Origin of the sequence: Micromonospora sp. NPDC051300 (assembly GCF_044455315.1) — a bacterium.
Taxonomy (GTDB): Bacteria; Actinomycetota; Actinomycetes; order Mycobacteriales; family Micromonosporaceae; genus Micromonospora; species Micromonospora robiginosa.
Map to the genome: position 1 here is coordinate 9,420 of NZ_JBITEP010000019.1, position 48,206 is coordinate 57,625.

Genomic DNA, 48,206 nt, shown 5'->3' on the forward strand with positions numbered 1-48,206 from the left:
CCCGGGGGTCGGCTCCGGGCCCGCCGGGTAACGGCACTACGTCCCCGCCGACTGACCCCGCGGTGAACTGGGTGTTCGCGCCGGCCCCGACCTCGGGACCCGGCGCCAACTCCTCGATCGTGGACGCGGGGAGGGTCAGACCGGGACGGCCTCCCGGGTCTCCGCCTTCTTCGCGGCCAGCCGCTTCTCCCGCTCCTGGGCGCCGATCAGGTCGTCCGGGAGGGAGTCCTCGACCTCCAGGTCGAAGCGGCGCAGCAGCCGGATCGCGAAGCCGCCCAGGGTGATGAGGATCAGGACCACCCCGAAGCAGACGTACGCGAAGCCGATGCCGCGGCCCGGCCCGGTGCCGATCACCGCGCCCACGGTGCCGGCGAGCGACCCGCCCGGGGCGAGCATCGGCTCGAACACGGCGGTGGCCGCCGGCGCGAGCACCGCGAAGCCGATCGGCAGCGTGGACCAGGCGATGGTCTGGTTCAGGCTGAACACCCGGCCGTGGAAGCGCTGCGGCACCTTCACCTGGACGATCGTCGCGTAGATCGACTGGGCGGTGGTCATCGCCATGGCCAGCCAGCAGAAGCCGATGCAGATCATCACGATCGACGCGTCCAGGCCGATCAGCACGCAGCCGATCGCGGTGCCCAGGTTGCCGATCAGCACGCCGATCATCCGCCGCTTGCGCGGACCGCCCCACAGCGACATCAGCACGCCGCCGAGCACCGCGCCCACCGCCTCGGCCAGCGCGACCTGGGCCACCTGGGTCGGGCTGCCGAACGACAGCACCAGCGGCGTGGTGAGCACCAGCGCCGGCGCCAGGAAGATGTTGCCCAGCGCGAAGTAGCCGAGCATCAGCCGGAAGCCGCGGTGCTGCCAGGAGTAGCGCAGACCGTTCGCGATCGCCACCAGCAGGCGCTCCCGGGGCCGCCAGCCGAGCAGGTCCGGGAAGCGGACCACGGCCAGGGTGAGCACCGCGACGACGTAGCTGGCCACGTCGACGATCAGGATGCCCTTCAGCTCGATCGCGGCGAGCAGGCCGGCGGCGAACGCCGGCATCAGCAACGTGGCCACGCCGGTGGAGAGCTGGGTGATGCCCATGGCGTGCCCGAGGAAGCGCTTCGGCACCAGTTGCGGCACCGCCGACTGGAACGCGATCCGTTGGAACGACCCGGCCACCGAACTGAACGCCACCAGCAGGTAGATGTGCCAGAGCACCAGGTTGTCGGTCCACAGCAGCAGGGCCAGCACCAACTGGATCGAGCCGGCGACGCTGCTGGCCAGCATCATGATCCGGCGTCGGCTGACCCGGTCGACCAGGGCGCCGGCCACCGGCAGCATGAGCACGCCGCAGATCAGCGCCAACGCCCACAGCAGGCCCAGGTCGGCCACCGAGCCGGTGCGGTTGAACAGCCAGATCGGCAGCGCGAACGCGGTCAACGCGGACCCGGTGCTGGAGACGAGCTGCCCGATGGTGACCGCCAGGAACCGGCCCATGCTCGGCTTGACCGTGGTGTCCGGCTTGCGGTCCTCGCCGACCCGCAGCGTGTCGTGCACCGCCCAGCCGGCGTCCTCGCCCCGGGCCTCCGGGTCCAGCCCGGTGAGATCACCGGCCACCACCGCGGGATGCGTGCGGGTGACGATCTCGGCCAGCTCCTCGGCGCGGTACTTCAGGAAGAAGTGCCCGGCCTGGTCGAGCACGACCAGCCCCAGCGTGTCGCTGAGGAACTGCCACTCGGCGTACCGCTCGCGGTAGTAGTCGGTGACCGGGTCCTCGGAGCCGACCACCGAGACGATCGGGGCGCGCAGCTTCGTGGCCTGCCGGTCGAGCAGGCCGGTGAAGTACTCCTCCGAGGCACGGGAGTCGGCGCGCATGTTGCTGATGATCCGGTCCGCCTGCTCCGGGTCCAGCTCGTCGGTGTCCACGCCCATCGACTTGAGCCAGCTCGCGTAGTGCTTGTTGCTGCGGAGCTGCTCCAGCCGGTTGCGGGCGGCCGCGAACGGGCCCTTCGGCCGGGCGAACGGGAACATCGCGCCGATGTAGACGGCCGCCAGGTCCCGGCCGGCCGCCTCCACCTTGCGGGCCACCTCGGCGACGATCGCGCTGCCCACGCCGCAGTGGCCGTAGAGCGCGATCGGTCCCTCCACCCGCTCCACGATCTCGTCCGCGACCCGGGTGGTCAGCTCGTCGAACGGCAGCGCGTCCTCGCTGAGCCCCACGTCGTGACCGGGGATGGCGAGCGACCACAGGCCGTACCCGGCCGGCAGCGCGTCCGCGAGCGGCTGGTAGACGATGGCGCTGCCGCCGCCGTACGGGACGCAGACGTAGGTCAGCACCCGCTTGGCGACCGGGATCGGCTTGGTCAGCTCGTAGAGCAGCCGGCGCGGCCCCTCCTGCGCGGCGTCGCCGGAGATGAACGCGGCCAGCTCGCGGATGGTGCGCTTCTGGAACAGGTCCATCACGCCGACCGCCCGGCCACCCAGCTCCGCCTTGCGGATCTTCGCGACCACCTGGGTGGCGAGCATCGAGTGCCCGCCCAGGTCGAAGAAGTCGTCGTCGATGCCGAGCGTCTCCACGCCGAGCACCTCGGACCAGATCGCCGCGAGGGCCCGCTCGGTGTCGTCGCGCGGCTCGACGAGCGCCACCGACGCCTCGCGGGTGACCACCGGGGCGGGCAGCGCCTTGCGGTCGAGCTTGCCGTTGGGCGTCAGCGGCAGCGCGTCGAGCGTGACGAACGCGGCCGGCACCATGTACTCCGGCAGCGTGTCCTTCAGCGCCGCCTTCAGCGCGGCGTGCTCGGCCGGCCCGACCAGGTAGGCGGTGAGCCGCTTGTCGCCGGGGCTGTCCTCGCGGACGATCACCGCGGCCTCGGTGACGTCCGGCTGCTCGCGCAGCGCGCTCTCGATCTCGCCCAGCTCGATCCGCAGGCCGCGCAGCTTCACCTGGTGGTCGATCCGGCCGAGGAACTCGATCACCCCGGCGCCGTCCGCCCCGACGACCCAGCGGGCCAGGTCACCGGTGCGGTAGAGGCGGGCGCCCGGCTCGGCCGAGAACGGGTCGGGGACGAACTTCTCGGCGGTCAGCGCCGGCCGGCGGTGGTAGCCGCGGGCCAGCCCGACGCCGCCGATGTGCAGCTCGCCGGCGACCCCGACCGGGCACACCGCCCCGGACGGGTCGAGCACGTGCAGCCGCAGGTTGGCGATCGGCGCGCCGATCGGCACCGCGTCCACCTCGGCCAGCCGCGCCGGCTCGCAGGCCCAGGAGGTGACGTCGATCGCCGCCTCGGTCGGGCCGTACAGGTTGTGCAGGCCGCACCAGGGCAGCCGGGCGGTGAAGTCGACCGCCGAGGTCAGCGGCAGCTCCTCGCCGGAGCAGATCACCCGGCGCAGCGCGGTGGCCGCCTCCACGCCCTCCTCGGCGAGGAAGACGGTGAGCATCGACGGCACGAAGTGGGCGGTGGTGATGCGCTCGGACACCAGCAGGTCACGCAGGTAACCGGCGTCCTTGTGCCCGCCCGGCTTCGCCAGCACCAGCCGGGCGCCGGTGCGCAGCGGCCAGAAGAACTCCCAGACCGACACGTCGAAACTGGCCGGCGTCTTCTGCAGCACCGCGTCGTCGGCGCCCAGACCGTACGTCTTCTGCATCCAGTCGAGCCGGTTGACGATGCCCCGGTGGGTGTTCGGCACGCCCTTGGGCCGGCCGGTCGAGCCGGAGGTGTAGATGACGTACGCCAGGTGCTCCGGGCCGGCCGACGGCGTCGGGTCGCCGGCCGGCTGGTCCGCCCAGACCGTCGTGTCGTCCAGGTCGAGCACGGTCGCCGAGGTCGCCGGCAGCACGTCGCGCAGGTGCGACTGCACCAGCACCACCGGCGCGTCCGCGTCGGTGACCATGAAGGCGAGCCGGTCCGCCGGGTACTCCGGGTCCAGCGGCAGGTAGGCGCCGCCGGCCTTGAGCACGCCGAGCAGGCCGGCGACCAGCTCCACCGAGCGTTCCGCGCACACCCCGACGAGCGTCTCCGGGCCGACGCCGGCCGCGCGCAGCCGGTGCGCGATCCGGTTGGCGTCCGCGTTGAGCTGCGCGTACGTGCGGCTGTGCCCGTCGATGGTGACGGCGACCGCGTCCGGGGTGGCGGCGGCCCGCTCCTCGATCGGGCCGTGCAGCGTCTCGTGGCGGGGGAAGTCCGCCGCCGTGTCGTTCCAGCCGGCCAGCAGCTCCCGCTCGGTGTCGGCCAGCAGCGGCAGCCGGGACACCGGCGTGTCCGGCGCGGCGACGACCGCGTCCAGCAGGGCGGTCCAGCGCCGGGCCATCCGCTCGACGGTGGCCCGGTCGAACAGGTCGGTGTTGAAGACCAACTTGCCCCAGAGCCCGTCGACGGTCTCCACCGCGTGCAGCTCGAAGTCGAACCGGGTCGCCTGAAGCTCCATCGGGGTCCACTCGAAGGTGACCTCGTCGCTGCGGGACACGCCGCGGAAGCGGCCCATCTCGTAGTTCTGCAGCACGAACATGGTCTGGAAGACCGGGGAGCGGCTGACGTCGCGGGCCAGCCCCAGCTCGTGCACCACCTTGGCGAACGGCACGTCGGCGTGCTCGAAGCCGTCGAGCACGCTGCGGCGGGTGCGGGCCAGCAACTCGGTGAAGGTCGGGTCGCCGGCCAGCTCGGCCCGCAGCGGCAGCATGTTGATGAACATGCCGACGACGTTCTCCAGCTCCGGCGCGGACCGGCCGGCCACCGACGCGCCGACGGCGAAGTCGTCCTGGCCGGCGTGCCGCGCCAGCAGCACCTGGTAGGCCGAGAGCAGCGTCATGAACAGCGTGCCGCCGCTGTCGCGGGTCAGCGCGTTGAGCGCCTCGGTGGCCGCCGGGTCGAGCTGGAACTCGACGAAGTCGCCCCGGTAGGTCTGGGTGGCCGGGCGGGGCCGGTCCAGCGGCAGCTCCAGCGGGGTGACCCCGGCGAGGCGCTGCTTCCAGTAGTCCACGTGCGCCCGGGCCTGCGGGCCGTCCAGCTCGGCGGCCTCCCAGGCGGCGAAGTCGCCGTACTGAATCGGCAGGGCCGGCGGCTCGCCGCCCCGGTAGAACGTGATCAGGTCGCGCAGCAGCACGTCCACCGACCAGCCGTCGCCGACGATGTGGTGCTGGCCGAGGAAGAGCACGTGATCCGAGTCGGACAACCGGATCAGCAGCGCCCGCAGCAGCGGCCCCTCGGCCAGGTCGAACGGCTCGGCCGCCGCGGCGTCGACCAGGGCCTGCGCGGCGGCCTCGTCGGCCGCCTCCACCACGGTCAGCGGGATGTCGGGCGTCTCGGCGATCACCACAGTCGGTCGGCCGTCGGCGTCCGCCGGGAAGCGGGTGCGCTGCGACTCGTGCCGGGCGCCGAGCGCGGCCAGGGCCGCGCGCAGCGTCTCGACGTCGAGCGGTCCGCGCACCCGCAGCGGCACCGCGATGTGGTACGCGGCCTCCCCCGGAGCGATCTGGTCCATGAACCAGACCCGCTCCTGGGCGTAGGACAGCGGCACCTCGGCGCCCTCGGGCCGGGGGGTGATCCGGGCCGCCGGGGCGGACTGGCGGGCGCGCAACCGCTTGGCGATCAGCGCCTGCCGGGCCGCCTCGCGGGCCGGATCCTTCAGGTCGGTCATCAGTTGGTTCCCTCTTCCGCCGCGAGCAGCGCGGCGACCTCGGTGTCGGAGAGCCCGTCGAGTTCGGCGGCGATCCGCTGTTCGATCTGGGCGGCCAGGTCCGCCACCACGGGGCTGGAGAACAGCGCCCGCATGGGCAGGTCGACGTCCACCTCGGCCCGGATCCGGGCCATCGCCCGCATGCCGCGCAGCGAGTTGCCGCCGAGGGTGAAGAAGTCGTCCAGCGCGCCGACCTTCTCCACCTGGAGGATGTCGGCGTAGACCTCGGCGACAAGCGCCTCGGCCTCGGTGCGCGGGGCGACGTAGCTGTCCTCGGTGGCTTCGGTGGTCGTCGGGGCGGGCAGCGCGGCCCGGTCCAGCTTGCCGTTCGGGGTCAACGGCAACGCGTCCAGCCGCACCAGGGCGGCCGGCACCAGGTGCGACGGGAGTTCCCGGGCCAGCTCGGCACGGACCGAGTCCTCGTGCGCCGGGCCGACCAGGTAGCCGACGAGCGTCGGCTCGCCACCGCCGTCGGTGCGGACCGCCGCGGCGGCCGCCCGCACGTCCGGGTGGGCCAGCAGCGCCGCCTCGACCTCGCCCAGCTCGATCCGCATGCCGCGCACCTTCACCTGGTCGTCGCGGCGGCCCAGGTAGTCGAGTGTGCCGTCGGGACGCCGGCGGGCCAGGTCGCCGGTGGCGTACATCCGCGCGCCGGGCGGGCCGTACGGGCAGGGCAGGAAGCGCTCGGCGGTCAGGCCGGGCCGGTCGTGGTAGCCGCGGGCGAGCTGGACGCCGGTGACGTACAGCTCGCCGACCACGCCCGGCGGCACCGGCTGGAGCACGCCGTCGAGCAGCAGCGCCCGGGTGTTCCAGGTGGGCGTGCCGATCGGCACCGGGCCGGCGGACACCGGCTCGCCGGGGCCGATCCGGGCCGCCACGCAGCCGACTGTCGCCTCGGTCGGGCCGTACTCGTTGACCACCGCGACCTCGGGGTGCGCGGCCCGCCAGCCGGCGAGCTGCTCCCCGCTCAGCGCCTCGCCGCCGATCACCAGGTCGGTGGTGGGCGACAGCTCGCCGTCGAGCAGCGGCAGGTGGCTCGGGGTGACCTTCAGGAACGACGGCCGGCCGCCGGCGCGCGCGGCCGGCGAGTCGATCGCGGCCAGCCGCACCGTGCCGCCGGCGGTGAGCGTGCCGAGCAGGCCGGTGACGGTGAGGTCGAACGAGACGGGCGAGTGCAGCAGCGCCGCGCCGGCCAGCCCCGGGTAGGTGGCCCGCGCCCAGGCCAGGTAGGCGGTCACCGCCCGGTGCTCGACCACCACGCCCTTCGGCCGGCCGGTGGAGCCGGAGGTGTGCAGCACGTACGCCGGGTGCCCGGGGCGAAGCGGGGCGACCCGGTCGGCGTCGGTCAGGTCCCCGCCGGGCTGGTCCGCGCCGACCTCCCCGTCGAGCACCAGCGTGTCGCCGGCGGCCGAGCCGGCGGTGTCCGGCGTGGCGACCACCAGCGCCGGCGTGGCGTCGGACAGCAGGTAGGCGATCCGGCCCGGGGGGTAGGCGGGGTCCACCGGAACGTACGCGGCGCCGGACTTCAGCACCGCGAGCATCGCCACCACCAGCTCGCAGGAGCGGGGCAGCAGCAACGCGACCCGCTTCTCCGGGCCGGCGCCACGGGTCACCAGCAGTCGGGCCAGCCGGTTCGCCGCGGTGTTCAGCTCGGCGTAGCTGAGCGTCGCCCCGTCGCAGACCAGCGCCGCCGCGTCCGGGGTGGCGGCGGCCTGCCGCTGCACCTCGTCGACCACCGTGGTCACCGGCACGTCGCGCGCGGTGTCGTCGCCGAGCACCAGTTGCCGCTCGTCGTCGGTGAGCAGCGGCAGCGCGCCCACCGTACGCTCCGGCTCGGCCACCGCGGCGGCGAGCAGCCGCAGGTAGCGCCGCACCACCGTCTCGGCGGTCGCCCGGTCGAACAGCGCGCTGCGGTAGACCAGCCGGGACTCGCCCGTGGTGATGTCGAACGCCAGGTCGTCCTTGGTGGTGCCCAGCTCGATCGGGTCCAGGCCGGAGTCCGGGATCCAGTTCAGCGCGGTCTGGAAGACCGGCTGCACCGACGGGTCGCGCTGCGGGTCGACCGCCTCGACGATCTTCTGGAACGGCGTCTGCCCGTGCTCCATCGCGTCGATGAGGCCGTTGCGGACCCGGCCCAGCAGGTCGGCGAAGGTCGGGTCGCCGGAGACGTCGCAGCGCAGCGCCACCGGGTTGACGAACATGCCGATCAGCGGCGCCAGCTCCGGGTTGTCGCGGCCCGCGGTGGAGACGCCCACGACCACGTCGGTGTCGCCGGAGATCCGTGACAGCAGCGCCGCGAAGCCGGCCAGCAGCACCATGTACGGCGTGGCCTGCGCGCCGACCGCCAGCGCGCCGACCCGGTCGAGCAGCCCGTCGGGCAGCGCGAAGCGCACCTCGTCGCCGGCGAAGCCGAGCTGGGCCGGGCGGGGCCGGTCCAGCGGCAGGCCGGTGACCGCCGGCGCGCCGGCCAGGTGGCCGGTCCAGAACGCGAGCTGCCGCGCCAGCTCGTCGCCGGTGAGCTGCTGGCGCTGCCAGACCGCGAAGTCGGCGTACTGGATCGGCAGCTCGGGCACGGCGGGCTCGGCGCCGGCGCGCACGGCCTCGCAGGTCGCGCGCAGCTCGGCGTGGAACAGCACCGCCGAGTGGCTGTCGAAGACCGCGTGGTGCGCCACGAACGCCAGCGCCCAGGCGTCCTCGAGGCGGATCAGCCGGGCCCGCCACAGCGGCGCCGCGTCCAGCGGGATCGGGTTGCGGGCCAGCTCGGCGCGCAGCCGCTCGAACTCGGCCAGCCGCTCACCGGCCGGCAGGTGGCTCAGGTCCACGGTGGGCAGCGGGGTCGGCTCGTGGGCGCGCACCACCTGCACCAGCGCGCCGTCGTCCACCCGCAGGTGGGTACGGAGCGCCTCGTGCCGGGCCACGATCCGGTTGACCACGTCGCTCGCCGTCTCCGCGTCCACGCCGGCCGGGAAGGCCCACGGGACGGAGACGTTGAACACCGGCGAGCCGGCGTCGAGCTGGTTGGCCATCCACACCCGCTCCTGGGCGTACGAGGCCGGGAAGGTCCACTCCCGCTGACTCATGAGAGCGCCTCGCGTACCGAGCGCGGGCGCATGTCGGTCCACACCTCGTCCACGTGGGCCAGGCACTCCTCGCGGCTGCCGGCGAAGCCGGTGTCCTGCCAGCCGGCGGGCAGCTCCCGGTCGGCCGACCAGATCGAGTACTGCTCCTCGTCGTTGCGGACGACCAGGAATCGGGGTTCGGCCATGTCAGTTCGCTCCAGCGGTGTCGGGGGTGTACGCCTCGGCCATCGCCACGGCGATCTTGCGGGGGCCGGTGAACGGCTCCCGGCCGTGCGCGGCCGTCATGTTGTCGACTACCAGCACGTCGTCGCGCTGGTAGTCGAATCGGACCGTGGCCGACCGGTAGGCGGCACGCAGGTGGTCCATGACGTCGGCGGGGATCTCGCCGCCGTCGCCGTAGTAGGTGTTCGACGGCAGCCCGTCCGCGCCGAACATGGCCAGCAGCCCCTCCTGGTAGTCCTTCGGCAGCGTGCTGAGGTGGAAGAACGTGGCGTGGTTGAACCAGCGCGGCGTGTCCGAGCCGGGCCGGTGGTGCACCACGTCGCGCACCGCGCGGGTGCGCAGGCCGTCCTTGCCGACCCACTCCACGGTGATCCCGTTGGCCGTCGCGTACGACTCGACCTCGGCGCGGCTCTCCGTGTTGAACACCTCCTGCCAGCGGGTGCCGAAGTCACCGTGGAAGTTGCGCACCAGCATCCAGCGCCGCCGGACGAACTCCTCGCGCACCGCCGGGTCGATCAGCTCGTACACCCGGCGCACGTCGGCCAGCGGCGTGGCGCCCTGCGTCTCCGGCGCGGTGACGCAGTAGAAGAACAGCGTCAGCGGCCAGCGCGCCTGGTACGAGTTCTCGTTGTGCAGGAAGATCTCCTCGTCCGGCGGGTAGTCGGTCGAGGTGTAGACCCGGCCCTTGATGGAGTGCCGGGGCGAGGAACGCTCGGTGTAGGTCAACGGCTCGCCGGCCAGGGCGCGCACGGCGGCGTCGAAGCCGTCCACGCCACCGACCTCGAAGCCGCGGAACAGCAGCCCGCCACTGGCGACGAGGGTGTCCCGCAGCTCGCCGCGGCGGGCCGCGATGAGGTCGGTCAGCGCCCGGCCGTCGTTCTCGACGACCACCGGGAGCGTGGCGGTTGTCTCGCTCATGATGCGGTGTCTCCTTGGTTGCGTCGGGGGGTGTCAGCCGCGGGGCAGCCGCGGGATGGCCGGGATCGCCGCCGGGGCGGCCGGTTGGTCGGCGGGGGCCTCGGCGCGCAGCTCCTCGATCCGGGCCGCCAGCCCGGCCACGGTGGGGGTCTCGAAGAGGCTGCGCATCGGCAGCCGCACCCCGGTCGCCTTGCGCATCGCGGCGATGAGCTGCACGGCGACAAGCGAGTTGCCGCCGAGGGCGAAGAAGTCGTCGTCCACGCCGATGTCGGTGACGCCGAGGCCGTCACGCCACACCTGGGCGATGGTCCTCTCCAGCTCGGTACCCGGCGCCGCGGAGCCGCCGCCGGCCGCGGCCGGCGTGCCGGTCGGGGCGTCGGCCTCCTCGGCCAGGCTGTCCGTGGTGACCCGGGCGGCCCGGCGCCGGATGTCGGCGACCGTGCGGGTGGCGATGACCACCTGCGCGCCCAGCCCGGCGCCGAGGCTGCGGCGGAACGCCTCCGCCCCGTCGACCGGCCGGATGTCCTCGGTGACCGCGGCCGGCGCGTCGGCCTCCGCCGGGGCCTCCGCGAGGTTGCCGGTGACCGCGCCCTGGTCCACCCGGCGCAGCACGAAGTCGCTGATCGCGACCAGCTCCCGGCCGTCCGGGTCGCGCAGCGACAGGTCGGCGGCGACCACCTCGTCGGTGGCCGCCGGCCGGTGCCGCAGGTGACTGTGGAACTGCTCCGGCAGCGCCCCGCGCACCACGATCCGCCCGTACGACAGCGGCAGGTAGGTGCCGCTGCCCTGGCCCCGGCCGAACGCGGTGGCCACGTCCAGCAGCGCCGGGTGCAGCCCCCAGGCGGGCAGGTCGCCCCGCGCCGCCGCCGGCGCCTGCACCCGGGCCAGCTCCTCGCCGTCGGCGAGGTGGTGCTCGGCCAGCGCCGCCCAGCGCGGCCCGAACGTGAGCATGCTGGTGCGACCGCGCCCGAACGAGGCGTCGTCGTCGACCCGCCGACCGGCCACGGTGGCCGGGGCGGCCGGCGGCGCGGCCTCGGTGGTCCACCCCGCCGCGCCGCGCACGTGCGTGCGCAGCCGGCCGGCGGTGAGGCTGGCCACCGTGAAGTCCACCCCGTCCTCGGTCGGGGCCAGCTCCACCCGGTACTGCGCCACGGCGCCGTCCGGCACCGAGAACGGCTCCAGGAAGACCACGTCGCGCAGCTCCACCGCCGCGTCCGGCGCGGGCGCGGGCAGCGCGGCGACCACCGCGGCCCGCACCGACTCCAGGTGGGCGGTGCCGGGCACCACCGGCACCCCGCCGATCCGGTGCTCGTCGAGCAGCCAGTGGGTGTCCGCCGCGACCAGGCCGTGCAGCACCGTGCCGTCCGGCCCGGCGACCATCGTGGTCAGCACCGGGTGGGTGACCGCGCTGGTCACGGTGTCCCGCCCGGCGGCCCGGAACGCGGCCGGCGCGGCGGTCTCCACCGCCATGCCGACCTCGGCCCAGCCGCCCCAGTTCTGCGACACCACGGGCGCCCGGAAACCGGCCCCGGAGCGGGCCAGCGCGTCCAGCACGTTGTTCGCCGCACAGTAGTCGACCTGGCCGAAGCCGCCGATCACCGCGGTGATCGAGGAGCAGAGCGCCACGAAGTCCAGCGGCAGGTCACCGAAGACCTGGGCCAGCGCGAGCGTGCCGGCGAGCTTCGGCGCGAGCACCCGCTCCGCCTCGGCCCGCTCCTTCACCTCGGCCATGCCACCGCCGGGCAGGCCGGCGGCGTGCACGATGCCGTCCAGCCCGCCGAAGCGGCGCTCCGCCTCGGCGCGTACCCGGCGCAGGTCGTCCGGGTCGGTGACGTCGGCGGCGAGCACGAGCACCTCCGCGCCGGCGGCCTCCATCCGGCGGATCGCCGCGATCGCCCGGCCGGCCCGGTCGGCGCCGCCGTGCACCGCCAGGTGCGCGTCCCAGTCGTCCCGCTCGGGCAGGCCGGAGCGGGCCAGCAGCACCAGCTTGGCGCGGGCCCGGCGGGCGAAGTCCTCGGCGAGCGTGACGCCGATGCCGCCGAGCCCGCCGGTGATCAGGTAGCGGCCCTCCTCGCGCAGCACGCCCGGCTCGTCCTCGGCGGCCACGGTCACCTGCTCGTAGCCGCCCACCCAGCGCCGGTCGCGGCGCAGCGCCACCTCCGGGTGCTCCGGGTCGACCGGGCTGCGCAGCTCCACCACCAGGGCGGCCACGCCCCGCGCGGCCGGGTCGGCGTCGAGCAGCCGGACGGTGAGGCCGGGCAGCTCCACCGGGAGCACCCGGGCCAGGCCGGCGAGCGTGGCGTGCTCCGGGCGGACCAGGTCGTCGCCGCGTACGTCGCCGATGCCGGCGGTGACCAGGTCGAGGTGCACGCCCGCCTCGTCGGCGGTCAGGCCGGCGCCGGCCAGCGCCTGCACCAGGTGCAGCGCGCCGAAGAAGCCCCGCTCCTGGGCGGCCCAGGCGGCGGCCACGTCGGTGCCGGCCGGCTCGCCGTCGAGCGCGAACGCGTGCACGATCCGACGGGGCAGGTCCGCGCCGAGCGCGGCGACGAGCGCCTCGGCGTCCTCCCGGGAACCGGGGCGCAGCCGGAAGCCGGCCGCGGTGGCGGTGAACGCGCCGCCGGCGCGTACCTCCACCGGGTCGTCGCCGGCGACCCGCAGCGCGGCGACGAGCGCCTCGCCGCGCGGGCCGTCCGCCAGCACCAGGCAGCGGCCCAGCGGCGCGACCTCGCGGGCCGGCGCGGCCTGCCGCCACACCGGCACGGCGAACCACTCCGGCAGCGGGCGGGGGCCGGTCTCCTCCGGGGCCGCGGCCTCCTCCCGCACCGGGTCCGGATCGACCCAGTAGCGGCGCCGCTCGAACGGGTACGTGGGCAGCGGCACCCGCCGCGCGTCCGGGTCGACGGCCAGGTCCACCGGCGCCCCGGCGCACCACAGCGCGCCGGCGGTGCCGAGCAGCGTGGCCAGGTCGCCGGCGGGCTCGCCCGGCCCGGGCAGGCTGCCCAGCGGGGTGAGCGCGCGCTGCGCCTCGCCGGCCTTGGCGACCTGCATCCGGGCCAGGTTGGCGAGCTGCCGGCCGGGGCCGCACTCGACCAGCGCCCAGGTGCCCTCGGCGAGCAGGGTGGCCACGCACGCGCCGAAGCGCACCGGCCGGCGCAGGTGCGACGCCCAGTACGCCGGGTCGGTGGCCTGCGCGTCGGTGATCCAGGTGCCTGTCACGTTGGACACGAACGGCACCGCCGGCGCGCGCAGCGGCACGGTCGCCATCAGCGCGGTGAACTCGTCCAGGATCGGGTCCATCATCGGCGAGTGGAAGGCGTGCGAGGTGCGCAGCAGCTTCGACTTGTTCTTGCTGCCCAGGCTCTCCGCGAACGCCTCGACGAGGGGGGTCTCGCCGGCCACCACGCAGGTGCCGGGGCCGTTCACGGTCGCCACCGACAGGCCCTCGGGCAGCCGATCGGCGACCGCCGACTCGTCGAGCGTGACGGCCAGCATGGAGCCGGCCGGCAGGGCGTGCATGAGCCGGCCCCGGGCGGCGACCACCCGCAGCGCGTCGGGGAGGCTGAGCACCCCGGCGACGGTGGCGGCCACGTACTCGCCGATGGAGTGGCCGATCATCGCGGCCGGGGTGACGCCGGCGGCGCGCCACGCGGCGGCCAGCGCGTACTCGACGGTGAACAGGGCGGGCTGGGTCCAGCGGGTCTCGGTGAGCTTCGTCGCCGCCTCCGGGTCCCGGCCGAGGATCAGGTCCCGGATGTCCAGGCCCAGCTCGGGGTGGAGCAGCTCGGCGCACTCGTCGACGGCGGCGGCGAATGTCGGGTCCTCGGCGTACAGCTCGGCGCCCATGCCCGCGTACTGCGAGCCCTGCCCGCTGAACAGGAAGGCCACCCGGGGGGCGGGGCCGTCGACGACGCCCCGGTGACCCTTGCGCCGCTCCCGCAGCGCGGCGGCGGCGGCCTGCGGGTCGCCGGCGACGACTGCCGCGCGGTGGGCGTAACGCTGGCGGCCGACGCGGAGCGTGTGCGCCACGTCGGCGAGCAGGTCCGGCCCGCCGGCGGTGGCCCGCTCCAGGTGGTCGGCGAGGTCGCGGACCGCGGCGTCCAGCGCGGTGGGGGTCTTCGCGGACACCTGGAGCAGGTGCGCGGGGCGGACCCGCCGCTCGGACCGGTACGCCGCCGGCGCCTCCTCGAGCACCACGTGCGCGTTGGTGCCGCCGATGCCGAACGAGCTGACCCCGGCCCGGCGCGGCCCGCCGTCGGCGTCCCACTTGGTCAGCGTGTTCGCCACGTAGAACGGGGTGTCGGCGAAGTCGATGGCCGGGTTCGGCGTCTCGTAGTTGATGGTCGGCGGGATCAGCCCGTGCTCCATGGCCAGCACCGTCTTGATCACGCTGACGATGCCGGACGGCTGGCTGAGGTGGCCGATGTTGGACTTCACCGAGCCGATGCCGCACCAGCCCCGGTCGTCGGTGTCGCGGGTGTAGACGGCGGAGAGCGCGGCGATCTCGATCGGGTCGCCGAGCGCGGTGCCGGTGCCGTGCGCCTCGACGTAGCTGATGCTGCGCGGGTCGATCCCGGCCAGCCCGACCGCCTGCGCGACGGCCTCGACCTGCCCGTCGATGCTGGGCGCGGTGAAGCCGACCTTCCCGGCGCCGTCGTTGTTGATCGCGTTGCCGAGCACCACCGCGCGGATGGTGTCGCCGTCGGCGATCGCGTCGGAGAGGCGCTTGAGCAGGGTCACCCCGACGCCGCTGCCCCAGACCGTGCCGTTGGCGTCGGCGTCGAACGGCCGGCACCGGCCGTCCGGCGAGGTGAAGCCGTCCATGCCGATGTAGCCGGCGTGCGGCAGCTCGATGTTCACGCCGCCCGCGAGCGCCATGTCGCACTCGCCGTTGCGCAGCGCCTCGCAGGCGAGGTGGAACGCCACCAGCGAGGTGGAGCAGGCGGTGTGCACGGTCAGGCTCGGGCCGCGCAGGTCCAGCCGGTACGACACGTTCGTCGCCACGTAGTTCGGCGAGTTGCCGGTGGCGATGGAGACCGCGCCGTGCGGGCTGCCGCCGACCCGCTTGTTGCGCAGCACGTAGCGGTTCAGGTAGGTGGTGCCGCCGGTGCCCGCGTACACGCCTACCGCGCCGTCGTAGCGGCCCGGGTCGTAGCCGGCGTCCTGCAACGCGATGTAGCAGCTCTCCAGGAACAGCCGGTGCTGCGGGTCGGTGATCTCGGCCTCGCGGGCGGTCATCCCGAACAGGCCGGCGTCGAACTCGTCGTAGCCGTCGACAAGCGGGGCCCGGTTCACCCAGCTCGGGTCGTCGACCTCGTCGGCGCTGACGCCGCGGGCGATCTGCTCCTCGCGGGTCAGCTCGGTGGTCGACTCCACGCCGTCGACCAGGTTGCGCCAGAACTCGTCGACGTCGGCCGCGCCGGGCAGGCGGGCGGCCAGCCCGACGATGGCGATGGGTTCGATGCCGTCGTCGGCGGCGGAAATGTCGTCAGTCATGGGAGGTCGTCCTTCAGTTCGCACGGGTTGCGGCATCACTGCTGGTGAGGTCGGCGGGGTGGCGGGGTACGGCGGGCGCGCCCCCGCCGGGCGGCGGCGCGCATCGCGGCGCGGGCCAGTTCCGGCCGCTCGGCGGCGCCGTCGAGGCTGGCGGCGAGCGCCCGCACGGTCGGGTGGCGGAACAGGTCGAGCATGGTGATCGAGCGGCCGGTGGCCTCGGTGAGGCGGGCGTGCACCGCGGCGAGGGCCATCGAGTGGCCGCCGATGTCGAAGAAGTTGTCGGCCACGCCGACCGAGTCGCGGTCGAGCACGTCACGCCAGATGCCGGCGATCAGCTCCTCGGTCGCGGTGAGCGCGTCCGGCCCGGCCGGCAGCGACGCCCGGACCGGCTCGGTGGTGACCACGGTCATCGCCCCCAGCGCGGCCACCCGGACCGCCGGGCGGGGCAGCTCGGCGGCCACCTCGGCGGCCGGCGCGTCCGGGGCGGCGGCCAGCGCGCCGACCAGGGCGGCCAGGTCGGCCAGGAGCGCGGTGATCCGGTCGCCGTCGAACAGGTCCGGGTTGTGCACCACCTCGACGCCGGCGCGGCCGGCGCGCTCCACCACGTAGACGGTGAGGTCGAACGGCGACCCGGGTTTCGGCACCGGCGCCGGCTCCACCGCCAGGCCGGCCAGGGCCAGCTTCGGCGGGACGAAGTTGAGCACGTTGAACAGCACCTGCACCAGCGGGGCGCGGGAGGTGTCCCGGCCGACGCCCAGCGCCTCGACCAGGCGTTCCAGCGGCGCGCCCGGGTGCGCGGTCACCTCGTGCAGCTCGCCGGCGCATCTGTCGACCTGCTCGGCGAAGGTGCCGCCGGCCCGCACCCGCACCGGCACGGTGTCGATGAAGAAGCCGATCACCTCGTCGAACGCGGCCAGCCGCCGGTCGGCGACGATCGCGCCCAGCACGTGGTCGTCGCCGCCGGTGAGCCGGCGCAGCAGCTCACCGAAGCCGGCCAGCAGCACGGCCGCGACGGTGGTGCCGCGCCGGGCGGCCAGCTCGCGCACCGCCCGGTCGGCCGGCTCGTCCAGCGCCACCGCCGCCTCCGCGCCGGCGTACGTCTGCACCGCCGGGCGGGGCCGGTCGCGGGGCAGGTCCAGCACCGTCGGCGCGCCGGCCAGGTGGTCGGTCCACCAGGCCAGGTCGGCGTCGCCGCGTCGGCGGTCCCGGGTCTCTCGCCACACCGCGTAGTCGGCATAGGTGGCGGGCAGCGGCGGGCGGCCCGGCGCCGGGCGGCCCAGCGCGCGGGCGTACGCGACACCCAGCTCGTCGTAGAGCAGCGCCTCGGACCAGCCGTCGAAGACCGCGTGGTGCACGGTCACCGCGAGCACGTGCTCCTCGGCGGCGAGCCGGTAGACGGTCACCTGCCAGGGCGGGCCGGTGGCCAGGTCGAACGCGTGCCCGGCGCCGGAGGCGAGCATGCCGGCCAGCTCGGTGTCCGGGTCGGCGGACCCGGTCAGGTCGACCACCGGCACGGCCACGTCGGTCGGTTCCTCGCGGACCGCGTACGGCACGCCGCCGGACTGCGCGATCCGCCAGCGCAGCACGTCGTGCCGCTCGGCGACCACGCGCAGCGCGGCGCCGAGCGCGGCGACGTCGAGCGGTCCCCGCAGCCGGTGCGCGACCGCGATGTTGTAGGGCGCGCTGGACGGGGCGAGCTGGTCCATGAACCACAGCCGGCGCTGCGGCGGGGACAGCGTGGGCGGGTTGCCGGTGGTCAGCTCGTCGCCGCCGGCCGGGTCGGCGGTGCGGACCCGGTCGACGAGCGCGGCGAACGTGCGGTCGGTGAACAGCACCCGGGTGTCCACCTGCCGGCCGGTCTCCGCGCGGAGCGCGGCGACCAGGCGCATCGCGGCGACGGAGTTGCCGCCGGCGGCGAGGAAGTCGCTGTCCGGCGCGGGGGCGACGCCGAGCAGCCGGGTCCACAGTCGCCGGACCGCGCGCTCCACCTCGTCGCCGCCCTCGGGCGTGTCCTGCGGCGGCGCGGCGGCCGCGGCCAGCGCGCGCAGCGCCGGCCGGTCCAGCTTGCCGGTGGTCGCGCTGACCGGCAGCGCGGCCAGCCGCACCGTCCGGGCCGGCAGCATCGCGGTGGTCAACCGCTGCGTCGCGTACGCCCGCAGCGCGTCGTCGTCCGGCGCGCCGGCCGGGGTGAGGAACGCGACCAGCTCGGTGCCGGCCGGACCGGGCACCGCCTCCACCGCGACCCGCTCGACGCCGGGGTGGGCGGCCAGCACCGCCTCCACCTCGCCCAGCTCGATGCGCTGCCCGCGCACCTTCACCTGCCGGTCCGCGCGGCCGAGGTAGACGATCCGGCCGTCCGGCGCCTGCCGGACCATGTCGCCGGTGCGGTAGAGCCGCGCACCGGGGACGTCGCCGAACCCGTCCGGCACGAACCGCTCGGCGGTCAGCGCGGGCCGGTTGAGGTAGCCGTCGGCCAGGCCGGGCCCGCCGATCAGCAGCTCGCCGGTCTCCCCCGGCGGCACCGGTCGCAGGTCGGCGTCGACCACGTACGCGCGGTGGTTGGGCAACGGGCGGCCGATCGGCACCGGGTCGCCGTCGGCCGGGGTGAGGTCGCCGCTGACCGCCAGCACGGTGGTCTCGGTCGGCCCGTAGCCGTTGAGGAAGCGCCGCCCGGGGGCCCAGCGGGCGACCAGCTCGGCCGGCACCGCCTCGCCGCCGCAGAGCAGCACCCGCCACGACGGCAGGTCGGCCGGGTCGAGCAGGGCGAGCACGGTCGGGGTGACGAAACCCCAGGTGACCTCGTGCGCGGCGACGAACCGGGCCAACCGCGCCGGGTCGGCCCGGTCGTCGGCGCCGAGCAGTTGCACCGCGCCGCCGAGGGTCAGCGGCACGAACAGGTCCATGGTGGCCGCGTCGAAGCCGAGCGACGCGATGCCGAGACTGCGCACCGACGCGTCGGCGCCGGTCAGCGCGCTCACCCCGGTGACGAACTCGACCGCGTTGCGGTGCGTGGTGAGCACGCCCTTGGGGCGGCCGGTGGAGCCGGAGGTGAACAGCACGTACGCCGGGTCGCCGGGCCGCGCCGGGCAGGGCGCGAGCGGGGCCGGGTCGGGCCGGTCGAGCGTCTCGACGCCGGGCTCGTCGCCGAACTCGGCCGCCGCCGCGTCGCCGACCACCACCCGCACGCCCGCGTCCCGGGCGATCTCACGCAGCCGGTCCCGCGGGCCGCCCGGCTCCAGCGGCACGTACGCGGCGCCGGCCAGCAGCACGCCTACCACGTCCACCACCAGGTCCGGGGTGCGCGCGCCGCACACGCCGACCCGGTCGCCGCGGCCGACGCCGCGCGCACGCAGCGCGGCAGCCACGCCGGCGGCCCGCTCGACGAGCCGGCGGTAGGTGAGCCGGGAGTCCCACTGGCGCACCGCCACCGCGTCCGGCACCCGGGCGGCCCGCTCGACGATCAGGTCGGCGAGGGTGGCGTCCGGCCAGGGCAGGTCCGCCCCGGAGGTGGCGCTGACGGTCAGGGTGTCGGTCACCGGTGTGCTCCCAGGTGCTCGGCCGGATCGGTGATCTGGAGGCGGAGTTCGCTGACGTAGCCGCGACCGTGGGCGTCGGGCACCCAGGCCTCGGCGGGGGCGGGCAGCAGCTCGGAGACCACCACCGGCACGTCCGGGCCGGTGCGCAGGGCGGCGTCCACCATGGCGCAGAGCGACTGCGCGTACAGCGGGCCGGTCAGGTCCACGTAGCAGGGTTTGATCTCCGTGCCCACCTTGACGAACACCCGCTCGGGCAGGTCGGTGGCCGCCCGCCAGCGGCGGACCGCCAGGTAGCGGGCGTGCTCGTCGGGGTGGCCGCCCAGCCCGCACGCGCCGGCCGTGGTGCGCCAGGTGCGCCGGGCCACCACCAGCCGGTCGATGGTGATCCGGGGCGTGTGCGGCGCGGCGCCGAACAGCTTGAACGCGTCCAGCAGCAGCGAGCCGAGCAGCGTGGCGAAGACCTCCATCAGCGGCCAGCGGGCGCCGTCGGGGAAGACCGCGGTGAGCCGGTCACCGTCGCGCTCCACCACCACCGCCGTGGCCGGGACCAGCCGGTCGGTGTCCGCGCCGTGCGCGGTGTCGATGCCGAGCTGGCGGTCCGCCGGGCCGGTCAGCGCGTACGTGGTGCGGGTGGTCCGGCGGGGGAAGCTGTCCGGCCAGAGCACCCGCAGCCGGACCGGACCGAGGTCGGCGTCGAGGTCGGCGCGCAGCGCGGCCGGGTCGCCGTGGAACGGGCTGAGCACCGCGCTGTCGAACGCGACCGAGGCGGGGTGCAGCTCGCCGAGCACCAGCAGGAAGTCGCCCCGCTCGACCGCCTCCGGTGACGCGGCGCCGAGCTGCACGTCCGGGTTGTGCAGGCGGGCCGACGGCCAGCCCGGGGTCTCGGCCGGGAACAGCTCCCGCACCCGCTGCGCCAGGTCCGCCGCGCGCACCCGCAGCTCCGCCTGCCCGGGCGGCAGGTCGCGCAGGCCGAACAGCTCGGCCCAGCGCTCGGTCAGCGCGGTCCCGGCCCGGCCGATCGGGCCGTCCGGGGCGATGAGCGTGCCCTGCGCCAGCAGCCAGAGGTCGGCCAGCCGCACCGGCTCGCCACCGCCGGCCAGTTCCTCGTGCAGCTCGGTGAAGAGGTCACCGCACCGCTCGGCGACCTGCGTGGTGAACCAGCGGGCGGTGCGCAGCACCACCGCGAGGGGCTCGGCGAGCGCGTCGGTGACCGCCGAACCGATCCGGAACTCCAGGTCGCGGGCGGTCTCCTCGTAGCAGACCGTGCGCGCCGCGTACATCTGCCCGCTGTTGCGGGTGGCCGGGCGTCCGGTGACCGCGGTGAACTCCGTGTTCAGCGCGGCGAGCGCGGCGCCGAGCCGGTCCGGGTCGCCGGCCGCGGCCGACACCTCGTCGCGGGCGGCCCGGAGCCGGTCGAACTCCGCCGCCGTCGCGTCGCGCACCGGCCCGTCGCCGATGGCGGCGATCCGCGCGGCGAGCACCTGCTCGGCGTCCGGGGCGATCGGCAGGTTCGCGCCCCAGGTGAGCTGGCCGCGTTCCACCCACCGGTCGAGCAGCAGGTAGACGTCGTCGGCGCCGTGCACCGCGCCCTCGGCGCACAGCCGCTCGGCCAGCTCCCGCGCCGGCGTCCGCCCGTCGCAGTCGGCCAGCAGGCGCGCCTCGACCGGGGTCAGCGCGATCGGCGGGTGCAGCGGCCAGCGCAGCTCCCGGCCGGCGACGGTCAGGTGCGGCTGCAGCGCCGGTGCCCACCAGCGACGCACCGCCAGGTCGTCGGCGAGCCGGTCGGCGTACGCGATGAGCGCCCACGCCTCGAAGAACACCCGGCGACGGTGCACGAGCGCCGCGCCGGGCGCGGTCCGCACGCCGCGCACCGTCGGGTCGAAGGTGCCCCAGCAGACCGGGCCGAAGAAGCCGATGGTCTCGGCCTTGCCGCAGTAGCGTTGCCAGTAGCGCAGCAGGCTCAGCTCCCGCTTGCGCCGGCGCACGTTGCGCACCTGCGGGTCGGTGCGCAGCAGGCCGTCCAGCGCGATGAGCATGTCCGGGTTCTGCCAGGTGACCGCCTCGCGCAGCAGCGGGTCGGCGGCCAGCTCGCCGGCCACCGCCGACGACTCGGCGAACGCCTCGCGCAGCGTCTTGTCGAACACCTCGGCGGCGCCGGCGCCGGCCAGCATCGCGTCCGCGGCGGCCGCGCACTCCGGCGCGGCGAACCGGTCGAGCCCGGCGGCCGGGAACCCGGCGGTACGCAGCACCACGTCCCGCCACACCGACCAGCCGGTCTCGCCCAGGGGCACCAGGTGACTCATCGCGCGTCCTCCCGGGCGGCGTCGGTGATGTGCAGGCGCAGCTCGCTGAAGTAGCGGCGGCCCGCGCCGTCGGGCACCCAGGCCTGCTCCGGGGCGGGCAGCATCTCGCTGACCGTGAGCGCGACCCCGTCGCCGCCGTCGACGCGCGCGGCCCGCACCAGCGCGCAGAGCATGGTGGCGAACCCGGGCGCGGCCAGGTCCACGAAGCACGGCTTCGTCTCGGTGCCCAGCTTGACGTAGACCTGCTCGGGCAGGCCGAGCCGGCGCCGCCAGGCCCGCACGGCCAGGAACCGCTGCCGCTCCCCGGTGACGGTGGCCAGACGGCTCTCCCCCACCGTGGTACGCCAGGTCTGCCGCGCCACCACCAGCCGGTCCACCGTGATCCGGGGTGTGTGGGGCGCGGCGGCGACCAGCTTGAAGCCGTCCACCGCGTGCGCGCTGAACGCCTCGGCGAAGATCTCGGCGAGCGGCCAGCGCTGCCCGTCCGAGGCGGTGGCGACCAGCTCGCCGCCGACGTCGTCGACGGTGAGGTCCACCGTGGGGAGCACCCGGTCCGGGTCGGCGCCGGGCGCGTCGAGGAAGGCGAGCTGCCGGTCGGTCGGCCCGGTCAGCGACTCGGCGGTGCGGCTGGTCCGGCGCGGCCAGTCGGCCGGGAACAGCAGCCGGACCCGCCGCTCGCCCAGGTCGGCGGTGAGCGCCTCGCGCAGCCGCTCCACCTGCGGGTGCGAGGGGGTGAAGACCGCGCAGTCGAACGACGACCAGGCGGCGTGCAGCTCGCCGAGCACCACGGTGTAGTCACCGCGCCGCAGCGCCGCCTCGTCGGTGGCGCAGAGCTGCAGGTCGGGGCTGTGCATGGCGGCGTTGGACCAGTCCGGCCGGGCGCCGGGGAAGACCGCGTCGATCCGCTCGGCCAGGTCGGCCGCGCGCAGCTCGACGCCGGTGGCCCCGGCGGGCAGCGTGTCCAGGCCGAACAGCCCGGCCCAGCGGGCCGCGAAGTCCGCCGCGACGGCGTCGACCGGACGCTCGCCGCCGCCCCAGAACAGGCCCTGGGCCAGGAACCACAGGTCGGCCAGCGCCACCGGGCCGCCGGCCTCGGCGCGCAGCTCGTCGTAGAGGCCGCGCAGCACGTCCAGGTAGGCGTGGGCGAGCGCGTTGGCCAGCCAGCGGGCGGCGCGCAGCAGCACGTCGAGCGGGGCGGCCAGCTCGGCCAGCAGCGGGGCGCCGAAGACCACGTCGAGGTCGCGGGCGGTGTCCTCGTAGCAGATGGTGCGGCCGGCGTACATCTGGCCGGCGCGGCGCACCGCGGGAACGCCGGTCAGCTCGGTGAACGTGGCGTCGAGGGCGTCCAGCGCGGCCCGCAGCGACGTCGGGTCGCCGGCCGCCGCGGCCACCGCGTCGCGGGCGGTGCGCAACCTGTCGAACCCGGCTCGGGCGGCGGCGCGGGCCGGCTCGTCGCCGATCGCCGCGATCCGCTCGGCCAGCACCCGCTCGGCGTCCGGGCTCACCGGCAGCGCCGCGTCCCAGGTCACCAGCTCCCGTTCCACCAGCCGGTCGAGCAGCGCGTAGCCGTCCTCCGGCCGGCGCAGGCCGATCGCCGGGTCGGCGACCAGGTCGGCGGCGGCGCGGTGACCGTCGGCGGCGCGCAGCAGCGCGGCCTCCACCGGGGTCAGGGTCAGCGGCGGACGGCCGGGCCGCAGCACGGCCCGGTCCCGGATCGTCAGGTGGGGCCGCAGCGCCGGCGGCCACCAGCGGCGGACGGCCAGGTCCGCGCCGACCCGGTCGGCGTACGCGGCGAGCGCCCACGACTCGAACCACACCCAGCGCCGCCGGGTCAGCCGGTCACCAGGGTTGACCAGGGCAACCTCCGGCTGGTCGGGATCGACGGTGACCCAGCAGGCCGGGCCGAAGAAGCCGACCGTCTCGTTCTTGCCGCAGTAGCGCTGCCAGTACTTGAGCAGCGCCCGCTCCCGGTCGCGCCGGCGCACGTTGCGGGGCGCGTCGGGACCGCCGGCGGCCAGTCCGTCGAGCGCGACGAGCGCGCCCCGGTTCTGCCAGGTGACCGCCTCGCGCAGCAGCGGGTCGGCGGCCAGCGCGCCGAGCCGTTCGGCGCCGGCGCGCACCGCCTCGTCGAACTCCTTGTCGAAGCGGTCCTCGCCGGTGCCGGTGTCGAGCAGTTCGTCGGCGGCGGCCGCCGCCCGCGGCGCGGTCAGCAGCTCCAGCCCGTCGGCGGGGAAGCCGGTGGTGCGCAGCATCGCGTCGCGCCACACCGACCAGCCGGTGTCGCCGAGCGGCACCCGGTGCGCACCGCCGGCGGTCCCGCGGCCGGCGGCGCGCACCGGGGCCGGACCCGCGCCCGGTCTCTCGGCGCGGGTGGTCGGGGTGCCGGGCGTCGTCGCGGCGCCCGACGTCGTGCCGGTGGCCGGCGTCGACCCGGTGGCCGGCGTCGTGCCGGTGGCCGGCGTCGCGGCGAGGTCGGCCCGGATCAGCGCGGCCAGCTCGGCGAGCCGGTCGTGCAGGAAGAAGTGCCCGCCGGCCAGCTCGTGCAGGGTGAACCCGGCGGCGGTGTGCTCGGCCCAGGCCGCGTTCTGCTCACGGGTGACCGCCCGGTCGTGGTCGCCGGCGAACGCGACGATCGGCACCGGCAGCGGCTCGCCGGGAACGTAGCGGTAGTCGTCCACCCGCCCGAAGTCGGCGCGCAGCAACGGCAGCAGCAGTTCCACCAGCTCCGGGTGCTCCAGCAGCTCGGCCGGGAGGCCACCGCCGTCACCGAGGCGGCGCAGCAGCTCGTCGTCGTCGGCCCGGGACAGTCCGTCGAAGAGACCCGGCGCGGCGACGTGCGGGGCGCGGGCGCCGCCGACGTAGAGCCGCAGCGGCAGCGGCCGGCCGGTGCGGCGCAGCTCCCGGACCACCTCGAAGCCGAGACGACCGCCCATCGAGTGGCCGTAGATCGCGTACGGGCGGTCGGCCCGGGAGGCGATGGCGTCGGCCACCTCGGCGACGGAGAAGCGCGGGTCCTCGGTGATCCGGTTCTCCCGGCCGGGCAGCTGCACCGGCAGCACCTCGACGCCCGGGGCGAGCGCGGCCGGCCAGCGCCGGAACGCGCTGGCGCCCGCGCCGGCGTAGGGCAGGCAGAACAACCGCACCGGCGCCTCGGGTCGGCTTCCGGTGGAGACGAACCAGTTCACCGCGGGCCTCTCTGCACGGGGTCGATCCAGTGCCGGCGGCGCTGGAACGGGTAGGTGGGCAGCCCGGTGCGCCGGACGGCGCCCTCGGGGTGCAGGTCGTCCCAGTCGACGTCGCGCCCGGCCACCCAGTCGGCGGCCAGCTCGCGTAGCGGACCGGCCTCGCCGGCCGTCCGGGCGTCGGTGTCGAGCAGCACGTCCAGGGCGGACAGCGCGGCGGGCAGGTCGGCGGCGACCACGGCCGCCCGGTGGGCGAACGGCCGCCGCCCGAGCGCCAGCGTGGCGGCCACCTCGGGCAGCGCCGGCGCGGCCCCGGCCAGGTGCGCCCGCAGCCGGGCGAGCGCGGCCCGCAACGCCACCGGGGTACGCGCGGACACCGGCAGCAGCCACGGCCCGTCGCCGGGCGGGTCGACCGGCTCGACCGGCGGCGGCTGTTCCACCACCACGTGGGCGTTGGTGCCGCCCAGGCCGAACGCGCTCACCCCGGCCACCCGGCGACCCTCGTCCGGCCAGTCCCGCGCCTTCGTCGGCACGTAGAACGGGCCGGCGGCCAGGTCGATCTCCGGGTGCGGGCGGGTGAAGTGCAGGTTCGGCGGGATCACGCCGTGTCTTACGGCGAGCACCGTCTTGATCAGGCCGGCGATGCCGGCGGCGGCGTCGAGGTGACCGATGTTCGTCTTCACCGAGCCGAGCGCGCAGGTGCCGGCGGGCGCGGCGCCGGCGTACACCTCGTGCAGTGCGGCCACCTCGATGGCGTCGCCGAGCGGGGTGCCGCTGCCGTGCCCCTCGACCAGGCGGACCTCGCCGGGCGCGACCTCGGCGGTGGCGAGCGCGTTGGCCACGGCGGCGGCCTGCCCGGCCGGGCCGGGCACGGCGAACCCGGCGCGGTCCGGGCCGTCGTTGGTGACCGCCCAGCCGGGCAGGATCGCGTAGATCCGGTCGCCGTCGGCCTGCGCGTCGGCCAGCCGGCGCAGCGCGACCACCCCGGCGCCGGAGCCGAAGCCGGAGCCGTCGGCGGCCTCGTCGAAGGCGCGGCACCGGCCGTCCGGCGAGGCGAGTCCGCCGGGGGTGGCCCGGTGCCGGGGCCACATCACCGTGGCGCCGCCGGCCAGGGCCAGGTCGCACTGGTAGTCGGCGAGGCTCTGCGCGGCCAGGCAGACCGCGACGAGCGAGCTGGAGCAGGCGCTCTGCACGGCCAACGCGGGCCCGGTCAGGCCGAGCCGGTAGGCCACCTGGCCGGGCAGGTGGTCGGTGAACTGCCGGCCGACCAGCCGCGCCTCCCAGTCGTCCGGGTCGACGTCGCCGACCACCGCCGGGTTGTCCATGAGGTGGAACAGGAAGTAGCGGTTGGCGGAGGTGGCGGAGTAGACGCCGACCAGCCCCGGGAAGCGGCGCGGGTCGTGCCCGGCGTCCTCCAGCGCCTCCCACGCGGTCTCCAGGAAGAGCCGGTGCTGGGGGTCGGTGCGGGCGGCCTCGTCGGCGCCGAAGGAGAAGAACTCGGCGTCGAAGTCGGTCACCCCGTCGAGGCGGCCGGCGGCGCGGACGTGGTGCGGGTCGGCGAGCAGGCGCGGACCGATGCCGAGCGCGGCCAGCTCGTCGTCGGTGTGGTCGTGGATCGAGTCCACGCCGGTGCACAGGTTCCACCAGAACGTCGCCACGTCGGGCGCGCCGGGGAAGCGGCCGGCGACACCGACCACGGCGATCTCGTCGCCGGTGTAGTCGCGGGCCGCGCGCAGCGGCGCGACGGGCGCGGGCAGCAGCGGGGCGCGGACCGCCTCGGGCGGGGCGTCGAGCAGCGCCGCCTGCGCGGCGACCGTCGGGTGGTCGAACAGGCGCAGCATCGGCAGTCGCACCCCGAACCGCTCGGCGATGCGCTGCTGCACCCGGCCCAGCAGCAGCGACTGGCCGCCGACGTCGAAGAAGCTGTCGGTGCGGCCGACCGCCGGACGACCGAGCACCGCGCACCAGATGTCGTGCACGGCGCGTTCGGTGTCGGTGGTCGGCGCCGCCTCGGCGGGCACCTCGGTGGCCGGGTCGGGCAACGCCCGCTCGTCGACCTTGCCGCTGACGGTGAGCGGGAACTCGTCGAGGGCCACCACCGCGCGGGGCACGGCGTAGTCGGGCAGGGCGGCGGCCAGGGCCGTCCGCAACGCGACCGGGTCGACGCCGGCCGGCCGGACGTACGCCAGCAGCTCGCCGTCGCGGGCGACGGCGCGCGCCCCGGCCACCCCGGGCCGGTCGGCGAGCACCGCCTCGATCTCGGTCAGCTCGACCCGGTGCCCGCGCACCTTGACCTGCCGGTCGAGCCGGCCCAGGCAGACCAGTTCGCCGCCGGGCAGTCGCCGGCCGAGGTCGCCGGTGCGGTACGACCGCACGCCGCCCTCGTCGACGGAGAAGCGGTCGCTGTCCTGGTTGAGGTAGCCGGGCGCGAGGTGCCGGCTGCGGACCACGATCTCGCCGGTGTCCGGGTCGAGGTCGAGCCGGTAGCCGGGGAAGGCGGTGCCGATCGGCAGCGGCCCGGCGGCGCCCGGGTCCACCTCGGCCAGCGGCAGCAGGTGCCGGGCCGCGAACGTCATCTCGGTCGCGCCGTAGCCGTTGACCAGGACGCAGTCGGGGGCGAACCGGTCCCGGCCGCGGGCGGCGTCGGCAAAGGTCGCCTGCTCGCCGCCGAGCAGCACCGCGCGCACCGAGGCCAGCCGCCGCTCGCCGAGCGCGTCGAGCAGGAACCGGTAGACGGTGGGGGTGCCGTGCAGCACCGTGGTCCGGTGCCGGTCGAGCTGCTCGACCGCGTACGCCAGGCCCTGCCGGCGCAGGTCGACCGGGACGACTGCGGCGCCGGTGAGCAGCGCCGGGTAGAGGTCGGGGATGGCGGCGTCGAAGCTGAACGAGGCGAGCAGGCTGAGCCGGTCGGCCGGCCCGACGCCGAGCGCGTCGATCTGGTTGTCGACCACGTGGGCGAGGTTGCGGTGGGTCTGCCCGACCGCCTTGGGCACGCCGGTGGAGCCGGAGGTGAACAACACGTACGCCAGCGCGTCCGGGTCGACCGGCACCGGGCGCAGCGGGGCCGGCTGCACCTCGTCGAGCGACACGACCGGGCGGCCGTCGGCCAGCTCACGGGCCAGCTCACGGTGCTCGGCGGCGCACGCCACGGCGGTGACCCCGGCGGCGGCGACCATGTGGCGCAGCCGGGCGACCGGGAAGCCCGGGTCCAGCGGCACGTACGCGCAGCCGGCGGCCAGCGTGCCGAGCAGCGCGGCGACGGTCGGCGCGCCGTGCGTGGTGAGCAGCGCGATGCGGTCGCCGGGCCGGAAACCGGCGGCGACGAGCACGGCCGCGTACCCGCCGGCCGCACCGGCCAACTCGGCGTAGCTGACCTCGTGGGTCTCACCGAGAAGTGCCGGACGGCCACCGTGGACCGCTGCGACCGCGCCGAAACGATTGATGATCATCGTCTCTGCCATGTCAGGATGCGGGTTGCGCTCCACTGACGGCAGGCACGCAGCAATCGACGAATGTGACCATTGATCCCCCCCAGGACTTCACATTGGAAGCAGAATAAAGCTCAATCCCTCGATCGGAAGAGCATCGATTCGGGTCGAGCCGAAGGTGGGAGGGCAGGTGGTACCCGGGACGGAGGAATTCGTCCGATCATCCCTCTAGCGCGTAGACGATTTACAGCGTAGGTGGCTACTCGCGAGTTATTTTACGGTGAAAATACTTCCGGGCCGTCAAATCTTCGTCCGACAGCCGGTCGTCCGCAGCTCGACCCGGATCGCGGGGAGCCTGCTCAGACATCGTACGGCGGGCGCGGAACGGGGTCCACCATCGCGTCGAACCCCCGGGGAAGCTGCGCCACGAGATCCTGGAACTCGCCGACCGTGACCGTCTCACGCAGGGTGGCGAGCACCGCCCGCGCACCCACCTCGGCGACCGCCGGGTCCACCGCGGCCCGCTCGGCCACCCGGTAGAGGAAGTCCACCGCCGCGCCGGTCGCCCCCGCCCCGTCCGGCGCCGACAGGTAGCCGCTCACGTCGTCGGGCAACTGGGCGGCGAGATCGGCCGTCTCGTCGGCGGAGACCCGCTCGGCGAGGGTCTGCAGCACCGCCCGGGAGATCGTCGCGGCGTCGTCCGTGGGCAGCTCGGCGCGACGTGCCACCGCGTCGACGAACAGGGGAAACCGCATCCCGTCCCTCCCCTCGCCGCCACCCCGGCAACCCCCTGCCACCGGCCGCCCCCCGCGTCTACCCACCCCCACCCCCACCAAACGACCACCCCACCCGCCCCGCCACCCGCCGATCTTGCACTTTCCGCCCCGACGAAAGGTGAATATGTGATGTCCCAGGGGCCCAAACTGCAAGATCGACGCGCAGCGGGGCGGGGTGGCGCGGACAGGGCGGGAGGGGGTCAGCCGCCGAGGGGGGCGCCGCGCCACTGCCAGGTGTGGCGGTGGGGGCGGGCGGGCAGGTCGGCGCGGCCGACGCACCAACGCAGGGCGGTCCACGGGTCCACGTCGGCCAAACCCGGCGCCACGTCGGGGAAGAGTCGCGCCACCACCCGTTCGCACACCGGTCGGGGCGGGTCCACCGCCGTGCCGAGGCCGACGGCGATGTCCTCGCCGTGCAGCAGCACCTCGGCCACCCCCATCGCGGCGAACCCGGCCGGGTCGGCCTGGCCGGACGGGTGGAACGCCCGCACCCCGGCCGGCGTGCCCCGCACCGCCAGGGCGAGCAGCTTGGCCGCGCAGGTCACGCACTCGACCGTCTCGGCCGGCGAGGCGTCCGGCTCCAGCACGGCGGCGAGGCGGACGAAGCGGTCGGCCGGCCGGGACACCACCTGCGCCGCGTAGGACAGCAGCGTGTCGGCCAGGTGCTCGGCGGTCCGCCGGCAGTCCCACTCCAGCCCGCCGGCGCGGCGCGACCAGTCCGCCCCGGTCACCGGCCCGAGTGCCGTCGCCACGCAGGCGGCCGCCCGGTCCAGGTCGTCGGCGGTGACCGTCATCGTGCCCTCCCCGGGTCGACTCCCGCCCCATCCTGCCCGAGCCGCAGGCGTCCCGCCGCCCCCGACGAGTCGGACCGGGTGGGTAGCATCCGCGCCATGGCTCCCGTCACCCATCCCGGCGCCTGCCCGCTCGACTGCCCCGACACCTGCGTCTGGCAGCTCACCGTCGACGACGGCCGGGCCGTCGCGCTGCGCGGCGACCGCGACCACCCGTTCACCCGGGGCGCGCTCTGCGGCAAGGTCAACCGCTACCTCGACGCGGTCAACGGCCCGGACCGGCTCACCACGCCCTGGATCCGCACCGGCCCGAAGGGCGCCGGGCGGGTGGCGTACCGGCCGGCGAGCTGGGCGGAGGCGCTGGAGCGGGTGGCCGCCGGGCTACGGGCGAGCATCGAGCGGGACGGGCCGGAGTCGGTGCTGCCCTACTACTTCGCCGGCACCATGGGCCTCGTCCAGGGCTGGACCATGGGGCCGCGGCTCTTCGCCCACCTGGGCGCGTCCCGATTGGACACCACCATCTGCACGGCGGCGGCGAACGCGGCGACGCGGTCGATCTACGGCCGGTCGGTCGGCTTCGAGCCGGAGACGATCGTCGACGCCCGGCTGATCGTGCTCTGGGGCGCGAACCCGCTCGTCAGCAACCTGCACCAGTGGCCGTTCGTGCAGCAGGCCCGCGAGCGCGGCGCGTACGTGGTGACGATCGATCCGCTGCGCACCGACACCGCGGCCCGCAGCGACGAGCACGTCGCGCCGCTGCCCGGCACCGACGCGGCGCTCGCGCTCGGGCTGATGCGGCACGTCCGCGACGTCGGGGCCGCCGACGAGCCGTGGTTGGCCGCGCACACCGTCGGCTGGGCCGAGCTGGCCGCCCGGCTCGACGAGTGGCCGGTGGAGCGGGCCGCCGCCGAGTGCGGCCTGCCGGCCGAGATGGTGCGCCGGCTCGGCGACCGGATCGCCACCACCCGACCCACCGCGATCCGCGTCGGGCTGGGCCTGCAACGGCACTCCGGCGCCGGGCAGGCGATCCGGGCGATCTGCGCGCTGCCGCTGGTCACCGGCGACTTCCGGTATCCCGGCGGCGGGGCGCTGGTGACCACCAGCGGGCACCACCCGGTCGACGACGACCCGGTCGTCAGGCCGGCCGGCATGCCGGCGCCGCCGGCCCGGTCGCTGAACATGAGCCGGCTCGCCGCCGTCCTCACCGGGGAGGCCGACCCGCCGGTGACCTCGCTCGTGGTGTTCAACGCCAATCCCGCCGCCACCGCGCCCGACCAGACCCGGCTGCTCGCCGGCCTGCGCCGCGCCGACCTGTTCACCGTGGCGCTGGAGCAGCGCTGGACCGACACCTGCGACCACGCCGACGTGGTGCTGCCGGCCACCATGCAGCCCGAGCACCTGGACCTGCAGACCTCCTACGGGCACCACTACACGACGGTGAACCTGCCGGTGACCCGCGCGCCCGGGGAGGCGCTGCCGAACACCGAGATCTTCCGCCGGATCGCCGCCGCGCTCGGCGTCGACCACCCGGCGTTCCGGGACACCGACGAGGACCTGGCCCGGCAACTGCTGGCCGGCACGTCGGTCACGTTCGAGGAGTTGCGCGAGCGCACGTACGCCCGACTCACCGGCGTCCCGGTCGGCTCGGCGCCGTTCGCCGACGGCGGCTTCCCCACCCCGGACGGGCGGGCCCGGCTGCACGACCCGGCGTTGGCCCGGCTCGGGGTGGATCCGCTGCCCGGCTACACGCCGCCGGTCGAGGCGGCGGACGCGGACCTGGCCCGCCGGTTCCCGCTGCAACTGCTCGCCCCGGCCGGCCGCTACCTGATGAACTCCACGTTCGCCTCGCTGCCCTGGCACGCCCGCCGGGCCGGGCCGCCCCGGGTGCACCTGCACCCGGTCGACGCGGCGGCGCGCGGGCTGGCCGACGGCGACGCGGTGCGGGTGCGCAACGACCGGGGCGCGTTCCTGGCCGCGGTCGCGGTGGACGAGGCGACCCGGCCGGGGCTGGCGTTCACCTACAAGGCGTACTGGGCCCGGTTGAGCCCCGGCCGGTCCACGGTCAACGCGGTGACCGCGGTCCGCGACGCGGACCTGGGCGGGGCGCCGACGTTCCACGACTGCCGGGTCGAGGTGGAGCCGGTGCCGGCCGAGCTGCTGGCCACCGAGCCGCCAGCCGACCCGCCGGCCACCGAGCGCCAGGCCGGGCCGGCCGCCGGACACCCCGTCACGCCGGTCACGGACGCCCGCGCCACCGCGCCGCGCTGAGCCGGGCCGGCCGCTCCCGCCGCCGCGCCGGGCCGGGCCCGGGACCAACGACCCGGGCGGCCGGTGCGTGCGCCCCTGCTCGACGCGGCCACCGCCGCCTAGCGTCGGAGACGGAAGCTCCCGGCCGCGGCGCGGCGTCAGACGTGCCGAGCCGGAGGCGTCGGAGACGAGGAGGACGCCATGCGTACGTGGCAGGTGCGGGACGTGATGACCACCGACGTGGCGTCGGTGCGGGAGGGCACGGCCTACCGGGAGATCGTGGACGTGCTGACCGGCCGGCGGGTGACGGCGGCGCCGGTGGTGGACGACGCGCGACGGGTCCTCGGAGTGGTGTCCGAGGCGGACCTGATGTACAAGGTGGAGCTGTCCGGGCAGCCGCGCGAGTGGCACCTCCGGCCCGACCGGCACCGCCGGGAGGCGCGGGCGAAGGCCGGCGCGACGCTGGCGGCCGACCTGATGACCGCTCCCCCGGTCACCGTGACGCCGGACGCCACGCTCGTCGAGGCGGCCCGGCTGATGGACGCGCACACCGTGAAGCGGCTGCCGGTGGTCGACGACCTGGGCCGGCTGGTCGGCATCGTCACCCGGGGTGACCTGCTCAAGGTGCACCTGCGCCCGGACGCGGACATCCGCCGGGACGTGGTCGACGAGGTGCTGCGACGCACGCTCGGCGTCCGCGACGGCGTGGTGGACGTGACCGTGCACGGCGGCGTGGTGACGCTCACCGGTCAACTGGAGCGCTGGTCCACGGTCCACCTGGCGCTGCGGCTGACCCGGCAGGTCAGCGGTGTGGTCGAGGTGGTCGACGCGCTCGGCTACGCGGTCGACGACGGACCGAACTCGGCGTTGCGGCTGGGTGGCGGCATGCCGGCCGGCATCGCCTGAGCCGCGCGGACCGGGGCCGGCGGCGTCGTCCTGGGGGCGACGCCGCCGGCCCGCTCAGCCCTCGGCGAGCGCGTCCAGCACCAGCGCGGCGGTCCAGCTGAACGCCGGTGAGCCGAGACCGGCCCCGGTGTCCGGGTGGAAGTACTCGTGGCAGCCGGCGCCGTCGACCAGGTCGAGCAGCGACTCGCGCAACCCGGCCGCCAGGTCGGCCCGGCGGTGGGTGCGCAGCCCCTGCCAGAGCAGCCAGCCGGTGTTCACCCAGCTCGGCCCGCGCCAGTAGCGCAGCGGTTCGAAGTCCGGCGCGGTGCGGTCGAGCGTGGGCAGCGGCCGGTCCATCCGGGCGGCCAGGCCGAAGCGGGGCGAGCACGCCTCGGCCAGCACGGCCCGCACCTGCGGCTCGGGCAGGTCGGGCAGGGCCAGCGGCAGCAGCCCGAGCACGGTACGGGGTCCGACCAGCCGGTCGGTGCGGACGTCACGCGGGCGGAACGTGCCGGCGAGCGGATCCCAGAGCCGGGTGACCAGCGCCTCGGTGATCCGGGCGGCCCGGTCGCGGTGCGGGCACGGGTCCGCGCCGACGACCGTGGCGATCCGGGCCAGCGCGTACTCCGCGACGCCCAGCGCGGCGTTGACCAGCGGGCACTCCACCAGGAACGGGTGCCGGCCGAGCAGCGCCTCGTCGCGGTAGCGGCCGGCGCGGTAGCTGTCCACCAGGGCGACGTAGCGCGCGTAGTCCAGGTCGGTGGGACGGTGCGCGGCGTCGGCGTGCGCGGTGTCGTGCCGGCGGTACGCGCGCATCACCGACTCGTCGGCCGGCACCGCGGCCAACGGGGTGTCCCAGGCGGGGCTGTTGTCCAGGCCGGACTCCCACGGGTGCACGATGGCGGCCAGCCCGCCCCCGCCGACGTCGCGCCGCCCGGTCAGGTAGCGCTGCTGGGCGACCAGCCGGGGGTAGAGCCGGCGCAGGGCGGCCACCGACGCCTCGGAGGGCGCCCTGCGGTGCACCAGCCACGCGGCCGGCGCGTGCACCGGCGGCTGCACGATGCCGGAGGTGGGCGCCGCCGGGGCGCCGTCGGCGCGGCCGGAGTCCCAGAACTCGGGGCCGGGGAAGTACGAGCCGACGCGCAGCGCCGGGTTGAACACGATGTGCGGCACCCGCCCGTCGACCCACTGCGCGGCGAACAGCGTGCGCAGTTCTCGCCAGGCCCGGTCCGGGCGGACGTGGGCCAGCCCGACGGCGATGAACGCGGAGTCCCAGCTCCACTGGTGCGGGTAGAGCGTGCGCGAGGGCACGGTGTGGTCGTGTTCCCAGTTGGCGTCCAGGGTGGCCAGTGCGAGCCGGCGCAGCCGGGCGTCCCGTTCGGCGCCGGCCCGGACGTCGGCGGCCAGGCTGCCGGTCACGCGGCGGCCCGCCGGGGCCGGCCCGGGCGGCGCAACACGGCGGCGGCCTGGCGCAGCGCGGCGACGGGTTCGCCGCGCAGCCGGCACTCCAGCGCCAGCCAGCCGGGATAGCCGAGGTCGGTGAGCGTGTCCAGCAGCGCGGCCCAGTCCAGGTGCCCGGCGCCGGGCTGGTGCCGGTTGGAGTCGCTGACCTGCACGTGCCCGAGGTACGGCGCGGCGGCGCGCAGCGCGGCGTCGGGGTCGTCCTCCTCGATGTTCATGTGGTAGGTGTCGGCGACCACCCGCACCGCCGGCGACCCGACCGCGCGGCACAGCTCGACCGCCTGGTCGAGGCGGTTGACCATGTGGTCCTCATACCGGTTGAGCGGTTCGAGGAAGAGCGTGACCCCCTCGGCGCGGGCGTGCTCGCCCAGCTCGCCGAGGGCGTCGACGAGCACCCGCCGGTCGTCGGCGGGCGTGCGGGGCGGTTCGAACGGCGGCAGCCGGCGGGAGAACATGCCCCAGGCGGCAGGCGTCATGGCGCCGACGCCGCCCAGCTCGGCGATCACGGAGAGCTGGGAGCGCAGGTTGCGCACCGCGTCGCGGGAGCGGTCCGGGTCGAAGTCGCCGATGAAGTGGTCCATCTCGACGCAGACGGTCGGTGTCACCACCCCGGCGGCGTGGGCCCGGCGCAGCTCCGGCAGCCGCCGGGCCAGCGCCAGGTCCCCCCGGCCGCGCAGTTCGATGCCCTGGTAGCCGAGGGAGACCGCGAGGGCGTACTTGTCGATCAGGTCGCCGCCGGGGAGCAACTGCTCCTGGCAGGCCAGTGGGATGTCCATTCAGAACCTCAGCACCACTTGGAGGACGTCACCGTCACCGCGGTCGAGCAACGCCAGGGCGTCGGCCACCGCGCCCGCGTCGACGACGTGGCTCACCAGCGGCAGCGGGTCGACGCTGCCCTCCGCCACCAGGTCCATGAACGTGTCGGCGATCCGGGTCCCGGTCCACCGGCCGGCCGTGCCGGGGGCCGGGTCGGGCCCGGAGACCTGGGCGGCCACCAGGTTGATCCGGTTGTGGTGGAACTCCTCGCCGAGTTCCAGCCCGTTGGCGTACCCCTGGTAGAAGCCGGCGGCGACGACGCGGCCGGCGTGCGCGGTGGCCTTGATCGCCTGGTGCAGCGCCGGGTAGGCGCCGGACAGCTCCAGGCAGACGTCGGCGCCGCGGCCGTCGGTGGCCGCGTGCAGCGCGGCGGCGGCCGCGTCGCCGACGGCGTCGACGACCAGGCGGGCGCCGTAGCGGCTCGCGTACGCCAGTCGCCTGGGCACCCGGTCGACGGCCACCACCCGGGCCCCGGACAGCACCGCGAGCCGGGTGCCGAGCAGGCCGATGACGCCCTGCCCGAAGACGCCCACCCAGTCGCCGAGGTGCAGGTCGCCGGCGAGCACCGAGGTCAGCGCGATGGCGCCGGGCCGGGCGAAGACGGCGGCGAGCGGGTCGAGGCCGGGGGCGAGCGGGTGGGCCGCGGCGGCGGGGAGCACCGCTTCGGCGCGGTGGCCCCAGATGCCCCAGACGAGCTGCCCGGCGCGGCGGTCGGCGACGTCGGGGGCGACCTCGACGATCTCGCCGACCTCCTCGTAGCCGAAGCCGACCACCGGGTAGGCGGGCCCGGCCTGGCGGGGCACGAACATCCGGGCGCCCGTGTCCCAGTCCTTGCGGAGCCGGGGGTTGCTGCCCCGGTAGAGGGTCAGCTCGGTGCCGGCGGAGATGCCCGAGTAGCAGGTGCGGACGCGGACCTGGCCCGGGCCGAGAGGGTCCGGAGGGCAGGGCTCCAGGCGAACGCGCCGGGGCCCGGCCAGAGAGACAACCCAGTTGCTCATGGCGTCGCTCCGAAGAAAGTGCCGGCCTCCATGCTAACCGCAAAAAATGGGCATATGTGATTAGATTGATGAATCCGTGGGTATTGATGCCACGCCGTGCTCCTTGGAGAAAGGTGCCACCGATGTCATCACCCTCAACACGGCTGCTCGCTTCGAGCCTGATCCTGGCACTGGCCGGGTCCGGCGCAACCGCGTGCAGCGACGACGGGCAGAAATCCGACAGTACGCAGATCACCGTGTGGAGCCTGGAGGACGTGGCCGACCGGGTCGCCGCGACCAAGGCGATCATCGCCGACTACACCGCGAAGACCGGCGTCAAGGTCAACCTCGTCACCGTCAACGAGGACCAGTTCCCGTCCCTGATCGCCTCCAGCGCCGCCGCCGGCGACCTGCCCGACGTGGTCGGTTCGGTGTCGCTCGCCGGCATCCGCACGCTCGCCGGCAACGAGCTGCTGGAGCCGGACGCCAACAAGGCGGTGGTCGACAAGCTCGGGCGGGACACGTTCTCCCCCCGCGCGCTGGAGCTGACCAGCGACGGCGGCACCCAGCTCGCGGTGCCCAGCGACGGCTGGGGCCAGCTCCTGGTCTACCGCAAGGACCTCTTCGACGCCGCCGGCCTGCCCGCCCCCGACACGTACGAGAAGATCGCCGCCGCGGCGGCGAAGCTGAACACCGGCGGCGTCGCCGGCATCACCGCGGCGACCGCCCCCGGCGACGTGTTCACCCAGCAGACGTTCGAGCACCTCGCGCTGGCCAACGGCTGCCAGCTCACCGACGACTCCGGCAAGGTCACCCTGGACTCGCCGCAGTGCGTGGAGGCGTTCCGGTTCTACGGCGACCTGATGCGGAACAACTCGGTGAAGGGCGCGCAGGACGTCGACACCACCCGGGCCACCTACTTCGCCGGCAAGGCGGCCATGCTGATCTGGTCGCCGTTCGTCCTCGACGAGCTGGCCGGCCTGCGCAACGACGCCCGACCCACCTGCCCGCAGTGCCAGGCCGACCCGGCGTGGCTGGCGAAGAACAGCGGGTTCGTCACCGCGATCAAGGGCCCGAACGGCACCGAGCCGGCCCAGTACGGCGAGGTCAGCTCCTGGGCGGTGCTCGACGGCGCCGCCGACCCGGCCACGTCCTTCGTGGAGTACATGCTCTCCGACGGTTACCCGCGTTGGTTCGGCATGTCCCCCGAGGGGCGCTTCCCGGTGCGCACCGGCACCCAGGAGGACAAGCAGAAGTTCCGCACCGCCTGGAACACCAGCCCGGCCGGGGTGGACACGAAGAAGCCGCTCTCCGACGTCTACGGCGACGACGTGCTCGCCACGCTGCGGGAGAGCCCGGACACGTTCCAACGTTGGGGCCTGACCCAGGGCCAGGGCAAGCTGGTCGGGGCGATCCTCGGTGAGCTGCCGGTGCCGAAGGCGCTCGCCGACGTGGTGGGTGGCAAGACCGACGCCCAGGCCGCCGCCGAGCGGGCCAAGAAGGACGTCGAGGCCATCGCCAAGGGCGTCAATTGACCACCACCGCGCCGGAGGCCGGCCGCTCCCCCGCCGAGGAGCGGCCCCGCCGGCCCGGCCGTCGCCCGATGACCCTGCGCCGCCGCGAGTCCCGCGCCGGGCTCGCGCTCGTCGCGCCCACCCTGCTCGTCGTGCTCGCGGTGATCGGCATCCCCATCGTGTGGACGGTGGTGCTGGCCTTCCAGCGGGTACGCCTGGCCACGCTGCGCAAGACCGGCCTCTTCGGCGAGCTGACCCTGGACAACGTCGACCGGGTCCTGCACACGCCCGGATTCGCCGACACGCTCTGGACCACGGTGCTCTACAGCGTCGGCGGCACGGTCGGCTCGATCGTGGTCGGGCTGGCCGCCGCGCTCGCCGTCCGCGGGCCGTTCCGGGGCCGCACGCTGGTACGCGCCTCGATGCTGCTGCCGTACGTGGCGCCGGTGGTCGCCATGACGTTCGTCTGGCAGGTGATGCTCGACCCGCAGCTCGGCATCGTCAACGACTGGGGGCGACGCTTCCTCGGCTGGGACGCCCCGGTGGCGTTCCTGTCCCAGGAGTCCACCGCGCTGTGGACGGTGATCGCGTTCGAGGCGTGGCGCTACTTCCCGTTCGCGTTCCTGTTCCTGCTGGCCCGGCTCCAGGCGGTGCCGGCGGAGCTGGAGGAGGCCGCCCGGGTGGACGGGGCGACGCCGACGCAGCGCTTCCGGCACATCCTGCTGCCACAGCTCATGCCGGTGATCGCGCTGATCGGCGTGCTCCGGTTCATCATGACGTTCAACAAGTTCGACGACGTCTATCTGCTCACCGGCGGTTCCGCCGGCACCGAGGTGGTGAGCGTCCGGGTCTACCAGTTCCTCACCGCCCGCACCGACATCGGCGCGGCCGCCGCCCAGGCCGTCGTGCTGGCCGTGGTGCTGCTCGTGTTCGTGGCCATCTACCTGCGCTTCTTCGGCGCGAAACGGGAGGCGTGATGGATCGCGACCGGATCGAGACGATCAGCCTGCGCTGGCTGCGCCGGCTGGTGATCGCCGGCTTCCTGGTGGTCACGCTGCTGCCGTTCTGGTACATGCTGGTGCTCTCGGTGCGCCCGATCGAGCGGCTGCTGCTCGACCCCGGCTCGCTCTGGGTGCCGTTCGGCGAGCTGACCGTCGCCACGTACGCCGAGGTGCTGCGGTCGGTGGAGAACGGCGGGCAGGGGTTCCTCACGTTCATCCGCAACAGCGGGCTGGTGGCGCTGGCCGCCACCGTGCTCACCCTGATCGTGGCCATCCCCGGCGCGTACGCGGTCTCCCGGCTGCGGTTCTTCGGCCGCCGGCAGGTCAGCGCGCTGTTCCTGGCGGTCTACCTGTTCCCGTCGATCGTCATCGCGATCCCGCTGTTCGTGGTGTTCAGCCGGGCCGGGCTACGCGGGTCGCTGTTCGGGCTGGTGCTGGTCTACATCTCGCAGACGCTGCCGGTCTCGGTCTACATGCTCAAGAACTACTTCGAGACCATCCCGGTCAGCCTGGAGGAGTCGGCGGCGATCGACGGGGCCGGCCGGCTCGGCATCATCCGCCGGGTCAGCCTGCCGCTGGCCGCGCCGTCGGTGATGGCGGTCGCGCTCTACGACTTCATGATCGCCTGGAACGAGTTCCTGTTCGCGCTGCTGTTCCTGGTCGACCGGCCGAACCGGTGGACCGTCTCGCTCGGGCTGTCGCTGCTCGCCGACGGCGTCGAGGTCCCCAAGACCGTGCTGATGGCCGGCTCGGTCATCCTCACCCTGCCGATCGTGGTGCTCTTCTTCGCCGGCGAACGCCTGCTCACCGAGGGCCTCACCAGCGGGGCCGAGAAGGGGTGAGCGCCGACAAGATCAGTTAACGTGGTGGCATGGGCAAGCCGACGCGCTGGGTGACCGACACCGAACCCGGCCACTCGCAGTGGTACGTCGACCGGTTCCGCCGCCTCGCCGCCGAGGGGGCGGACCTGGCCGGCGAGGCGCGGTTCGTGGACGCGCTCGTACCGCCCGGCGCGCGGATCCTCGACGCCGGCTGCGGCACCGGCCGGGTGGCCGCCGCGCTGGCCGCGCGCGGGCACACCGTGGTCGGCGTGGACGCCGACCCGACGCTCGTCGAGGCGGCCCGCGCCGACCACCCCGGGCCGCGCTTCCTGGTCGCCGACCTGGCCGAGCTGGACCTGGCCGCCCTCGGTGAGCCGGAGCCGTTCGACGCGGCGGTGGTGGCCGGCAACGTGATGGCCTTCGTCGCCCCGGGCACCGAACGCGACGTGCTGGCCCGCATCGCCGCGCACGTGCGCCCGGACGGCGCGGTGGTGGTCGGCTTCGGCACCGACCGGGGTTACCCGCTCGCCGACCTGGACGCCGACGCGGTCGCCGCCGGGCTGCGCGCGGAGCACCGCTTCGCCACCTGGGACCTGCGGCCCTGGCACGACGACGCCGGGTTCGCGGTGACCGTGCTGCGCCGGCCCGCCTGAGTCCCGCCCGGCCCCCGGGCGTCCCGGCCCGGTCAGGCCGGGGCGGCCACCGCGCGGGCGGCCTCCGGGTCGAGCGGGCTGCCCGCCGGCAGCAGGTCGACCAGGCTCGCCGGCAGTCGCACCGGACGCACCCCGGCGTAGCCGAGCATGCCCGGCACGTCCGCGCCGGCCAGCGCGTAGCGCCGGCCCAGGTCGGTGACGACGCAGACCGTGCCGCCGGTCGCGCCGGGCGCGGCGGCCGCCTCCACCAGCGCGCCGCGCCCCGGCTCCACCACGACCTGGTCGGCCAGCCCACCCCGGCCTCCGGCGGTACGCGTGGCGGCGCCCAGGTCCGGCGCGCTCACCCCGAGCCGGATCTCCCGTACGCCCGCGTCGTCGCCGGCCCGGGCGCAGAGCGCGCCGCCCTCCGGCGTGGCCAGCCGGGGCGGTTCGGCGGGCGGCGCGGTCGGGCCGGACGGCACCAGGTCGGGCAGTTTCGGCAGCGCGGCGAAGCGGCCGAGCGTGATCGGCTCCGGCTCGCCCTGGCCGGTGCGGGCCAGCAGCAGCGCGGCCTGCAACTCGGTGATGCCGGCCAGCCCGCCGCGCGTGGCCACCGCGTACTGCCGGCCGCCGCCGGAGTTGCGCACCAGATAGACGTCGCCGACGGCGGCCCCGGCCACCCGCTCGGCCGGGGCGCCGAGGTCGCCGACCGGCGGCGGGACCAGATCGGCGCCGGCCGCCACGGTGTTGAGCAGCGCCGCCGCGACCGGCACGGCCCGTTCCCGGGTGGCGGCCAGTGCGGCGAGCACCCGGTCGGTGTCGCGCAGCAGGTAGCGCCGGTCGTGCCAGAGCAGGTGCAGCCCGCCGTCCGGGTGGCGGACCAGGAGGCCCTGGTCACCGAGGGCACGCCCGCCGGGCGCGCCACGCCCGATCAGCAACGCGGACCGGGCCTCGGGCCGCCCGGCCTCGGCGGTGACCGTGGAGCAGAGCGTCCAGCCGTCCCGGACCAGCCGGTTCGCGGCGGGCAGCGAGTCCGGGGCGTCGGCGATGCCGAGCGGCAGGCCGCGCGGCACCCCCTCGATGGCGCGCCGGGTGACCAGCACCGTCTTCGGCCGGTCCGCCCCGATGATCAGCAGGGCGGAGGCGTAGTTGAGCACCGGGTGCAACGTCTCGTCGCGGTAGACGAACCGGGCGCCGGACTCCTTCTCCACGATCACCGCGCGGGTGTCGCGCCAGGAGCTGCCGCCGCCGGTGAACAGGCCGTACAGCGCCACCCCGCCGAGCGCGATCGCGGCCACCAGCACGCTGGCCAGGCCGGCGCCGGCCAGCCGGCGGAACGGCGACTGCGGCGGGTCGGTCTCGCGCATCACCAGCGCCGCGACCGCCCGCTGGACGGTGAACTGGTACGAGTGCAGCTGGTCCTGCCGCGACGCCATCGAGTCCCCTCCACCGGATCACCGGCGCACAGGATAAGCGCTCCGTCGACCGACCGGCGACCCTCCGTGCCCACGGCGGGTGGCGAGAGGGGTACCCCCCGGGGTATAGTCGGGACCAGGAGGTGGGACGTGAAGCTACGACCCGAGATGACCGGCGACGCGCTGACCCGGCTCAAGCGGGCCCGCGGCCAGCTCAACGCCGTGATCGAGATGATGGAGAACGGCGAGGACTGCCGGGCCGCGCTGACCCAGCTCGCCGCGGTCTCCAAGGCCATCGACCGGGCCGGCTTCAAGATCATCGCGTCCGGCATGCGGCACTGCGGCACCGCCCGACGCGACGGCGAGGAGCCGGAGATGACCGAGGAGGAGCTGGAGAAGCTCTTCCTCGCCCTGGCCTAGCGCCCACCACCCGACCCGGGCCGCGTGATCGCGTCCCGGGCGGGTAACCCCGTGCCCGGAGACCCGGGCCGGAACCTGCCACCTGCATACCCCCGGGGGTATGCGACGATGAGAGGAGAACGTCACGTGACCGTCGAGGTGTCCGTCATCGCCACGTCCTCGCTCGGTGACCGCAGCTACCTGGCCTCCGACGGCCGGGTGGCGATCGCGGTCGACCCGCAACGCGACATCGACCGCGTCCTGCACCTGGCCGGGGCGAAGGGGGTGCGGATCACCCACGTGGTGGAGACCCACCTCCACAACGACTACGTCTCCGGCGGCCTCGAACTGGCCCGGATCACCGGCGCGCACTACCTGGTGGCCGCCGCCGACCGGGTCGGCTTCGACCGGATGCCGGTGGCCGACGGCGACGTCGTGCCGGTCTCGGACGACCTGCGACTGCGGGTCGTCGGCACGCCCGGGCACACGTTCCACCACCTGTCGTACGTGCTGGACGAGGCGAGCGACGGCGGCTGGACGCCGCTCGGCGTGTTCACCGGCGGCTCGCTGCTCTTCGGCACCACCGGCCGCACCGACCTGCTGGGCCGGCGGCACGCCCACGAGCTGGCCCACCACCAGCACGCCTCCGCCCGCAGGCTGGCCGACCTGCTGCCCGACGGCGCGCAGGTCTGGCCCACGCACGGCTTCGGCAGCTTCTGCTCGGCCAGCCAGGCCGACGCCCCCGAGTCGACCATCGGCCGGGAACGGGAGGCCAACCCGGTGCTGCGGCTCGCCGCCGACCCGTTCGTCACCGAGACGCTGGCCGGCCTGGACGCCTACCCGGCCTACTACGCCCACATGGGCGTGGCCAACGCCGCCGGCCCGGCGCCGGTCGACCTCACCCCGGTGGCCCGCGCCGACGCCGACGAGCTGCGCCGCCGCGTCGCCGCCGGCGAGTGGGTGGTCGACCTGCGACACCGCAAGGCGTACGCGGCCTCGCACCTCGCCGGCACCGTCGGCCTCGGCCTGGACGGGCCGATGTCGACCTGGCTGGGCTGGCTGATCGACTGGGGCGCGCCGATCACGCTCCTGGCCGAGACCCCGGACCAGGTCGCGGACGCCCAGCGGGAACTGGTCCGCATCGGCATCGACCGGCCGGCCGCCCAGGCCACCGGCGCGCCCGAGCAGTGGGCCACCGCGCGGTCGGAGGTGCGCGAGCTGACCGTGGCCGACTTCGACGCGCTGGCCGCCGCGCAGGCCGGCGACCCCCCGGCCGGGCTGCCCGCCCCGCAGGTGGTCCTCGACGTGCGGATGACCAACGAGTGGACCGCCGGGCACATCGACGGTGCGGTGCACGTCCCGCTGCCCGACCTGCCCAGCCGGCTCGCCGACGTGCCCGCCGGAACGGTCTGGGTGCACTGCGGTTCCGGCTACCGGGCCACCGCCGCCGCGTCCCTGCTGGCCAACGCCGGCCGCGACGTCGTGCTGATCGACGACATGTTCGGCCGGGCCGGAGCCGCAGGCGTCCGGATGGCGCCGCCCGCCTGATCTCCCCGTTCCCCACCCGGCCGGCGCGCCCACCGCGCCGGCCGGCGACGCCCCCTGCCCAGAAGGAGAAAGCATGACCACCACGAGCCCCTCGACCGTCGACGCGGCCACCCTGCGGGAGCTGATCGCCGCCGGTCGCGCCCCCCGGATGCTGGACGTCCGCACCCCCGGCGAGTTCGAGGCCGCGCACGTTGCCGGCGCCTACAACGTGCCGCTGGACCTCCTCAAGGAGCACCGCGAGGAGCTACGCAACCACCTCGACGAGGACGTCGTGCTGATCTGCCGCTCCGGCGCCCGGGCCACCCAGGCCGAGCAGGCGCTCGCCACCGTCGGCCTGCCCAACCTCACGGTCCTCGACGGCGGCATGCTCGCGTGGCAGGCCACGGACGCCCCGGTCAACCGGGGTCGGCCGCGCTGGGACCTGGAGCGCCAGGTCCGCCTCGTCGCCGGCTCGATCGTGCTGGCCGCCGTGGTCGGCTCGGTGTGGGTACCGGGCCTTCGGTGGGTGGCCGGCTTCATCGGCGCCGGCCTCACCTTCGCGGCGGTCTCGAACACCTGCGCCATGGGCATGCTGCTCGGCAAGCTGCCCTACAACCGGGGCGCGAGCTGCGACCTGGACACGATCGTCAGCCAGCTTCGCGACTCCGGACGTCGGTCGTGACCACGCTGGCGCTGACCGTGGCCGGCGCGGTGCTCATCGGCGTGAGCCTGGGCCTGCTCGGCGGCGGCGGATCCATCCTCGCCGTGCCGCTGCTGGTCTACGTCGCCGGCCTGCCCGCCAAGGAGGCCATCGCCACCTCGCTGCTCGTCGTCGGCGCCACCAGCGCCGTCGGCGTACTGCCGCACGCCCGCGCCCACCGGGTGCGCTGGCGCACCGGGCTGATCTTCGGTCTGGCCGGCATGACCGGCGCGTACGCCGGGGGCCGGCTGGCCGCGTTCGTCCCGGCGAGCGTCCTGCTCACCGCGTTCGCCCTGATGATGCTCGCCACCGCGGCCGCGATGATCCGCGGCCGGCGCCCCGCCGAGGGTCGCCCGACGCCGCACGAGCTGCCGGTGCCCCGGGTGATCCTCGACGGCGTGGTCGTCGGCCTGGTCACCGGTCTGGTCGGCGCGGGCGGCGGCTTCCTGGTCGTGCCCGCCCTGGCCCTGCTCGGCGGGCTGCCGATGCCGGTCGCGGTCGGCACGTCACTCGTCGTCATCGCGATGAAGTCCTTCGCCGGCCTGGCCGGCTACCTGTCGAGCGTGCAGATCGACTGGCGACTCGCCGGCGCGGTCACCGCCGCCGCGATCGTCGGCAGCCTGCTCGGCGGCCGGCTCGCCGGCCGCGTCCCGGAGGAGGTGCTGCGCAAGGCGTTCGGCTGGTTCGTCGTGGTGATGGGGGTGTTCGTCCTGGCCCGGCAATTGCCGCCGGTCGCGGGACTCGCGCTGGCCATTCTCGCCGTAGCCGGTACGGTCACGGTGGCGGTGTGGGGCCGCCGAAGGAGGGGACACAGTGGACAGCAGCGACTGGGACGACAGGTACGCCAACGCATCCGGACTGGTGTGGAGCGCTGAGCCCAACCGGTTCGTGGTCGAGTCGGTCGCCGGCCTGACTCCCGGATCGGCGTTGGACATCGCCGCCGGCGAGGGGCGCAACGCCGTCTGGTTGGCCGGTCAGGGCTGGCGGGTCAACGCGGTCGACTTCTCGACCGTGGCCGTCGAGCGGGGGCGGGAGCTGGCCGCCGCGCGGGGCGTCACCGTCGACTGGCGGGTCGCCGACGTGACCGCCTACCGGCCGGTTCCGGGCAGCTACGACCTGGTCCTCATCAGTTATCTGCACCTGCCCGCCGCGAGCCTCGCCGGGGTGCTCGCCGCGGCGAAGTCGGCGCTGCGCCCCGGCGGCACGCTCGTGGTGGTCGGGCACGACCTGGCGAACCTCTCCGGCGGCACCGGCGGCCCGCAGGACGCGGCGGTGCTGCTCACCCCGGAGGCGGTGGTCGACGGCCTGGCCGGGCTGCGCATCCGGCGCGCCGAGACGGCCCGCCGGCCGGTGCAGACCAGCGACGGCGGCACGGTCGACGCCCTGGACACCGTGGTGGTGGCCACCCGCCCCGCCGACTGAGCGGCCGGCCGGGGCGTTCGCCGGGCCGGGCGCCGGGCCGGCCGGTAGCATCCGGTGACGGATCGGCGGAGAGGACACCGGGTGGGCGTGCGTTTCGAGGAGTTGGCCTGGCGGGAGACCCCGATCGGGGAGATCAGCCTGCGCCGGCGCCACGACCCGGCGCTGGCCGCCGACGTCTACGAGGTCAAGCTCGACGACGAGTTCCTCATGTCCAGCGCCTTCCCGGTCGCGGAGATCGAGCTGGCCCGGCTCGGGCTGGCCCCGCTCACCGGCGGGACGCTGGACGTGGTGGTGGGCGGCCTCGGGCTCAGCTACACCGCGCGCACCGCGCTGGAGGACGACCGGGTGCGGTCGCTGGTGGTGGTCGAGGCGATCGAGGACGTGATCGACTGGCACCGGCGGGACCTGCTGCCGTTCGCCGCCGGCCTGGCCGCGGATCCGCGTACCCGGTTCGTCCGGGCGGACTTCTTCGCCGCGGTCGCCGACGGCGGCCTCGACCCCGACGAGCCCGGGCGGCGGTTCCACGCGGTGCTTCTCGACGTGGACCACTCCCCCCGCCACGTGCTGCACCCGAGCCACGCGCCGTTCTACACGGTCGACGGGCTGCGCCGGCTCGCCGCGCTGCTGCACCCGGAGGGCGTGTTCGCGCTCTGGTCGAACGACCCGCCGGACCCGGCGTTCCAGCGCACGCTGACCGAGGTGTTCCCGACCTCGGTGGCGCACGTCGTCCGGTTCCCCAACCCGTTGCAGGGCCGGGAGGCGGCGAACACTGTCTACGTGGCGCGGCGCTAGGCGCCCGCCGGCGGGCATGGCCGCCGGCGGAGCGGGAAAGCGCGCGGCCACCGCAGGAGACGGGAGGCACGACATGCGCGCGTTGCTCTGGGTGGTCGGCGTGGTCGCCGGCGTGCTCATCCTGCTCGGGCTGCTGCTGGAGGCGGTCCGCTGGCTGATCATCATCGGCGTGGTCGCGCTGGCAGCGGTCGTCGTCTTCGCGATCGTGAAGACCCGGCGGGTGGCGCACCGATATTCGGCGACACACCGCTGATGTGACAAACCCGGCAACCTACGGAGGCGTAGGTTACCCGCCGGTCACGTTAGGCTGAGGCCGTCATCCGCGCAGCGAGGAGAGACGGCGATGGTCGCGACCCACCCCTGGACCCGCAGCTACGCACCCGGGGTGCCGGCCGAGATCACCGAGCCGGACGGCTCGCTCGTCGACCTGCTCACCGACGCGGCGGCCCGGTTCGGGCCCCGGGTGGCGCTCGACTTCTACGGCGCCACCACCACCTTCACCGAGCTGGCCGACCAGGTGACCCGCGCCGCCGAGGCGCTGCGCCGGCTCGGCGTCTCACCCGGCGACCGGGTGGCGCTGGTCCTGCCGAACTGCCCCCAGCACGTGGTCGCCTTCTATGCCGTACTGCGCCTCGGCGCGGTGGTGGTCGAGCACAACCCGCTCTACACCGCCGACGAGTTGGAGCGGCAGTTCGTCGACCACGGCGCCGAGGTGGCAGTCGTGTGGGACCGGATAGCGCCGCTGGTGGCCGGGCGCGGCGCCGTGCGTACCGTGGTGGCGGTCGACCTCACCGCGGCGCTGCCCCGGCTCAAGCGGTGGGCGCTGCGGCTGCCGCTGCCGAAGGTGCGCGCCGCCCGCGCCGCCATGACCGGGCCCGCGCCCGACGCGCTGCGCTGGTCCGACCTGGTCGCCGCCGCCGGCCCGCTGCCGGCCGCGCACCCCGGCCCCGACGTGCACGACGTCGCGCTGCTGCAGTACACCGGCGGCACCACGGGCGTGCCCAAGGGCGCCGTGCTGACCCACCGCAACCTGCGGGCCAACGCCGCGCAGGGCCGGGCCTGGGTGCCCGGCCTGCGCGACGGCGCGGAGACGGTGTACGCGGTGCTGCCGCTGTTCCACGCCTACGGCCTGACGCTCTGCCTCACCTTCGCGGTGGGCATCGGGGCGACGCTCGTGCTGTTCCCGCGCTTCGACGCCGACCAGGTGCTCGACGCCGCCCGCCGCCGCCCGCCGACATTCCTGCCGGCGGTCCCGCCGGTCTACGCGCGGCTGGCCACCGCCGCCCGCGAGCGCGGCGCGGACCTCACCTCGATCCGGTACGCCATCTCCGGCGCGATGGCGCTGCCGCCGACCACCGTGGACCTGTGGGAGCAGGTGACCGGCGGGCTGCTGGTCGAGGGCTACGGGATGACCGAGACGTCCCCGATCACGCTGGGCAACCCGGTCGCGCCGACCCGCCGCCCCGGCACGGTCGGGGTGCCGTTCCCGTCCACCGAGGTCCGCATCGTCGACCCGGAGGAGCCGACCCGCGACCGGCCCGTCGGCGAGGCCGGTGAGCTGCTGGTCCGCGGCCCGCAGGTGTTCTCCGGCTACTGGAACCGGCCGGACGAGACCGCGCGGGTGCTGCTGCCCGACGGCTGGTTGCGCACCGGCGACATCGTCACCATGGACGCCGACGGCTTCGTGACGGTGGTCGACCGGATCAAGGAGCTGATCATCACCGGCGGCTTCAACGTCTACCCGTCCGAGGTGGAGGAGGCGTTGCGCCGCACCCCCGGCGTGGTCGAGGCCGCCGCCGTGGGCGTGCCCACCGCCGACGGCGAGGAGGTGGTCGCGGCCGTGGTGCTCGCCGTCGCCGTGGCCGGTACGCCGGAGGCGATCCGCACCGCGTGCCGGGCCCACCTGGCCGGCTACAAGGTGCCCCGCCGGGTGGTGGTGGTCGAGGACCTGCCCCGCTCCCAGATCGGCAAGATCCTCCGCCGCGAGGTGCGCGACCGCCTCCTCGCCGACGGCTGAACCGCCGCCCACCTCATCGGTCGCCACGCCCAGCGCTCATCGCCCCGCGACGGACACACCGGTGCGCCCGGCCGGAAGGCCGGGCGCACCAGGTGCAGGTGTCAGACGATCTGGCTGTAGTTGCTCCAGCCACTGCCGACCTGACGCACGTCGCCGAACGGCACCCCGCCGTCACGGACGAAGTTGT

At 75.4% G+C, this 48,206-nt stretch carries 29 protein-coding genes; 14 read left to right on the forward strand and 15 right to left on the reverse strand.

Going from position 1 to position 48,206, the window contains the following annotated elements:
• Positions 1-135: 135 nt before the first annotated feature.
• From ACIA5A_RS20700 to ACIA5A_RS20750, 11 genes are all read right to left on the reverse strand, one after another.
• Positions 136-5,625, reverse strand: coding sequence for an amino acid adenylation domain-containing protein (locus tag ACIA5A_RS20700; RefSeq protein ID WP_396764601.1), 5,490 nt, complete (start codon positions 5,623-5,625; stop codon positions 136-138).
• Complete coding sequence (locus tag ACIA5A_RS20705) at positions 5,625-8,744, reverse strand: amino acid adenylation domain-containing protein (RefSeq protein WP_396764604.1); 3,120 nt, start codon at positions 8,742-8,744, stop codon at positions 5,625-5,627. Before ACIA5A_RS20705 ends, ACIA5A_RS20700 begins: the two co-directional genes overlap by 1 nt.
• Complete coding sequence (locus ACIA5A_RS20710) at positions 8,741-8,929, reverse strand: MbtH family protein (protein WP_181568003.1); 189 nt, start codon at positions 8,927-8,929, stop codon at positions 8,741-8,743. Before ACIA5A_RS20710 ends, ACIA5A_RS20705 begins: the two co-directional genes overlap by 4 nt.
• 1 nt (position 8,930) lies before the next feature.
• Positions 8,931-9,884, reverse strand: a complete 954-nt coding sequence (locus ACIA5A_RS20715) for a TauD/TfdA family dioxygenase (protein WP_396764607.1) — start codon at positions 9,882-9,884, stop codon at positions 8,931-8,933.
• Between the two features lie 33 nt (positions 9,885-9,917).
• Positions 9,918-15,377 carry an SDR family NAD(P)-dependent oxidoreductase gene (locus ACIA5A_RS20720; protein WP_396764610.1) on the reverse strand — a complete coding sequence of 1,820 codons (5,460 nt, stop codon included), beginning with the start codon at positions 15,375-15,377 and terminating at the stop codon, positions 9,918-9,920.
• A gap of 35 nt (positions 15,378-15,412) precedes the next feature.
• Positions 15,413-18,913 carry an amino acid adenylation domain-containing protein gene (locus tag ACIA5A_RS20725; protein WP_396764613.1) on the reverse strand — a complete coding sequence of 1,167 codons (3,501 nt, stop codon included), beginning with the start codon at positions 18,911-18,913 and terminating at the stop codon, positions 15,413-15,415.
• Positions 18,910-21,216, reverse strand: a complete 2,307-nt coding sequence (locus ACIA5A_RS20730) for a lantibiotic dehydratase (RefSeq protein WP_396764616.1) — start codon at positions 21,214-21,216, stop codon at positions 18,910-18,912. Before ACIA5A_RS20730 ends, ACIA5A_RS20725 begins: the two co-directional genes overlap by 4 nt.
• A complete protein-coding gene (locus tag ACIA5A_RS20735) occupies positions 21,213-24,401 on the reverse strand; it encodes a thioesterase domain-containing protein (RefSeq protein ID WP_396764619.1) in 3,189 nt (1,062 codons plus the stop codon). Before ACIA5A_RS20735 ends, ACIA5A_RS20730 begins: the two co-directional genes overlap by 4 nt.
• Positions 24,398-27,859, reverse strand: a complete 3,462-nt coding sequence (locus ACIA5A_RS20740) for an AMP-binding protein (protein ID WP_396764622.1) — start codon at positions 27,857-27,859, stop codon at positions 24,398-24,400. The genes ACIA5A_RS20735 and ACIA5A_RS20740 overlap by 4 nt, the downstream gene beginning before the upstream one ends.
• 326 nt (positions 27,860-28,185) lie before the next feature.
• Positions 28,186-28,581, reverse strand: coding sequence for a DUF2267 domain-containing protein (locus tag ACIA5A_RS20745; protein ID WP_396764625.1), 396 nt, complete (start codon positions 28,579-28,581; stop codon positions 28,186-28,188).
• A gap of 221 nt (positions 28,582-28,802) precedes the next feature.
• On the reverse strand, positions 28,803-29,396 hold the full coding sequence (locus ACIA5A_RS20750; protein ID WP_396764628.1) for a hypothetical protein: 594 nt from the start codon (positions 29,394-29,396) through the stop codon (positions 28,803-28,805).
• Positions 29,397-29,492: 96 nt separating this feature from the next.
• On the opposite strand from ACIA5A_RS20750, the gene ACIA5A_RS20755 reads away from it, so the two are divergent.
• Together ACIA5A_RS20755 and ACIA5A_RS20760 are read left to right on the forward strand one after the other, a co-directional pair.
• Positions 29,493-31,661, forward strand: a complete 2,169-nt coding sequence (locus tag ACIA5A_RS20755; RefSeq protein ID WP_396764631.1) for a molybdopterin-dependent oxidoreductase — start codon at positions 29,493-29,495, stop codon at positions 31,659-31,661.
• Positions 31,662-31,841: 180 nt separating this feature from the next.
• Entirely contained in the window at positions 31,842-32,546 is a 705-nt protein-coding gene (locus ACIA5A_RS20760) for a CBS domain-containing protein (protein WP_396764634.1), read from the forward strand.
• 54 nt (positions 32,547-32,600) lie between these two features.
• Here ACIA5A_RS20760 and ACIA5A_RS20765 read toward each other — a convergent pair whose 3' ends face one another.
• From ACIA5A_RS20765 to ACIA5A_RS20775, 3 genes are read right to left on the reverse strand one after another with little or no spacing between them, the layout of a single operon-like run.
• Positions 32,601-33,944, reverse strand: a complete 1,344-nt coding sequence (locus ACIA5A_RS20765; protein ID WP_396764637.1) for an MGH1-like glycoside hydrolase domain-containing protein — start codon at positions 33,942-33,944, stop codon at positions 32,601-32,603.
• Positions 33,941-34,762: a sugar phosphate isomerase/epimerase family protein gene (locus ACIA5A_RS20770; protein ID WP_396764640.1), complete on the reverse strand. Its 822-nt coding sequence runs from the start codon at positions 34,760-34,762 to the stop codon at positions 33,941-33,943. Before ACIA5A_RS20770 ends, ACIA5A_RS20765 begins: the two co-directional genes overlap by 4 nt.
• Positions 34,763-35,800, reverse strand: coding sequence for a zinc-binding dehydrogenase (locus ACIA5A_RS20775; protein WP_396764643.1), 1,038 nt, complete (start codon positions 35,798-35,800; stop codon positions 34,763-34,765). It abuts the gene before it with no gap.
• Positions 35,801-35,922: 122 nt separating this feature from the next.
• On the opposite strand from ACIA5A_RS20775, the gene ACIA5A_RS20780 reads away from it, so the two are divergent.
• The 4 genes from ACIA5A_RS20780 to ACIA5A_RS20795 are packed head-to-tail and all read left to right on the forward strand — an operon-like array spanning position 35,923 to position 39,768.
• On the forward strand, positions 35,923-37,314 hold the full coding sequence (locus ACIA5A_RS20780; RefSeq protein ID WP_396764646.1) for an ABC transporter substrate-binding protein: 1,392 nt from the start codon (positions 35,923-35,925) through the stop codon (positions 37,312-37,314).
• Positions 37,311-38,270 carry a carbohydrate ABC transporter permease gene (locus ACIA5A_RS20785; protein WP_396764649.1) on the forward strand — a complete coding sequence of 320 codons (960 nt, stop codon included), beginning with the start codon at positions 37,311-37,313 and terminating at the stop codon, positions 38,268-38,270. Before ACIA5A_RS20780 ends, ACIA5A_RS20785 begins: the two co-directional genes overlap by 4 nt.
• Positions 38,270-39,136, forward strand: a complete 867-nt coding sequence (locus tag ACIA5A_RS20790) for a carbohydrate ABC transporter permease (RefSeq protein ID WP_181567991.1) — start codon at positions 38,270-38,272, stop codon at positions 39,134-39,136. The genes ACIA5A_RS20785 and ACIA5A_RS20790 overlap by 1 nt, the downstream gene beginning before the upstream one ends.
• 29 nt (positions 39,137-39,165) lie before the next feature.
• Positions 39,166-39,768, forward strand: a complete 603-nt coding sequence (locus ACIA5A_RS20795; RefSeq protein WP_396764652.1) for a class I SAM-dependent methyltransferase — start codon at positions 39,166-39,168, stop codon at positions 39,766-39,768.
• Between the two features lie 32 nt (positions 39,769-39,800).
• Here ACIA5A_RS20795 and eccB read toward each other — a convergent pair whose 3' ends face one another.
• Positions 39,801-41,183 carry a type VII secretion protein EccB gene (eccB, locus tag ACIA5A_RS20800; RefSeq protein ID WP_396764655.1) on the reverse strand — a complete coding sequence of 461 codons (1,383 nt, stop codon included), beginning with the start codon at positions 41,181-41,183 and terminating at the stop codon, positions 39,801-39,803.
• 129 nt (positions 41,184-41,312) lie between these two features.
• Here eccB and ACIA5A_RS20805 point away from each other — a divergent pair, with 129 nt between their 5' ends.
• The 8 genes from ACIA5A_RS20805 (at position 41,313) to ACIA5A_RS20840 (ending at position 48,019) form a co-directional block, all read left to right on the forward strand.
• A complete protein-coding gene (locus ACIA5A_RS20805) occupies positions 41,313-41,582 on the forward strand; it encodes a metal-sensitive transcriptional regulator (protein ID WP_181567988.1) in 270 nt (89 codons plus the stop codon).
• Between the two features lie 126 nt (positions 41,583-41,708).
• The gene (locus ACIA5A_RS20810) at positions 41,709-43,109 is read left to right on the forward strand and encodes a rhodanese-like domain-containing protein (RefSeq protein WP_396764658.1); all 1,401 of its coding nucleotides are present in this window, start codon (positions 41,709-41,711) and stop codon (positions 43,107-43,109) included.
• A 73-nt stretch (positions 43,110-43,182) separates the two neighbouring features.
• Positions 43,183-43,770 carry a rhodanese-like domain-containing protein gene (locus tag ACIA5A_RS20815; protein ID WP_396764661.1) on the forward strand — a complete coding sequence of 196 codons (588 nt, stop codon included), beginning with the start codon at positions 43,183-43,185 and terminating at the stop codon, positions 43,768-43,770.
• A complete protein-coding gene (locus tag ACIA5A_RS20820; RefSeq protein WP_396764664.1) occupies positions 43,767-44,663 on the forward strand; it encodes a sulfite exporter TauE/SafE family protein in 897 nt (298 codons plus the stop codon). The genes ACIA5A_RS20815 and ACIA5A_RS20820 overlap by 4 nt, the downstream gene beginning before the upstream one ends.
• Complete coding sequence (locus ACIA5A_RS20825) at positions 44,602-45,210, forward strand: class I SAM-dependent methyltransferase (RefSeq protein WP_396764666.1); 609 nt, start codon at positions 44,602-44,604, stop codon at positions 45,208-45,210. The genes ACIA5A_RS20820 and ACIA5A_RS20825 overlap by 62 nt, the downstream gene beginning before the upstream one ends.
• 81 nt (positions 45,211-45,291) lie before the next feature.
• Positions 45,292-46,002 carry a spermidine synthase gene (locus tag ACIA5A_RS20830; RefSeq protein ID WP_396764668.1) on the forward strand — a complete coding sequence of 237 codons (711 nt, stop codon included), beginning with the start codon at positions 45,292-45,294 and terminating at the stop codon, positions 46,000-46,002.
• 73 nt (positions 46,003-46,075) lie between these two features.
• Entirely contained in the window at positions 46,076-46,255 is a 180-nt protein-coding gene (locus ACIA5A_RS20835) for a hypothetical protein (protein ID WP_396764671.1), read from the forward strand.
• Positions 46,256-46,309: 54 nt separating this feature from the next.
• Positions 46,310-48,019 carry a long-chain-fatty-acid--CoA ligase gene (locus tag ACIA5A_RS20840; protein ID WP_396764906.1) on the forward strand — a complete coding sequence of 570 codons (1,710 nt, stop codon included), beginning with the start codon at positions 46,310-46,312 and terminating at the stop codon, positions 48,017-48,019.
• Positions 48,020-48,206: the final 187 nt, after the last annotated feature.

What these genes read in the sequence shown, in the direction of transcription:
- ACIA5A_RS20700 (WP_396764601.1), bottom strand. Translation starts at nt 5,625, where the DNA reads ATGACCGACCTGAAGGATCCGGCCCGCGAGGCGGCCCGGCAGGCGCTG.
- ACIA5A_RS20705 (WP_396764604.1), bottom strand. Translation starts at nt 8,744, where the DNA reads ATGAGTCAGCGGGAGTGGACCTTCCCGGCCTCGTACGCCCAGGAGCGG.
- ACIA5A_RS20710 (WP_181568003.1), bottom strand. Translation starts at nt 8,929, where the DNA reads ATGGCCGAACCCCGATTCCTGGTCGTCCGCAACGACGAGGAGCAGTAC.
- ACIA5A_RS20715 (WP_396764607.1), bottom strand. Translation starts at nt 9,884, where the DNA reads ATGAGCGAGACAACCGCCACGCTCCCGGTGGTCGTCGAGAACGACGGC.
- ACIA5A_RS20720 (WP_396764610.1), bottom strand. Translation starts at nt 15,377, where the DNA reads ATGACTGACGACATTTCCGCCGCCGACGACGGCATCGAACCCATCGCC.
- ACIA5A_RS20730 (WP_396764616.1), bottom strand. Translation starts at nt 21,216, where the DNA reads ATGAGTCACCTGGTGCCCCTGGGCGAGACCGGCTGGTCGGTGTGGCGG.
- ACIA5A_RS20740 (WP_396764622.1), bottom strand. Translation starts at nt 27,859, where the DNA reads ATGGCAGAGACGATGATCATCAATCGTTTCGGCGCGGTCGCAGCGGTC.
- ACIA5A_RS20745 (WP_396764625.1), bottom strand. Translation starts at nt 28,581, where the DNA reads ATGCGGTTTCCCCTGTTCGTCGACGCGGTGGCACGTCGCGCCGAGCTG.
- ACIA5A_RS20750 (WP_396764628.1), bottom strand. Translation starts at nt 29,396, where the DNA reads ATGACGGTCACCGCCGACGACCTGGACCGGGCGGCCGCCTGCGTGGCG.
- ACIA5A_RS20755 (WP_396764631.1), top strand. Translation starts at nt 29,493, where the DNA reads ATGGCTCCCGTCACCCATCCCGGCGCCTGCCCGCTCGACTGCCCCGAC.
- ACIA5A_RS20760 (WP_396764634.1), top strand. Translation starts at nt 31,842, where the DNA reads ATGCGTACGTGGCAGGTGCGGGACGTGATGACCACCGACGTGGCGTCG.
- ACIA5A_RS20770 (WP_396764640.1), bottom strand. Translation starts at nt 34,762, where the DNA reads ATGGACATCCCACTGGCCTGCCAGGAGCAGTTGCTCCCCGGCGGCGAC.
- ACIA5A_RS20775 (WP_396764643.1), bottom strand. Translation starts at nt 35,800, where the DNA reads ATGAGCAACTGGGTTGTCTCTCTGGCCGGGCCCCGGCGCGTTCGCCTG.
- ACIA5A_RS20780 (WP_396764646.1), top strand. Translation starts at nt 35,923, where the DNA reads ATGTCATCACCCTCAACACGGCTGCTCGCTTCGAGCCTGATCCTGGCA.
- ACIA5A_RS20790 (WP_181567991.1), top strand. Translation starts at nt 38,270, where the DNA reads ATGGATCGCGACCGGATCGAGACGATCAGCCTGCGCTGGCTGCGCCGG.
- ACIA5A_RS20795 (WP_396764652.1), top strand. Translation starts at nt 39,166, where the DNA reads ATGGGCAAGCCGACGCGCTGGGTGACCGACACCGAACCCGGCCACTCG.
- eccB (WP_396764655.1), bottom strand. Translation starts at nt 41,183, where the DNA reads ATGGCGTCGCGGCAGGACCAGCTGCACTCGTACCAGTTCACCGTCCAG.
- ACIA5A_RS20815 (WP_396764661.1), top strand. Translation starts at nt 43,183, where the DNA reads ATGACCACCACGAGCCCCTCGACCGTCGACGCGGCCACCCTGCGGGAG.
- ACIA5A_RS20835 (WP_396764671.1), top strand. Translation starts at nt 46,076, where the DNA reads ATGCGCGCGTTGCTCTGGGTGGTCGGCGTGGTCGCCGGCGTGCTCATC.